The following is a 57,671-nucleotide window of genomic DNA, read 5'->3' on the forward strand; positions in this document are numbered from 1 at the left end:
GCTGCGTCTTTCTCTTCTGGTGTCATAGTTGACGCATCGATAGCTTTTTCTGCTTCTGCTTGTTTCGCTTCGAGTTCTTTGACCTCGTCTGCTAACTTGTCAGCAATAGTATCTTTCGCTTCTGCCTTATCAGTAATCAAGTCAAGAGCCGCTTCTGCACCATTTTCTAGATCAGCTAGAGTAGTTTCACCTGCAGTTTGTGCTGCTTTTGCTTCTTCAGGAGTAGTTGCTGCATCAACATTATCTTTAGCAACACCAGCTGCATCGTTCAATGCTTTCTTAGCAATTTCAGCTGCATCCGTGATGTCTTTAACTGCCGCATCTTTTTGATCTGGAGTCAAGTCAGGATTGTTGGTGATAGCTGCAATTTCAGCATTCTTCTTGTCTTCAAGTGCTTTTGTTTCGTCAGCCAATTTCTTGTCGATTGCTTCTTTCGCTTTCAACTGAGCCGTGTCTTTTTGGTTAACCTTGAACGGTACGCTCACTGAATCTGTTGTCTTATCTGGGTAAGTCACCGTTACAGGAACAGCAATGTCCGATTCTTGACCAGCAGGTGCTTTAACTGAAACTTCACCGGTTGGGCTTACTGAGATTTCATAACCAAGTGCTTCTTTTTCAGCTTTAAAGGCTGGATCGATTGCATAAGTTGTACCCGCAGGTGCAGTTGTTGCAGCTCCATTTGCATCGTTGATAACGATTGGTTGTGTCACTGCTGTGCCACTGCCTGGTACCAAGCTAGTGTTTTCAGCTGCAGTAGCTGTCAAGGTATCTGCATATTTATCGATGATCACCTTAACGACTACATCTTTGTAAACATTTGACAAAGTGACAACACGAACTTTTACATCGTATTCACCTGGTGCTGTTGGAACTGTTTCACCTGGTGCCAGATCCATTTTATACATAGTTGTAGGATCCGCAACTACAGTATTAGAATTACCAGTATTGACTTTAACTTTTGCAAGGATTTCATCCTTGGTTACTGTTTCACCAGCCTGCTTTTTCAAAGTACCATCAGCAGTCGCATCCATGATGTGCGTTGCTTGACGATTATCAACATTGTTAACGTTAGTGTTTACAAATTCTAACTTGTTATTACCATCGGTCACACCAAATGAACGGCTGTATACACCAACACCTGCTGTTGGTGTACCTGTTGCATAACCAACTGATTGATTTGCCTCAGCACTTGCTTCTGGAGTAATCGTGATACCTGCAATTGAACTCACTCTATTGCTAGGAGATTGATAATAGCTAATCGCATCTACACCATCTTTATCCTCAACAGTCACAACTTTTACTTTATCAACATTATCTGCTGTGTAAGTTCCTGCTGCTACTGTTTGAATTGGCGAGCCCTTGAAGACATAAAGGTTTGATTTATCAATTCCAACTGTACGTGTATCGTTTACTGGTACCCAGTTGTAGATGGTCTGACCGTAAGGGTTGGTTGTCTCAACTTTGATTTCGTAGTTTTTACCTGCTGGGAGGGTGTTTAGGGTTGCTGTAGAAAGAGTTTGCTCGGCTGTTGTTCCTGTTAAGCGGTACCCTACGATTTTACGAGTGTACTCTGATGTAGGAACAGTCAGTGAACGGTTGGTATTTCCAGAACCACTTGTTACATCAATTGTCAGCTTGCCGAAGATATTTGCTTCTGTCAAGTCTGACGCTGCTGCAACAGTTAAATCTGTATTGTCAGCACGTTTATCAGTGTAACCAACAACGAAGAATGGGTTACTATAGGATACGTTTCCAGCTGTATCGGTCATTTTAACGACACGTGAGTAGAAACGACCTGGAGCAACAGGGAACTCACCACTCAGCTTACCTTCGGCATCTAAACGAAGTTGATTACTGTTTTCTCTTCCTAGGTTTCCAGTTTCCGCAGACATCGGAGGATGACCATTTGTAGTCAATGTCTCTGGTTTACCTGCTTCATATGCAGTGACATTTCCTGGCACTCCGTAAGAGATTGTTACAGCATCATTTTCTGGATCTGTCGCAAGGAATTTTCTTGTTACTTCAGATGTACCAAAATCTGGTGCAGTTTTACTACCTGAAGTTGATACTGCCTCTGTAGTTCCTGTAACATTACCAAAGACAAAGAGTGCTTCAAGTTGTCTGTTATCGTCATTCTTAACAGTTGTTCCTGGATTGACACCGATGGTTGGCATGCTTGGTGCAGCATTAAGAATGACTTTAACAGTATTCTCAATCGTTTGGCCATGGACGTTTGTTGAAAGAACAGTCACATCATATGTCCCTGCTTCTGTAGGAAGAGAGCCTGTAACCGGAGTACCTGAAACAACAGTACCGTCAGCTTCAGCAACTTTGACATAATTTTTGATTTCATGCCAGATTTGCTTGCCAGCCTTATCAGTATCTGCAACGGTAGTAGAAGTACCTGTTGCACGAGCAGTTAGTGTAGAGTTGAAATGTTGCTCAAAGGCAATGTTTAAAGGACCTGCAGTAGCTTCGGTAGTAGAGCTTGTGTCGTTTCCACGTGTCACATCTGACTTAACTTTTGCAAGGATTTCATTAGCAGTCACTCCCGCCGTAACTGCTTTACGAACTGGATCCTCATCTGTTTTTACAACAGTATACGGTACAAAAGTGAAGAGGGATTCTGCTGTCTCTGTACCAGAGGTAGCTTTAAACTTCCATGAGAAGGCATCCCCAGCGACTTTGATTGTATGACTACCATAAAGAATACCCGTATCTGAATCTTGCAAACCAAAGTTTGTAGCATTCTTAATAGGGTAGTTTTCACCGTTCAAAATTTGAATGGTTGCCGCTGGATTAGAAGCAGTTACACGCATTTGGCTGTCCGTCTGTGTCAATTCCTTACCAATCAGACCAAAATAGAAGTCTTGACCATTGTAAACTTGTTGTTTTACGTTGGTTGCGTAATCACGGATATGGTTTGGATAATCTAGACGAACTGCACCAGTGCTTGACGATGTTAGTGTAAGGGCTTGACTTGTCGCATCCAACATCGCCGTCAAGATTCCATCTTTATCGACTTTCAACATTTCAGCCGCAAGGTTTTGTGTGCTTGTGCGTACTGTGTCGATTTGGTCATCGAGTTCTGCTTCTGTTGCAGCGGTATTTGCCAAGACTTCATTAGCGGTAGCAGCTACTGCTTTCGTTTCGTTAGCAGCTGTTTCAAGGGCAGTGTTACCAGCTTGCTCTTTCGCTACTTGGCGGAGAGCTTCGTCAGCAAGCAAGTCTGCTTCTAAAGACAATCGCATCAAGACATCACGGTTTGACAATTGTGATGCTGCAATCTCTTCTTCTTTAGATTTTTTCGTTACGGCAAAAACTAATATATTTGTTTGGTTTTCAACCAATTGAACAACAACTTTTGCCTTATCTTGAACCAATTCCCAACCAGAAGGCATATTCTCAGATGCAGAAACTGTTACTTGTGTTTTAGCAGTATCATCAGTCGTTGTTACAGCTACAAGGTGACCTCTTCTGTCAACAGTTTCGTTCGCTTCATTGACGTAATGCGTGATGTAGCTAAGGTATGCTGTGCGTTCTGTTTTGTTAGAAACTGTCTCAGTGGCTGCTGCAGCAACCGCAGCAGTATTCGCTACTTCAGAAGTTGCTTTTGTTGAAGTTTCAGATGCTGCTACAGTTGTTGAGTTTACTGTTTCAGAAGTCGCTGTTGATGTCTCTTCTGAAGTTGCTGCCGAATCCTCAGTTGTTGCTACTTCTGACGTTGCTTTCTCAACGACAACTGTAAATACATTTTCAGCATTTTCAGTAACTGTTTCTTGACCCAAACCTGATACAAGTGCATACCCTTCTGGGACAAGATCAGTTGTCAAATTAGCGGTTGCTACGGCTGTTGCTTCTGTTGTTTGAACTGAAACATTTTTTGTTTGCGTATTGATTACTGTGCCTGCTTGATCCACCACATTTACTGTGTAGGACACTGAGGCTAACCGCTCGCTTGGTACAACTGTTGATGTCGGTTCTGCTGTGTTCGCATGCACAATAGGGCTACTTGCGATTGCTCCTCCAAAAATCACGTTAGCAATGACCGCCGAAGCTAAACCAAAGCTAAACTTACGAAAAGAAAAACGTTGTTCTTTTCTAAACATATCTTTACTAGACATGAATTTCCTCCAATATTATAATAAGTTATACTATGTGTAGCTATTAGGATATCATCATACTTTAAGCCAAACAAAAATACCCCCCCCTGCTTTAAAAAGTTAGCAGGGGAGGTATCTTCTGCGGTATGCTCATTTCCGAACATGGTTTGTCGGTCATCAGTAACAATTACTCTGCAAAAATCTACATAAGTACAACGAGTAAATTATAGCACAATTATATCTGAAAAAGCAAGAAAAATGCTTGGAATTCTCGTGTATTTTAACTTTTTTTGTAAAAATTTTACAGTTAGAATTTGACTTGGTTTTCTGAGCACGTTTTCATGTTATTTTTCTGAGAATGGGTGTCTTGTTTTCTTGGGTGGTTAACATCGTTTTCCGAATGTTTTCTGTATTCTTTTGTGTATTTTTCAAAAAGAGCGAACAAAACAACAAGGATATCCATGCGACAGGTGGAGAGGGGTGGCTCGATAGTTACGCATCTATAAATAGAGGTACTTGAAATAGAGGTGCTTGGTTATAGGTGTTTTAGCAGAGGGGAGAATGATGGTGCATAGATATGTATTGACTGATGGAGGGACAGGTGGGTGCTTTGATATATATGTCCAAGAAGAGTGCCAGGAGATTGAGGAGTTGTGCGTTGATGTATAGAGGCTTGGATATATGTGTATTGACAAAAGGGTGTGGTCATGGAGGTATAGGTGGGAGTGGAAAAGATGGTGTCGCTTGGATATGTATGTTTGAGTAGAAGAAGGGTGTTTTTGCATATATATGTTTGTTTAGGCGAAAGAAGAATGTTGGCGCTTATATATATGTGTTTGTTCAAGCAGAAGAAGGATATCGGCGCATAGATATGTGTGTAGGTTGTGTACTTTTATATCTTTACATATCGAGGTTGGTTGTGGTGAATACAGGGGATTGAATTAAGCAAGGGACAGTTTTAGGTTATCGTATCAGCAGCCCACTCCCAAAATAACTTTAGGATTCTCAAATTTACAAACATAGATGTGTCCTGTTTTTTGATTCATCTGGATATACGAGTGCAAAACACAAAAAACCTCGAAATAAGCAGTTTCCGAGGGAGTTGATAGATTCTGTAAATTTCAGGGCATGTTCTGCCTAGGCGATAATCTTGTCAGGCTGAATGGTAAAATCACGATTGCCGAAAAACTCGAACCATTTTTTGACATCGTAGTCGGAAATGGTTTCGGGTTATATGGAGGGTGGATATTAGCTATTTGCGTTCAACTCACTTTGAAGTTGGAGAACACGCTCGAGAGGAAGGTTTAGATTTTCAGCTATTGCGTCCGCTGGAAAACCAGACCTCAAGAAATTACGGGCAGAGGTGATTTGAAGTTCTTCACGTGCTTCCTCCTGTGCAGTCACCAAAGTGGCATAACTAACTTCAAGACTATCCAATTGCTTGTCCCACATGTCTTGTTCCTCCTTTGTCCAGGTTGTAAAGTCTAAGGCGTGTTCTGCCTGGGAGATAATCTTGTCAGGCTGAATGGTAAAATCTCGGTTGCCGAAAAACTCGAACCATTTTTTGACATCGTAATCGGAAATGGTTTCGGGTTATATGGAGGGCAGATATTAGCTATTTGCGTTCAACTCGCTTTGAAGCTGGAGAACACGCTCGAGAGGGAGGTTTAAACTGTTCGATATGATATCAATATTAACTCCAGCTAACAATAAATTGCGAGCAGAGTATATAAGTCCTTCTTCACGGCCTTCTTCACGGCCACGCTCCAACCCCTCTTCAAATCCGTCTTCTAATGCTGTCATCAGTGTAGCATAACTAACCTCAAGGCTATCGATTTGCTTATCCCACATGTCTTTTTCCTCCTTTGTCCAGGTTGTAAAGTCTAAGGCGTGTTCTGCCTGGGCGATAATCTTGTCAGGCTGAATGGTAAAATCACGATTACCGAAAAACTCGAACCATTTTTTGACATCGTAATCGGAAATGGTTTCGGGCTGATATTTTTCTAACTCCAGAAAAGCCATTTTCAAGAGACCGTGCTGTTTGGAGCTGTTTTTGGGTTTGACTGTCAGCTCTTCATTGGTCTCCTCTTCACGCAAAGAAAAAATGTGGAAGGGCTTATCGTCGTCGAAATAATTTTTCTCCAAGAGAGCGATACCGTAAACGGGGTAAATCCTCTCGTGAGTGAAGTGGGTGTGACCATATTCCTGCCGAATTTTTTCAACGTTATCATGCACCTGCGTACAAATGTAGGCCCACAAGCGATTGACGAAAGTCTTTTGCTTGGCAATCTGGATTTCAATGACAACTTGGGTCCCATCATCCAGCTTGACTAGAATGTCAGTCACAGTATAGAAGCCCTTGGGTAAATCATCATTTGGCAGGCGAATCTGATGACCGTCCAGCAGTTCAACTTCTTGAACAGGCAAGTCCAAAATATCTGAAATAAAAGCCTTGGTCACTTCCGTGTTTTGAAAAATTTTCTTGGCAACCGTGTCTTGTGTTGGTTTTAATAGGGTATGTCTCACTATACCACATCCTTTCATTTGATTTTTCATGGTAGAGCCAGTTTTTTGTCTCTACTTATTTATTCGAAATCAAATGAAAAACTTTTCTATATATAGTATACCACAAATGAAAAAAGTAACCCACCACAAAATGTGATGAGTTCGTTTCTAGGTATGTACAAAATTTTCTTTACAAATTTTCAAAAGCTAGACTTGGCTTGGCATTCAAATCCCAACCAGCAAAGTTTTCCTTGTTGTATTCGCTAACGGCTGCCAAGGCAATCATACCAGCATTGTCACCGCAGAGGCGAAGCGGGGGAATGATGACCTCCACATCGGTGATTTCAGCTGCCAACCGCTCTCGTAATCCCTGATTGGCTGCTACACCGCCCGCTACGACCAAGGTCTTAACAGGGTATTTCTCCAAGGCCTTCTTGGTCTTAGCCATGAGAATGTCCATAACACAGGCTTGGAAAGAAGCTGACAGGTCCGCATTGGACAAGGTTTCCCCTTTCTGCTGGGCATTGTGGTAGAGGTTGATAAAGGCGGATTTCAAACCTGAAAAAGAAAACTCCAGATTATCTTCTTTTATCATAGCACGAGGGAAGTCATAAATGTCTTGCCCCTCATGAGCCAATTCATCAATAATACGACCAGCTGGATAGGGGAGACCCATGACCCGCCCTACCTTATCATAGGCCTCGCCAACCGCATCATCTCGCGTTTCACCGACAATCTTGTAGTCACCCGCCTCTGACACATAGACCAACTCCGTATGCCCACCGCTGACCAAAAGAGCCAAAAGCGGAAACTCCAACTCCTTGACCGCACGCGCCGCCATCAAGTGCCCTGCCATATGATTGACAGGAATGAGCGGCAAGCCATTAGCCCAAGCAAAGGCCTTGGCAGCCGACATCCCGACCAGCAAAGCACCGACCAAGCCAGGCCCATAGGTCACAGCCACAGCCGTCAAATCCTCTGCCGTCACCTCCGCCTCCAACAAGGCCTCCTCGATACAGGCCGTAATCACTTCCACATGGTGACGGCTGGCCACCTCGGGCACCACCCCACCAAACCGCTGGTGGCTGGCAATCTGGCTGGCAATGACATTGGACAAAAGCTCCGCATCATTTCGCAAAACAGCCACCGAGGTCTCGTCACACGAAGTCTCAATCGCCAAAATCAATCTATCTTTCATCACGTTCTCTCTTCATTAGCACCGCGTCCTCGACAGGATTACGGTAGTAGTCTTTTCGTTTTCCTATTTTGGTAAAAAGCTGGCGTGTATAGAGGGCCTGAGCTGCCCTATTGGACTCCCTCACTTCGAGGAAGATGTCCCCCTCCCAGTCCATCACAGCAGCCATCAGTTGACTGGCGATTCCCAACCTCTGAAAATCAATCTTGACAGCAATCTGCAAGATTTCCATCTCATCCAGCACCGTCTGCACAGCCAAAAATCCGACCAATTCCTGACCCTCATAAGCCAGATAATAGTCCTCGTCCTGACTAGCCATACTGGACACAATCTGCTCCAAATTCCAAGGAGATTGGTCATAGACCGACTGCATAACTGCCAAAACAGCCTCTGCCAGATTTTCCTGGCCATCATAGTGTTTAATCTCTATCATACACGTTTGATATAACTTTCTGAGCCAGCTTGGTTGTCCTTGAGCCAGTTCTCCTCTGCCTCTACTCGCTTGAGATAGTTGGGCTCAAAGCTGGTGACATCTACTGCTGGCAAGTCTTGACCAATCACCGCCAGCTGATAGGCAGACGGCAGACTAGTTTGGTAATGGGCAGTCGGCAGAGCTTGCTCGATTTGCTCCTTAAAGTTCTCAACTTCTCCGACAAAGGTGATATTTTTCTTGCCAGACAGGCTAGATAGTAAGTCTTCAAAAGACCAGTAGCAGTCTGGCTCGACTGCTCTGCCATTTTCATAAACACCCGCATAGACACTGTTACGGCGGGCATCGATGAGGGGGACCACCAGACCCGTCAGGCTGGGCGGAACCAGGGACTGAAGACTGGATAGCCCCACCAAGTCGATCTTGAGAGTGTAGGCCAGAGTCTTGGCAGTCGCCACCGCCACCCGCAGACCCGTGTAGGAGCCAGGCCCCTGAGCAACCACAATCCGCTCCAGGTCTTTGGGCATCCAGCCAACCTGTGCCACCAAAAAATCGACCACAGGCATGAGGCTGATACTATGATTTTTCTTGACGGCCAGCAGGGTTTCCGCCTGCAAACGACCGTCCTCCACCAAGGCAACCGATAAGGCCTGGTTGGAGCTGTCTAGGGCTAGTATTTTCATAAGTTTCTCTTTCTTTACAAGTCTACTCTCTATTGTAAGCTATCTTGGATATTTTTTCAAATAATGAAAAGACTGGGTTGTGCTTTCCCAGTCTTTTCAGTGCTGTAGAATGAATAAGTACGAGTAAAGAGATAATAGCTCGAAAAACAGCCATAATCAGTTGATTTTTCGATAGTGTTTTTTAATATAACTGTAAAAAGTATGAATAGCAATACTGTTCAAGAATAACAAGCCAAAACCTAATGTTATCAAAGAATCCGAGGTGACCGCCCCCTTATCCCAAGCATTTTTTAAAAAATACAATGCAAATAACTCTTGAACCGTTAACGCTATAACAATCATTATAGCTACTTTTTTCATACTAGCTTTCACTACCTTTCTTTAATTCTACTATCTGGTCATACTGAATATCCTCATCGATATGGTGGGCAATTTCCAATATCATAATCGGTAAGGAATGCAGGAGTTTGCGTACCGCCTTGCCATTTTTCTCATCCAAGGCTGCAGTCACTTCATCTGCTAGGAGAATGTCCTTCTTCCGCAAGAGGAAACGGGCGATTTCCAGACGGACCCGTTGACCACCTGAGATATTTTCACCGTTGTTTTCTACCTTCACATTGAGAATATCTGTAAATTCCTCAAGTAGCCCAACCTGCCCCAGAACATCCAACAGTTCTTGGTCTGTGAAATCATCGCCCAAGGTCAGATTGTAACGAATGGTATCGCTAAATAAAAACGGACTTTGGCTAATCAAACCGATATTGCCCTGAAAATCCTCTCGCTCCTGACCACCAGCCTCCGTCACATAAACACGACCTCTATCCGCTGTTTCTTGCCCTAGCAAAATCCGAAAGAGCGTTGTCTTACCCGAACCACTGACACCTTTGATTAAAACCTTATCTCCCATTTTGATAGTCACATTCAACCCAGCAAACAGCTGCTTATCGCCATAGGCTTTGGCTAAACCTTTCATATGCAAGCCCTGAATGTCAGACAGATGACTTTCTTTACGCTCCACAAAATCAGGTTCTGTTTCCAAAATGCCAAAGATTTTATCTGCAATCGCCTGAGCCCCCTGAATGCCTTCCGCTTGATACATCAAGTTTTGAATTGGCCCAGCCAAACGATTAGCCGCAATAAACATAGTCAGCAAACTAGCAACCGTAATGGCTTCACCATTCATAATCAAGTAAAAACCAATAGCAACAGGCAATATCTGGCTGAAAAACTCCATAAAACCATTAAAGAAAAAGACAATATTGTGGGTAAAAGCATATCGCTGTATGGCTACTTGATACTCTTTAACTATTTGACCTACCCGATGAAAACTATTTTCAGCACTTTGATTCACAAGAAGCGTTTCGCTACCATGGATACTATCGGATACTTCCTCATGAACTTTAGTTCGAAGTTCTGAAAACTCCATCCCAGTATTTTTCAATCTTTTATTTAGTAAAAACTGTGGAATCGGCCTCAAAATCGTACACACCACAAAAATAGAGCCCAACAAAATGTCCTGCATCATGATGTAAAGGGCAGTAACAAGGCTGACAAACCCCCAACATAGGAAACCTGCAATCGGTTCAAGATATCTATCACCCAACAATTCCATATCCTGAGTTAATAGAGTTATCTTATCATTATGGCTATATTTAGAATTTGAAATCAGCTTTCTAAACAAGGATGAGCGAATTCCGATATGAATTTCTCTTCTAAATATATTATTTGTATGATTAGCGAAAAGCATCAGACTATAAATCACAAAATAAACAGACAAACCATACACTAATAGTTGCCAAATTTTTTCAAAACTTAAATCCCCGCTCCCGAGTTGCAATATCTTACTCATTACTAAGGGCTGAGTCAGCATAACTCCGCCATTCATAAAAATACCAAATATCACCAACAATCTGTATTTTTTATCAATATAACGATAAATTCCAAGAATTCTCTTCATAAGCAACCTCCAATAGCAAAAAGAGAGGCTAGCACTCCTCTCAATTTTATCAAACCCTTATGGCATTTGACAAAGATTAACACAAAAATTTGTTGCAGTCTGTAAAAGACCTTCTTCTGTATATTTTTTATTTGTATTTACTACCATAATTTCCTCCTACTAGCCCACATCTAAAATATCATGATAGGATTTAGTCAATGCGAATAGTGCTAGATTCCTCTCAACAACCCTTTGTATACTGCGACACAATACCTCTGATGGATGTTTTGAAATTCGCTTGGCCATTGGGCAATGGCCTGACTTACAAATTAAGACAAACGGGCATGATTTACAGTTTTCTTCCACTTCAATTACCCAGTTCCTTAATCTATCATGATTGATGTATCCCTTGTTTATATTACCAAATATATTTTTATGATGATAAAGTGCCACTGTGCAGGATTGTACAAGTCCTCTCACGTTAAACATATAGTGGCTTGTTCGATTGGCATAACAGGTAAAACGATTGTTTAAAAAGTGACTAATTAAAGTAGTTTTGTAGCCGAGCGAAATAGCGAGTTGAGATAATTCAAAACTTGCATCATACTCTAATAAAGTCACACAATCCTTATCCGAACGCTCACCTTGACCCCAGTTACCAACATTATGATAAGCAAATCCAAATCGCTTATCATTTTTAAAATATACGCCATCTTCATATAGAAAAGATTTTATATTCTCTAGATTCTCTTTTGAAATATTAAATCGAATCGTACAAAAGAAATCTAGTTCACTATCTTTCATAGCTTGTAAATTTTTGTATATCCGTTCGTACGAGCCTCTTTCATTTTTCAAAACCCTCTGACAATCATGACTATTCTGATCCCCATCTAAAGTAATTTGATAGCTGATTACCTTGTACTCAGAAACTAATTTCTTCAACTTATTCAGCGATAATAAGTAACCATTTGTGGTAATAATAGCTAGATATTCCACATTTAGTCTATAACAAATTTCTTTGAATTTTTCAGAAAGATATTGAATCGTACGATATCCGAGCAACGGCTCACCACCAAACCATGAAACTTTGAAAATCTTAAACTTTCCAGTGCTCAATTGTTCTTCCGCAAATCTCAGGATTGCATCCTCTGTCTCTCTTGACATAGAAATGTTTTCAAACTTCTCATAACAATATTTGCAACGAAAATTACAATCTCCGTGCGTTAAAATTGTGAACTCTAATAATGTATCGTCTATCTCACGTATCTTCCTTAACGACTGATTTACTTCATCGTCCTCTGGAAAATAATGAAACTGTTCAAGGTAGGTCTTATATTGCTCTTTGGTTTCCTCGTCAGTCTTCAATTTTTCTAACAATTGTTTCGTGATTAGAAATGAATGATTATTCTTTGTATTGAAATAGACAATACCATCGTCACATTCCTGACGGAGAACATAGGGTGACATCTCCACACGCATACCTCCCTGTCTTTGATTTCATTTATTATTTCTTGTCTAAATTCTAACACAACTCAATTGATACTATTGAAACTTGAAAATATGTAATTTATTTTTATAAAATTACATATTTTCAAGTTAATAATTGCCGTGGAAAAATGAGTTATAATGAAATAAAAAAACAAGGAGGCTTGATTAGCTATGAAGAAGGCATTTTTAAAATCAGTATTTTACCTTTTACTAACCATACCCATTATTATTTATCCAATTCTTCCGACTTCACTAACTATCCTCTTTTAAAACACATAATTTGTAATGACGTTCCAAGAGCATCGATACTTTGCTACTCACTATCAATCCAACGGAGGCAATATATGCCTCTGTTTTAGTTTGAAATTCCATGGAGTCACCTGATTTGATAAGTGAAATACATAGCTTGAAGTAATTCACAAAAATCTGTTCAAAAGCATCTGTTGTCTCAACCATCCTCTCCAGTTCCGTCAAAAATTCTTCCGCTAAACCGTACTTCTTTCGTTCTATCATTTCTCCGACTGAATTGATTAGTATTTTTTTCAAATAATCTCTATGCTTCCTTAAATTTCGATAACTTTTGGATTTATTCTTCAACTCAGATAATAAACTAACAATCATATGATCATTCAACAACATTTGCGCATTCAAAAACAAATACAACTCAAAACTCGTCCACTCCTCAATGGCAAAGAGATAATCTGAGAGAAACTCTCTGTCCTCATCGTCAAAATCAGATTGACCATCTAAGGTAGCTAGTGCCACCTTGATGACAAGTCTATTTAACCTAGCATAGAGATTTCCCTCAGCTTTCAAGAGATCTGATTCCAACAAGGCCTGCAACCCATCCCTATCTTGTTGATAATACAAATCTGAAATCAGATTAGCTAGCTCAATATGGGGCGCTTCCTTGTAGCCATGATATTTGTAGGTGAACTCCTCCATGGTCATGTTGATACCCTCGACAGCTACGATCAACTTATCCGCTGCCAACATAGACTTGCCCGACTCAAAGCGTGATAGCTGGGCTGCTGTAAAGTCTCCTCTGACAACATCCTTTTGCTTAACCAAGCGAGAACCACGGAGTTCTCGATAAAACTCCCCTAAACCCATTTGTGGTACTGTCCCCATGACTCATCCCCTCTCTTGATGCATTGAAAATTCCGTTTTTATTCATTATAATATCCAAATATATATTTGTCAATCTCGCTCATTTATCCATTTATTCTCTGCTTGTTTCTGAAAATCTCGACACTTTTCCATTTTCCTACCAAACCCTTTTACCATCAGCATATTTTATGGTATAATGAAGAGTACATTTAGACTGAATAAATTAACAACTCGAGAAAATTGAATAGGCATTACCAGACAGCCCCAACTGTTTGGGGCTTTTTTCATAGTTGCCAGTCAAAAAGAAAGGAACTATACTACACATGATTTATAAAGTATTCTATCAAGAATCAAAAATTAGCCCACGTCGCGAACAAACACGCGCTCTTTATCTAGACATCGATGCTGCATCAGAATTGGAAGGTCGTATTATCGCGCGTGAATTGGTGGAAACCAACTGCCCTGAATACAACATCGAATTTATCGACCTCTTATCAGACAATCATCTTGAATACGAGAAAGAGCACGCAGATTTCAAAATTACGGAGTTTTAATCCATGTCATCAGTCAATCTAAAACCTCATGAAGTTGGCGTTTTCGCCATCGGTGGTTTGGGAGAAATCGGGAAAAATACCTACGGTATCGAGTATAAGGATGAAATTCTCATCGTCGATGCCGGTATCAAGTTCCCAGAAGATGACCTATTGGGTATCGACTACGTTATCCCAGACTACTCCTACATCGTTGAAAACCTAGACCGCGTTAAAGGTCTGGTTATTACCCACGGGCACGAAGACCACATCGGAGGCATTCCTTTCTTGCTCAAGCAAGCCAATGTCCCAATCTATGCTGGACCTTTAGCCCTCGCCCTCATTCGAGGCAAATTGGAAGAACACGGACTGCTCCGTGATGCGACTCTGCATGAAATCAATCATAATACAGAGTTGACCTTCAAGCACCTCAAAGTCAGCTTCTTCCGTACCACCCACTCCATTCCAGAACCACTCGGTATCGTCGTTGACACCCCGCAAGGAAAAATCGTCTGTACCGGTGACTTCAAGTTCGATTTCACTCCAGTTGGCGAGCCAGCAGACCTTCACCGCATGGCTGCCCTCGGTGAAGAAGGCGTTCTCTGCCTCCTCTCCGACTCTACCAACGCCGAAGTTCCGACCTTTACCAACTCGGAAAAAGTGGTCGGTCAATCCATCATGAAGCTGATTGAAGGCATTCATGGACGCATCATCTTTGCTTCCTTTGCCTCCAACATCTTCCGTCTGCAACAGGCAGCTGATGCCGCCGTTAAGACCGGCCGCAAAATTGCTGTCTTTGGACGCTCCATGGAAAAAGCCATTGTTAATGGTATCGAGCTCGGCTACATCAAGGTGCCTAAGGATACCTTTATCGAACCAAACGAGATCAAAGAATATCCTGCCAGTGAGATTATGATTCTCTGTACAGGTAGCCAGGGTGAGCCTATGGCCGCCCTCTCCCGCATCGCCCACGGTACCCACCGTCAAGTACAACTCCAGCCAGGCGACACGGTCATCTTCTCGTCCAGTCCTATTCCGGGAAATACCACAGGTGTCAACAAGTTGATCAATATCCTGATTGAAGCCGGTGTCGATGTCATTCACGGTAAGATCAACAACATCCATACCTCTGGGCACGGCGGCCAGCAAGAGCAAAAACTCATGCTTCGCCTAATCAAGCCAAAATACTTCATGCCTGTCCATGGCGAATACCGTATGCAAAAAATCCATGCTAGTCTGGCAGTTGATACAGGCGTGCCAAAAGACAACATCTTCATCATGGAAAACGGTGATGTCCTTGCTCTGACAAAAGATTCTGCACGCTTAGCCGGGCACTTCAATGCCCAAGACATCTATGTGGACGGAAACCGTATCGGTGAAATCGGTGCAGCTGTCCTCAAAGACCGCCGTGACCTCTCAGAAGACGGTGTCGTTCTAGCTGTTGCAACCGTTGACTTCAAATCCAAGATGATTCTTGCAGGTCCAGATATTCTCAGCCGTGGTTTTATCTACATGCGTGAATCTGGTGATCTGATCCGTGAGAGTCAACGCGTCCTTTTCAACGCTATCCGAATTGCCATGCGCAACAAGGATGCCAATATCCAGACGGTTAACGGAGCCATTGTTAACGCCCTACGACCATTCCTATACGAAAAAACAGAACGTGAGCCAATCATCATCCCAATGATTCTCACACCTGATCAATAACACACTAAAATCCCACAGGTATAACCTCTGGGTTTTTTGCTTAATCTAGCTTACCTTTGTTAAATAATACAGTTGCTACAATGGACAAAACAAATTAGGATAGCTACATCTGGTTGGCTTGACTGATAGGGTTAAATCTCTCTCCACTAGATCATGACTCGATTTCCAATTTCCTGACTCATGAAAAAATGGTCGCTTGAGCCATTACTCGCTTTCTAGTTTCTCGGCTCGTGAACAAAGGACCCGTCGGGGTCCTAATTCGCTCCATTGTTTTCAAGCTCATGAAAAAATGGTCTTAGCGCCATTACTCGCTTCCCAATTTCTTGGCTCATAAACAAAGGACCCGTTGGGGTCCTAATTCGCTATCTGGTTTTCAAGCTCATGTTCATTCCCTCGCCCTGCTATTTCTGAGCTCGGGCTGGACAAAAAGCCCTGGCCCACTTCTCAGTGTTCGTGTCAACATCTCAGCGCAGTGGTTGATTGGCAGATTTGTTCGTGTTTCACACTCCAAATCTAACCTAATCAACTGTGCGGGGGTGGGAAGACGAACTCTTTTTGACTTAGTCGAGTTCTTTCCCACTCCCAATTCGCCATCTAGTTTTCAAGCTCATGAAAAAATGGTCTTAGTGCCGTTACTCGCTCTCTAATTTCTCAGCTCGTGAACAAAGGACCCGTCGGGGTCCTAATTCGCTCCATTGTTTTCAAGCTCATGAAAAAATGGTCTTAGCGCCATTACTCGCTTTCCAATTTCTCGGCTCATGAACAAAGGACCCGTCGGGGTCCTTTGTTTAATACATATCTAAATAGTTGTCGATTTCCCATTGGGAGACGTAGGTTGCGTAGCTTGCCCATTCGATTTTCTTAGCTTCCAAGAAATTCGTATAGATATGATCACCTAGAGCTGCACGAACTACCTCGTCTTCACGAAGAGCTTTCAATGCATTGTGAAGAGTTGAAGGAAGATCAGTGATTCCTGCTTCACGACGCTCCTCATCAGACATTGCATAGATATTAGATTCTACTGGTGCTGGTGCTTCAATTTTATTTTGAATACCTTCCAAGCCAACTTCCAACAGAACGGCCATAGCTAAGTATGGGTTGGCAGTTGGATCAACCGAGCGCAATTCTAAACGAGTTCCCATTCCACGTGATGCAGGTACGCGAACCAATGGTGAGCGGTTTTTTCCAGCCCAAGCAATATACACAGGAGCTTCAAAGCCTGGAACCAAACGCTTGTAAGAGTTCACTGTCGGGTTTGTAATAGCAGTATAGTTATAAGCATGCTTAATCAAACCACCAAGGAAATGGTAAGCAGTTTGAGACAGCTGCATACCGCGAGGATCTTCTGGATCAAAGAAGGCATTATTCCCATCCTTATCAAAGAGTGACATGTTACAGTGCATACCTGAACCAGCAATACCAAACTTAGGCTTTGCCATAAATGTCGCATACATACCATGCTTACGAGCAATTGTTTTAACAACTAACTTGAAGATTTGAATATTGTCACAAGCTTTTAAGACATCCGCATATTTGAAGTCAATTTCATGCTGACCTACTGCCACTTCGTGATGGCTCGCTTCAACTTCAAAGCCCATCTCTGTCAAGACATTGACGATTTCGCGACGTGTATTATCAGCCAAGTCCGTTGGTGCGAGGTCAAAGTAACCACCTTTATCATTTACTTCAAGCGTTGGATTTCCTTGTTCGTCCATCTTAAAGAGGAAGAATTCTGGTTCTGGACCAAGGTTGAATGAAGAGAAACCTGCCTCTTCCATGTGACGAAGCGATTTCTTCAAATTTCCACGTGGGTCACCAGCAAAAGGCTTAGCATCTGTTGTATAAATATCACAAATCAAGCCAGCTACACGGCCATTTTCATCACCCCAAGGGAAGATAGTCCATGTATCCAAGTCTGGGTAAAGATACATATCTGATTCATTGATACGAACAAATCCTTCAATAGATGAACCATCAAACATGACCTTATTTGACAAAACCTTTTCGACCTGCTCATCAGTTGCTGGAATTTCTACGTTTTTCATCACTCCCATGATGTCTGTAAACATAAGACGTAGGAAGGTAACGTTTTTCTCTTTGATATCACGCTTGATATCTGCCACTGTGAATGTCATTATTTTTCTCCTCTATTTTAAAAGCTAATTACGACGAACGGAAAATGGAACTAGGACTTGAAAATCGTCCCTGACGACTGAATTCATCATGTAAGATACGACGGACATCTTCATCAGTCAAGGTTTTCTGCTGTTTTTGGACCTTAGCTTTCGCTTCCCGATTTGCATATTCCTTCTTAATCGCAGCAATATTCAAACCTTCATCCAAAAAATCCTTGATTTCTAAAAGTAAGTCCATATCATTTAGAGAATACAAGCGACGATTCCCTTCATTGCGATCGGGCTTAATCAAGCCTTGATCTTCATAGTAACGAATTTGACGAGCAGTTAAATCTGTCAACTTCATCACACTACCGATCGGAAAGATGGCTAAGGAACGACGAAACTCTTTTTCTCTCATAACGAACTCCTTTCTGCCTACCATTATAGGAGAATTTTTTTTTGAGGTCAATAGACGATGTTATATTTTGTGACATCATTTATCCTGAAAACGTTTTTTTATAACATTCACATCATAATTAACTAGAATCGCAATGAAAACTCCGATAAAGGTTTCAAACACACGAATAAACACATATTGAATCGTATCACCAGCAGGAATAGACAATGTAATAATTAATAAAGCTGACACTCCACCAATAATTCCCGCTTTATTATTCATCGCCACATTTGTCATAATCGTTAACATGACAAATATCGGAACAAAAACCGCAGTTACCCAAAAATGATCTAAGAATAACCTATCCAAAATAAAGAAAAGTAGCGCATAAAAACCACCAATAGAATTACCCAGAATACGAGAAGCTCCAAAATGGACACTCTGATCGAAGTCTTCTCGTAAACTAAACACAGCCGTCAAAGCCGCAATCTGAATCCCTTGCCACCCCATAAAACCAAACAAAAGAATAACTAGGAAGACTGCCAAACCCGATTTGAACGTCCGCATCCCAAACCGAAATTTCTTTGAATCAAATGTATATTTTTTAAACATACCTCTATTCTAACATGATTTCGGAAAATAGAATAGCAAATACCTGCCCAGCTTTTCTTTTCTCCTAAGCTCGACAGGAAAGGCCTCCTGTTCACACCAGCTTTTCAAAAAATCAATAATCTGCCACTTTAAATCAGCTGCAAGAAGGAACCCAGAAGTAAGATAAACGAATAGACGCTGTAAAAAAACAACGTCTTTTTTTGCATTTTATATTTTGTGCGCAGTAGCTGAATGGCAGTTGTGACCAAGATTCAGCCTTGCGGGGTTCGAATAGCCCAGTGGACTATTTGAAGTTAGCACCAAGAAAAAAACAAAGCAACAAGCTACGGAATCATTTTTGACAGAAGCCTCGCTTCTTCTATTTCTAACCTCAACATATCTGCGAGATATGTTGAACTGACACACCGCCTATTTTTCATTTCAGTAAACACCGCAAGTTCTGGAAGTACACCTTGCTAGACTTTCTAATTCGCTTAGCTTCATAGAAACTCTACACGATGCACAAAATGCAACGGAAACCCGCTGCATTTTAGCCTTTCCCTAGGCTGATTTTCTAACTCACTAGGTTCACAGAAAATCTAGCCTTTGCACTAGAAAAGAGCTGGTTGCCCAACTCTTTTCGTCGTTCATACGCAGTAGCTGAATGGCAGTTCACTTTGCTACGCTTGTGACCAACCTATTCAGCCTTGCGGGGTTCAAATAGCCCAGTGGACTATTTGAAGTTAGCACCAAGAAAAAACAAAGCAACAAGCTACAGAATCATTTTTGACAGAAGCTTCGCTTCTTCTATTTCTAACCTCAACATATCTCCCAGATATGTTGAACTGACTCACCGCCTATTTTTCATTTCAGTAAGCACCGCAAGTTCTGGAAGCACTTTTCACCTTGCTAGACTTTCTAACTCGCTTAGCTTCGTAGAAACTCTACGCGATGCACAAAATGCAACGGAAATCCGTTGCATTTTAGCCTTCAAGTTTATTGAACTTACTTTTCAGTCAAAGCTGCGAGACCAGGCAATACTTTACCTTCTAACAACTCCATTGATGCACCACCACCAGTTGAGATCCATGAGAACTTGTCTGCACGGCCAAGGTTGATAGCTGCTGCTGCTGAGTCACCACCACCGATGATTGATTTCACGCCTGGTTGTTTCACGATAGCATCCATTACACCGATTGTACCAGCTTGGAAGTCTGGGTTTTCAAATACACCCATAGGACCATTCCAAACAACTGTTTTCGCACCAGTCAAAGCTTCGTCAAACTTAGCGATTGACTTAGGACCGATGTCAAGACCAAGGAAGCCTTCTGAAACTGCTTCGCCTTCTGTATCGCGAACTTCAGTATAACCTGCAAATGCGTTTGCTTCTTTTGAGTCAACTGGCAAGATCAATTTACCATTTGATTTTTCAAGCAATTCTTTTGCGACATCAAGTTTATCTTCTTCTACAAGTGAGTTACCGATTTCGATACCTTGAGCTTTGTAGAATGTGTAAGTCATACCACCACCGATAAGAACTTTGTCAGCTTTTTCAAGAAGGTTCTCGATAACACCGATCTTATCAGATACTTTTGAACCACCAAGGATTGCCACGAATGGGCGCTCTGGAGTTTCAACAGCTTCTTGGATGTAAGCAATTTCGTTTTCCAAAAGGAAACCAGCTACTGCTTTTTCTACGTTTGCTGAGATACCAACGTTTGATGCGTGTGCACGGTGTGCAGTACCAAATGCATCGTTAACGAAAATACCATCACCAAGCGAAGCCCAGTATTTACCAAGTTCTTCGTCGTTTTTAGATTCTTTCTTACCATCAACATCTTCGAAACGAGTGTTTTCAACAAGGAGAACTTGTCCATCTTCCAAAGCATTGATAGCTGCTTCTAATTCAGCACCACGAGTAGCACCTGCGATGAAAGCAACGTCTTGACCCAATTTAGCTGCCAAGTCAGCTGCCACAGGAGCCAATGATTTACCTTCTTTGTCAGCTTCTTCTTTCACACGACCAAGGTGAGAGAAAAGAATTGCACGTCCACCTTGCTCAAGAATATACTTGATAGTTGGAAGAGCTGCTGTAATACGGTTATCGTTAGTGATAACGCCATCTTTCAAAGGCACGTTGAAGTCCACGCGAACAAGAACTTTTTTGCCTTTCAATTCTACATCTTTAACAGTCAATTTTGCCATTAGATAAGAACTCCTTAAATTATATTTACTTTACCATTGTATCATATTTTCTGTATTTTTTCTTGCATAAAGATATTTTTTTCACAAATGTTATGAAATCTAAAACTATCGCCTCGTAATCAGATTTTTCAAAGTCTAAAATTGCCAAACCAGAAACAACTTATGCCATCCTTGCTTCTTAGCACAAAGAAACATATATATTTCGGCAATCAAAACAAAAAAAAGAGGCCGAAGCCTCTTTGATTTTCACTAAGGATTATTTAGCGATTTTTGCGAAGTACTCAAGAGTACGAACAAGTTGTGAAGTGTAAGACATTTCGTTGTCATACCATGAAACAACTTTCACCAATTGTTTGCCGTCAACATCAAGAACTTTAGTTTGAGTTGCGTCGAACAATGAACCGAATGAGATACCTACGATATCTGAAGAAACGATTTGGTCTTCAGTGTAACCATAAGATTCGTTTGAAGCAGCTTTCATTGCAGCGTTAACTTCTTCAGCAGTAACGTTTTTGTCAAGTACTGCTACCAATTCAGTTACAGAACCTGTTGGAACTGGAACACGTTGTGCAGCACCGTCCAATTTACCGTTCAATTCTGGGATTACCAAGCCGATAGCTTTAGCAGCACCAGTTGAGTTAGGAACGATGTTTGCAGCAGCGGCACGAGCACGACGAAGGTCACCACCACGGTGTGGTCCATCAAGAACCATTTGGTCACCAGTGTAACCGTGGATTGTAGTCATCAAACCTTCAACGATACCGAAGTTGTCATGAAGAGCTTTAGCCATTGGAGCCAAACAGTTTGTAGTACATGAAGCACCTGAGATAACTGTTTCAGTACCATCAAGGATGTCGTGGTTAGTGTTAAATACAACAGTCTTAACATCGTTACCACCAGGAGCAGTGATAACAACTTTTTTAGCACCGTTAGCGTGGATGTGTTGCTCAGCTTTTTCTTTAGAAGCGAAGAAACCTGTTGCTTCCAAAACGATATCTACACCGTCAGTAGCCCAGTCAATGTTTCCTGGCTCACGCTCAGCAGAAACTTTAACGAATTTACCGTTAACTTCAAAACCACCATCTTTAACTTCAACAGTACCGTCGAAACGACCTTGAGTTGTGTCATATTTCAACAAGTGTGCAAGCATTGCTGGATCTGTAAGGTCGTTGATACGAGTAACTTCAACACCTTCTACGTTTTGGATACGACGGAAAGCAAGACGACCGATACGTCCGAAACCGTTAATACCAACTTTAACTACCATGAATGATTTCCTCCTTATGAAAATCGAGTTCTTTATTTTAAAAGGCAAGCCTTTTAATCCTTTTGTGAAAATATTAACTTGTAAGCCTACAAGCATCTTTTCAACGTTTTTATTATATAACTATTTACCGAAAATTGCAAGAGTTTGCATACTTTAATGCAGGAACTTACATAGAAAAAGGCAGCCGAAGCTGCCTTGGTTAGCAATTATGCATTGCCACCGTTTTTCTTGATGATTTCATCTTGTACAGATTTTGGTACATCTTCGTAGTGGTCAAATACCATCATGAAAGTACCGCGACCTTGTGTTGCTGAACGAAGAACAGTTGCGTAACCGAACATTTCAGCAAGTGGCACATAAGCACGAACGATTTGTGTGTTACCACGAGCTTCCATACCATCAACGCGACCACGACGTGCAGTAACGTGACCCATAACGTCACCAAGGTTATCTTCTGGTGCAGTGATTGTTACGAGCATCATTGGCTCAAGGATAGTTGGTTGAGCTGATTTAGCTGCTTCTTTAAGGGCAAGAGATGCTGCCACTTTGAAGGCTGTTTCAGATGAGTCGACATCGTGGTATGAACCATCGTAAAGCTTAGCTTTCACGTCAACGATTGGGTAACCAGCAAGAACACCGTTAGCCATAGATTCTACGAGACCTTTTTCAACCGCTGGGATGAATTCACGTGGAACCACACCACCGACGATAGCATTCTCGAACTCGAAACCTTTACCTTCTTCGTTTGGTGTGAATTCGATCCAAACGTCACCGAATTGACCTTTACCACCAGACTGGCGTTTGAAGAAACCACGAGCTTGTGTAGAAGCGCGGAATGTTTCACGGTATGATACTTGAGGAGCACCTACGTTTGCTTCAACCTTGAATTCACGACGCATACGGTCAACAAGGACATCCAAGTGCAACTCACCCATACCAGAGATAACTGTTTCACCAGTTTCAACGTTTGTTTCAACGCGGAATGTTGGATCTTCTTCAGCCAATTTAGAAAGGGCAATACCCATCTTGTCTTGGTCAGCTTTAGACTTAGGCTCAACCATCAATTGGATAACTGGTTCTGGAACGTGGATTGACTCAAGGATGATTTTTGCTTTTTCATCTGTCAACGAGTCACCAGTTGTAGTATCTTTCAAACCAACCGCAGCGGCGATGTCGCCTGCATAAACAGTTTCAATTTCTTGACGGCTGTTTGCGTGCATTTGAAGGATACGTCCGATACGCTCACGTTTACCTTTAGAAGTGTTCAATACGTATGAACCGCTGTTAAGGACACCTGAATATACACGGAAGAATGTCAAACGACCTACGAATGGGTCAGTCATGATCTTGAAGGCAAGAGCTGCAAATGGCTCTTCATCTGATGCATGACGCTCTTCTTCAGCATCTGTATCTGGGTTAACACCTTTAATAGCAGGGATGTCAAGTGGGCTTGGAAGGTAGTCGATAACCGCATCAAGCATCAACTGAACACCTTTGTTTTTGAAGGCTGAACCACACAATACTGGGAAGAATTCAACGTTGATGGTTGCTTTACGGATAGCAGCTTTCAATTCTTCGTTTGTGATTTCTTCACCTTCAAGGTATTTCATCATCAATTCTTCATCAGTTTCAGCAACTGCTTCAACCAATTTTTCACGGTATTCTTCAGCTTGCTCAAGGTATTCAGCTGGAATATCTTCTTCAAGAATATCTGTACCAAGGTCGTTAGTATAGATTTCAGCTTTCATCTTGATCAAGTCGATGATACCACGGAACTCATCTTCAGAACCGATTGGCAATTGGATTGGGTGAGCATTTGCTTGAAGACGCTCGTGAAGTGTGCTTACTGAGTAAAGGAAGTCAGCACCGATTTTATCCATTTTGTTAGCGAATACGATACGTGGAACACCGTATTCAGTTGCTTGACGCCATACTGTTTCAGTTTGTGGCTCAACACCTGATTGTGAGTCAAGAACGGTTACCGCACCATCAAGAACGCGAAGTGAACGTTGTACTTCGATTGTGAAGTCCACGTGTCCTGGTGTGTCGATGATGTTTACACGGTGGTTGTTCCATTGAGCTGTTGTCGCAGCAGATGTGATAGTGATACCACGCTCTTGCTCTTGCTCCATCCAGTCCATTTGTGATGCACCTTCGTGAGTTTCACCAATTTTGTGGATTTTACCAGTGTAGTAAAGAATACGCTCAGTTGTCGTTGTTTTACCCGCGTCAACGTGCGCCATGATACCGATATTACGAGTTTTTTCTAGTGAAAATTCGCGTGCCATGAGGTTTGTTCTCCTATATTTTTAGTTTTATATTTTAATTATACCATATTTTAAGAAAAGCGAGTGGGCAAGTCCCACCCGCTTGATTTCTTACTAATGGTGTGAAGTGGTTGAGGCAAGCCTCAATCCGGTTTGTGATGGTTGAACAAAGTTCATTCATCTGATTAAGTTCAATTAACTTGCGTATATCCAATGTCGAACTGAACTCGAACGGCCTGCTGGCAACGAAAAAAGATAAATCTCATTGAATGCAAAAGCATTCTGCTTCGATTTCCTATTTTTCGTCGGCAGGCACGTTCTCTGTATCTTAATCTTACCAGCGGAAGTGTGCGAATGCGCGGTTTGCTTCTGCCATTTTGTGAGTATCTTCACGTTTCTTAACAGCTGCACCTGTGTTGTTTGCAGCATCCATGATTTCTTTCGCAAGGCGATCGATCATAGTGTGCTCACCACGGTTACGAGCGATTGTTACCAACCAACGAAGACCAAGTGTTGTACGACGCTCTGGACGAACTTCAACTGGGACTTGGTAGTTAGAACCACCGACACGACGTGCACGTACTTCAAGTACAGGCATGATGTTTTCCATTGCTGTTTCAAATACTTCAAGTGCATCGTTACCAGTTGCTTCTTTGATTTGATCAAAAGCACCGTAAACGATTGATGCAGCAGTACCACGTTTACCGTCCAACATAACACGGTTGATCAAACGAGTTACCAATTTTGAGTTATACAATGGATCCGGCAATACTTCGCGCTTAGGCGCTTGATTTTTACGACTCATTTATATTTCCCCCTTCTTAGCCTTTTGGACGTTTAGTACCGTATTTAGAACGGCCTTGCTTACGATCGTTAACACCTGCAGTATCAAGTGCACCACGAACGATATGGTAACGTACCCCTGGAAGGTCTTTTACACGTCCACCACGAAGAAGAACCACACTGTGTTCTTGCAAGTTGTGACCGATACCTGGGATGTAAGCAGTAACTTCGATAAGGTTGCTCAAACGTACACGAGCAAATTTACGAAGGGCTGAGTTAGGTTTTTTAGGTGTCATTGTTCCGACACGAGTTGCAACACCGCGTTTTTGTGGTGATGAAACATTTGTTTGAACTTTTTTACGGCTGTTGTAACCAACGTTCAAAGCTGGTGATTTAGATTTTTCTACTTTAGACTTACGTGGTTTACGTACCAACTGGTTAATTGTAGGCATCTACATTCTCCTGTATATATTTTTTATTTTTGGTGATAGGGCATTGGTGACAACCCCTATCTGTGTGTACTTTTGCAACATTTGTCAGCACGTCCCTGTACACTCTTGAGAGACCAAAAGTAAAAAGTACCGTCTAATATAGTACCACATCCCAAACCCATTGTCAAATAGATATGTTTGAAATTTTCAAGAAAAAAACACAGCCAAGCAGCTGTGTCATTTTGCTATTTCTTAGTAACCCATACCCATTCCATCCATACCTTGTGGCATAGCTGGAGCGGCTGGTTCTGGTTTGTTGGCAACGACTGCTTCAGTTGTCAAAATCAAGCTGGCTACAGAAGCCGCATTTTGAAGAGCTGAACGTGTTACTTTAACAGGGTCAATGATACCTGCATCCATCATGTTGACCCATTCACCTGTTGCTGCGTTAAAGCCAGTCCCAAGTTCTGAATTCTTCAACTTGTCAATGATAACTGAACCCTCATAACCTGCGTTATAGGCAATCTGACGAACCGGCTCTTCCAAGGCACGAAGGACAATATTGCGTCCTGTCTCATCGTCGCCTGTCAATTCCAATTTCGCTACGCTATCAATCACATTGACAAGGGCTGTACCACCACCTGCAACGATTCCTTCTTCAACTGCGGCACGTGTTGCGTTTAGAGCATCTTCGATACGGAGTTTCATTTCTTTCAACTCAGTCTCAGTAGCGGCACCGACTTTGATAACTGCAACACCGCCTGACAATTTAGCCAAACGCTCTTGCAATTTTTCACGGTCAAATTCTGAAGTTGTTCCCTCAATTTGTGACTTGATAACAGCGACACGGTTGGCAATGGCTTCTGGATTTCCAGCACCTTCAACAATGGTTGTACCATCTTTGTCGACCACAACTTTGGCAGCCTGACCAAGTGCTTCAATGGTCGCATCTTTCAAGTCCAAACCAAGGTCTTCTGTAATCACTGTACCACCTGTCAAAATCGCGATGTCTTCCAACATAGCTTTACGACGGTCACCAAAGCCTGGAGCTTTGACTGCAACAACGTTGAAGGTACCACGAATCTTGTTGAGAACAAGTGTAGGAAGAGCTTCGCCATCCACATCGTCAGCAATAATCAACAATGGACGATTGGTTTGGAGAATGCTCTCCAAAAGTGGCAAAATATCTTGGATATGAGAAATCTTCTTATCGGTAATCAAGATGAATGGATTTTCAAGTTCTGCCACCATCTTTTCATTATCTGTTACCATGTATTGTGACAGATAACCACGGTCGAATTGCATACCTTCAACCACATCCAATTCTGTTTCCATACCGCGAGATTCTTCAATGGTGATAACGCCGTCTGTTCCCACGCGCTCCATAGCTTCTGAAATGTACTCACCAACTTTTTCAGAACGTGAAGATACCGCTGCGACTTGAGCAATTTCAGCTTTATTCGATACAGGACTTGCTTGTGCTTTCAAGGCTTCAACCGCAGTTGCAACTGCTGCTTCAATCCCGCGACGGATACCGATTGGATTGGCACCGGCAGTTACGTTTTTCAAACCTTCGCGAACAATAGCCTGTGTCAAAACAGTGGCAGTTGTTGTACCGTCACCAGCAATGTCATTGGTTTTTGAAGCCACTTCGGATACCAACTTAGCACCCATATTTTCAAAATGGTCTTCCAACTCGATTTCTTTAGCAATGGTCACACCGTCATTTGTAATGAGTGGTGAACCGTAAGCTTTTTCCAAGACAACATTACGACCTTTTGGACCCAAGGTTACTTTGACCGTATCAGCCAAAATATCGACACCACGGACCATGCTTTCACGTGCATCTGCTGCAAATTTAATTTCTTTTGCCATTTTTCTACCTCTATTCTACGATTGCCAAAATATCTGCTTCACGGATGATGTGAACGGTTTGGTCCCCATCTTTAACTTCCAATCCTGCGTGAGCATCAATCAACACAGTATCTCCAACTGCCACCGCTGGGGCAACCAAGTCACCATTCAAGGTACGAATCCCTTGTCCAATCGCTAGGACACTTGCTTCTTTTGTCTTTTCTTGGCTTGCACCTGCAAGGACAAAGCCACCAACTGTTTGTTCTTTTTCTTCAATTTTTACGACGATACGATCGCCCAATGGTTTTAACATTCTATTACCTCCTGATATTTTTAGCACTCTACACTCGTGAGTGCTAACTCACATTTCCTATTGTATCACTTGGTCAAAAATAGTCAAGAAAATTCTATTCCTTTTTCGTGAAAATCCTTCTTAAGTATGAGGCAGAATTTACCTATTCATTATTGGCAAACTATGTTATACTATTTTTAACAAGTTAGGGGGTATTCATGAAATTTTTTAGAGATTTAAAAACAGATTACCTTGAAAGCCGATTTTCAGCCTACGAAAGTTTTGCAGAATGGTTTTTAAAACGTAAATTAGGCTTTTGGGGGAGTGGGAAAGAACTCGACTGGTCAAAAAGAGTTCCCCTCACTTCCAAACAGTAGGTTCGGGCTAAAATAGTCCACTGGACTATTTTACTCCCACCCCCGCACAGCTCAAAAGGTTCAGTGAACCTTTTTGAGGTTGGAAATGAAGCGAACTCTGTTCGCAACAGTCGTTAGGTCAGATTTGGAGTGTGAAACACGAACAAAGCTGCCAATCAACCACTGCGCTGAGATGTTGACACGAACTCTGAGAAGCGAGACTGGACTTTTTGCCCCGTCGCCTATCTACTCTGGCTCGTCTGGATATTTTTCTTTAGCCGCCCTCACTACATCATCTTTTTCTTTTATGGCGTTATCCTATTGTCACTGATTGTTATGCTAGTAGAATGGTGGAAATATAGAAAATGAATAGCAAAAAACACCAACTTTCGTCGGTGTTTTTAAGGAGATATGAAAAATATTTAGGATTGATTATAGTATAGCCTACTTTTCAACATTCTCCATCGGTCTTGGGACCGATATTAAAACGGCAATTCCTCCTCTTCCAGAACCAAGTCAGCTAGGTCATCGCCAGTATTATTTTCTCGCATGGCACGTTGGGCGCGGCTTTCTAGTAATTGGAAAGATTGGCCTAGAATCTCTGTCACATAGTGATTGCTGCCATCTTTTTCGTATTTACGAGTTCGCAATTCACCGTCAACAGAAATCAGACTGCCCTTGCTGCCATAGGAAACAAGTGTTTCCGCCAGTTTGCCCCAGAAGATAACATTGAGAAAATCCGCTTCACGTTCGCCATTTTCTGTCTTAAATCGTCGATTGACTGCGACGGTTACACGAGTCAAATTTTTACCGTTAGGGGTTTGAGTGAGTTCAGGTTGGGCCGTCAAGCGACCGATTAGAATAACTTTATTATACATTTTATATCCTCCTACTTATCTATTCGTAGAAAGTTCATAAAAAGAAAGAAAATCATGAAAGAATTAATAGAAAAATTGCAAACCTCTAAAACATATACCAATGATGAACTGGCTTGGTTGCTGGAAAACATCGGTCATCCTGATCCTGCCATACGCGATGAATTGGTTTATGCTAGTTTTTGCCACATCTTTCTAAATGGTTTGATTACAAGAGAAAAAGCACAGGAATTACTTCAACGTTCACAGGACACCAAGCCATTTTCCCTAGAAAGCTCCACACTAAAGCGAAGTTTTACTTGCTTACTTTACTGCCTTTTGCTGTTTGTCGATAATGATTCTGAGTCTATTTATCATGCATTTTTAAATGAAGAGGACTGCGAACTGCTTTTCCAACAGGCCTTGGATTATTTGACGATTGAAAATGACTGGTCTGGCTATGATGAAAAACTCGGCTGGATTCATACCGCTGCCCATGGAGCAGATTTTCTTCTGGCTGCAAGCTGTCATGAGCAATTTTCCAATGAAAAAAGCAAAGAGGTCTGGCAAGCTATTCTTACTTGTCTAACTAAACAAAGTAAAGTTTTCTCAGCTGGCGAGGAAATCCGCTTAGCTCAAATCCCTGTCTACCTTCTGCTGAATGAGAAAGTAACTAGCCAAGAGCTGACAGAATGGATGAACGAACTAGACTTTCCCAACCAAGAACCTCTGGACTACTTCCGGTGGCTCAACCTCCAGCATTTCCTGTCCAGTCTCTACTTCCAACTCAATTCACATCAGGTTTTGACAGAGGAACTCCGACAAGCAATTGAAGGAAAAATTGAAACAGCATAAAAGAATTGGCCGTCTGACCAATTCTTCTTTTTCTATCCCTTCCAGTGTTTAGCTGGATCAAAGGCTTCTCCGACCACTGCGGAGTCGTCCAATTCGATAATCCCACGGACTTGTGGGGCGTTTGGTAGTGCCAATTCACGTGGACTGCACATCATTCCAAAGCTATCTTCACCACGCAATTTCCCTGGGAAAATCAGGCTACCGCTCGGCATCATTGCCCCCGGAAGAGCCAAAATGGTTTTCAAGCCTTGGGCAGCATTTGGGGCACCTGCTACGATTTGCACTGTTTTGTCACCGACATTGACCTGACAGATATTGAGGTGGTCGCTGTCTGGATGAGGAACCAATTCCACAATCTGACCGACTACGAACTTTGGAGCATTGTCGTTAACCAAGCTTTCAGTAAAGCCTTCTTTTGCTAATGCTGCATTCAAGGTCGCAACTTGTTCGTCTGTCAGGAAAACCTGACCATTTCCAGCAATCTCAACCAAACTTGATGCTTCAAAAATATTCCAAGCCACTGTTTTTCCTGTTTCTTCTAGGAAAACACGCGCCACTTGACCCTTACGTTCAAACTGGACAGCCTGCCCCTTGTCCTCAGCCACAATCACCATCAGAACATCGCCAACGTGTTCCTTATTATATGTAAAAATCATTTCTTTTTCATTTCTCCTTTATGCAAATAGACCGGTCAAGCCTTTCCAAAGATTTTCAAAGAAGGCACCGATTTTTTCTAAAATCCCTGAATCTTGTAGATTCTTATAGGCTTCTGAAATTTGTTGCTCCGCTTGTTGCTTAAACTGGTTGAGCTGGGCAGCAACCTCAGCCGAATCAATAGCAGAGGTTTCCTGATAGGCTTTGGCAAAGGTAACCAATTTCGAAACCTCATCTGCTGTGATGACATTTTCCAAACCGTTATTGGCCAAGACATCGTTAATAATAGTATTGATGTCTGATTCAGAAGCTACCTGACCATTGGACTTTTTGTAGTCGGCAAGAGCTGTCTTGATTTCCGCCACTGCCTTATCCAAGGCTGAACTATCAAAATTGGAGTCACCTGTATGAGCCGTAGCCACTTCATTGACTGTCTCTAGCTCCTGTTGAGCCACTTCGGTTCGAGCTGTATCAACTGTTTCACCATTGGCCGCTAGAGCCTTGTAAACACCTGTCAAAGCAGACTCCCCCGTTACCTGAATCGGAGAAGCTACATCAATCAAGACATCCGTCGCACCGGCTGTAATAGCCGCATTGGCATACTGCGTTTCGGTAATCAAGGTGATGTTCTGCGGTGTCTTAATATCCACAACTACCCCTTTACCTGCATCCTGCTTTTGCACCAAGACAGACGAGTAAAGAGAAGCTGTATCCGCTCCAGATGTACCTAAATACTGGTCCATATCCGCGCCAACAACCACCTGACGACTGATATTATTAACATCCGAAATACCAAATAGATTGTTAACCTCTGTCGCCTGGGCATCTGACAAACCGCCACCGTAGACCAGTGTTGGCTTGCCCCATTTTTCATTGATAACATCCGTCTGAATTTCCGCTTGAGCCAGCGGGGCCAAACTTAAACTCAACCCTAGCACCACAGGCGCTAGAAGGATTTTTCCTAGTGATTTCTTCATGTTTTTTCCTTTCTTTTTGGAAATGGCAGAGCTTCTCTGCTGATTTATCTACCCAATCCAGATAAGAAGTTCATGATTTCTTCCTTGGTCTTGCGATTCTTATCGACAAAACGACCGATTTCCTTACCATTTTCTAAAACAACCAGACTTGGAATACCTAAAATAGCCCATTCCTGTGCCAAAGGCATGAAATCATCGCGATCCAGTTGCACAAAACGGAAATCTGGGAAAGCCTCTTCGATAGCTGGCACATGCGGTTTGATATAGTGGCAATCTCCACACCAAGTCGTCACAAATAGGAAAACAGTTGGCTTGCCATCTTCAATCAAGGCAGCTACTTCATCAAAATTTGTTGGAAAAATCATCTTTCTTCCTCCCTGTATTGAATAGAACCTTTGGTATTTTCAAATAGAAATACCTGTCCTGCCTCCATCACAACCCCTCCGATAAGAGTGGTCTGCGTAGAAGCTGTTTCATCCACATAGACCGTGGCAATCTCTCCTAAATCAGCGAAAAAGTCACGCACCTCCTGCAAGGCCTGTGCTTTTTTACGGTCTTCTTGGATTTTACGGTAAAATTGAGCACTAGCGGTGAGCACACCTGCCCCCAATAAGCCTGCTAGCAAGGCTGTCTTTTTCTTTTTCATGTTGACTATTTTATCATATTTCCGCAGATTTTTCCCAAAAATGCCATTGGACTTGTGACAGCTGAGACAAACTCTCCACAAACATATGAAAACGATTCAGTTTTCAGAAAGCATGATTTCATCATGTGTTTATTGTTTATTTTCCCATATTTTCAAGACAAGTCTAGCTCTTCGTGATAAAATAGTAGTAATCATATCATGGAGGAAGAAGAATGACTCTTTTTGAAAAAATTAAAGAAGTTACAGAATTACAAAGTCTACCGGGATTTGAAGGACAGGTTCGCAACCACATCCGCCAGAAAATCACACCACATGTAGACCGCATCGAAACAGATGGGCTAGGTGGAATTTTTGGTATCAGAGATACGGCTGTTGAAAACGCACCTCGTATCCTAGTGGCTGCACATATGGATGAAGTCGGCTTTATGATTAGTCAGATTAAACCTGATGGTACTTTCCGTGTTGTCGAGTTGGGAGGCTGGAATCCGCTAGTTGTATCCAGTCAAGCCTTCACGCTTCAACTACAGGACGGTCGGACCATTCCTGCCATTTCAGGTTCAGTGCCTCCCCATCTTTCTCGTGGGGCTAACGCTCCCGGCATGCCTGCCATCGCTGATATTATTTTCGATGCTGGTTTTGCCAATTATGACGAAGCTTGGGCGTTCGGCGTTCGTCCGGGGGATGTCCTGGTTCCCAAAAACGAAACCATTCTAACAGCCAACGGAAAAAATGTCATTTCTAAGGCTTGGGACAACCGCTTCGGTGTTCTTATGGTGACTGAGTTGCTAGAAAGCCTATCTGGTCAAACCTTACCAAATCAGTTGATTGCTGGGGCAAATGTGCAAGAAGAGGTTGGTCTACGTGGAGCTCATGCTTCTACAACTAAGTTCAATCCAGATATTTTTCTTGCTGTTGATTGCTCGCCTGCCGGTGATATTTATGGCGACCAAGGAAAAATTGGTGACGGAACGCTACTTCGTTTCTACGATCCAGGTCATATCATGTTAAAAAACATGAAAGACTTCCTCCTCACAACTGCCGAAGAAGCAGGTGTCAAATTCCAATACTACTGTGGTAAAGGTGGAACAGATGCTGGGGCAGCCCACTTGAAAAATCATGGTGTTCCATCAACAACCATCGGTGTCTGCGCTCGCTACATCCATTCACATCAGACTCTCTACAGCATGGATGACTTCTTAGAGGCCCAAGCCTTCTTGCAAGCCATCGTGAAAAAATTAGACCGCTCAACGGTTGATTTGATTAAAAATTACTAAAAGAAAAGGCTTGGCTAGGTATAATCCCAGCAAGGCCTTTTTTTCTATATAAGTTCTTCTAAAATGTACTTCCTCACATAGGTAATGAAATAAAGTGAGCCTGTAATCAGGTAAAGTTTTTTGGGATTGTCCAAGTCCGCCTGCTCCAACCACTCCTGATAGGTCTGAACTCGTTCATAGCCTGACGGGTAATCGTTCAACTGCACCGCTCTGAAATCGTCAAAGGTTGTCACGCTAACAGGTCCAAATTGGCTAAGCTGGGACAACATCTGGTCCACAGGCTTGGTATTGATAGCCGCAAAGAGGATTTCAATGTCTCTGTTCGCATATTTTTCCTCTAGGAGCTGGGTCAGGACGGCGATACTTTCATTATTGTGGGCTCCGTCAATCATGAGCGTGGGTTTGATTAATTCTAAACGGCCCGGCCAGATGGCTTGGGACAAGCCCTGGCTGATGGTTTCTTTGGTAATCTTTGGAAAATCAGGGCTGAGAAGCTGAGCTGTGGTCACTGCCAAGGCTGCGTTGACTTCCTGGTGACGACCTTGCATCTGTAGCCTTAAATCCTCAACACGGCCGAAGGGGCTTGAAACCGTAAAGCCTGCTCTGCTATTTTCCAAAACAATCTCCCGCCCTACCGTATAGGTCGAACTCTGAAGCTGACTGGCGTGATTCTCAAATACTGCCAGCACTTCTGGCTGGTCGGTCGCATAGAGGAGGGGAACCCGCTCACGTAAGACAGCAACCTTGTGACGGGCTATAGTAGCATGAGTCTCTCCCAAAAAAGCCTGATGGTCCAAGCCGATAGAAGGACAAACTACCGCTAGAGGATTAAGGACATTGGTCGCATCCTGTAAACCACCCATGCCCGCTTCCACCAAGAGAATGTCGGGACGCTGGTAGTGAGCAAAGTAGATAAACATAGCCACTACTACAATCTCAAACTCCGAGATGGCATCCAGTCCAGCTGTCTGGTCCAAGTCCTCAATCAAGGGCTGCAAGTCTGTCACAATCTTCGCAAAATCTTCCTCTGAAATCATCTCCTGCTCAAAGACAATCTGCTCTCGAAAATCAATGATGGACGGTGAGGTAAAACGGCCGACGGTGTAATCCGAGAACCGTAAGATAGACTGTAAGGCATTCAAGGTCGACCCCTTGCCATTTGTTCCAACAAAGTGAATAGTCGGCACTTGAAGCTGGGGATTGTCCAAGCGCTCCAAGAGCCAGTTGACACGTGCAACCCCGTTTTCTAAATCTGATGCAGGGCGATTCGATAGCCACTGACGAGTTTCTTGATAATCCATGATTCCCTCTCTACAAAAGCAGCAACAGGGGGATGACCTGTTGCTCGATACTGTTTTTATTTAATACCCATTAACTTGGCCAATTCAGGTATTTTTTGTAAACTTGGCAAGACAAGCATGGTCACGACAATGCGTAACGGAATTTCAAAAATAGCCTTAATCAAACGACTGCTATACAAGGCAATCCAAGGTGTTCCAAAATGGAAATGGAGGGCAATCGGTGTCATGATAAAGGAAATCACAACCTGAATCAAGACAACTACACCAGCCACATAGAGCCAATCAGCTTTGTTTTTAATATTCAGCGGCTTCTGATAAAAGAACCAGCCGTAGATAAAAGCCGATACTGCCTCAATCAAAATCCAAGTGAAGAGGACAGTTTGCCCGCTAAACAAGACAAAGATTGGGTCTGAAATAGCCGCAAAGACAGCTGCCCAAACTGGACCAGCAATAGCTCCCAAAATAGTATTGGGAATGAAGGTAAACTGGACCTGCAAGGTTTCTGAAATCCGAATGGAGAAATAGTTCTCCACAACCATAACCAAGGCAAGGGTCATCGCAATAGCAGTCAACAACTGCACCGTTAGTTTTGGAATCTTCTTTTCCATAAAAAATGCTCCTTTTTCAAAAAAATGGAGCTGTCGTGTGTATTCGACAGCGGATGCAATGATTTACCGCGCTACTCTCAGCCAGACCCCGATGTTCCTACTCTAGGAGACATCAGATACAAGCAAAAATCAGCTTCGTTATGTGGCAACATCCCATCCACATACACTTGACGCAAACCATCTACTCTGTGCAAATTTCTTTGCCAGTCTATTGTATCACACACTATATATTTTGACCACTTGCTAAAAACTATACCTTTCTAAAGGTATAAACTATAAGAGAAACAGGCAGTCTCCGACTGCCTGTTAGTTTTTCTTATTTCAAACGTTCAACTTCACGCGCAATGACCAATTCTTCATCCGTTGGGATAACCAAGACACGAACTTTTGATTCTGGCGTTGAAATATCACCATAGTTACCAAATACATTTTTTGCAGGATCCAACTCAATACCAAACCAAGACAAGCCTGCTATTACATCATTGCGCATAAGCGGTGCATTTTCACCCATACCTGCCGTGAAGACAATAGCATCCGCACCATTCAGAACCGCAAAGTATTGACCAATGAATTTCTTGATACGGTCGATAAAAATATTATAAGCCAAAACAGCATCTGGGTTCTTAGCTTCCAAACCTGATTCAATGTCACGCATATCACTTGAATAACCCGATACACCAAGCAAACCTGATTGTTTATTCAGCATGTTCACAACATCCGCAGCATCCTTCAACTCATCAACATTTGCAATCAAGTAAGGAATAATCGCTGGATCAATATCACCTGAACGAGTTCCCATCATAGGACCAGCAAGCGGAGTGAAGCCCATAGAAGTGTCAACTGATTGACCGTGGTAGTTGGCAGTAATAGATACACCATTTCCGATGTGAGCCGTAATCAATTTTAATTCCTCAATCGGACGTCCCAATACTTTTGCTGCCTCATGCGCTACATAATAGTGGCTAGTTCCGTGAGCTCCATACTTACGAACCTTGTGGTCGGTATAGTACTTTTGTGGAATCGGATAAAGATAGGCATGCTTTGGCATCGTAGTGTGAAAGGCTGTATCAAAAACAGCTACATTCAAAACTTCTGGTAGTACTTCCTCAAATGCACGCATTGCTGCTACGTGAGCAGGGTTATGAAGCGGTGCCAAAGCACTTAGTTCTTCAATTTGCTCAACCTCTTTTGGTCCAATAACAGCTGATTCTTTGAAAATCTCTCCACCTGCAACAACACGGTGTCCGATACCAGTAATTTCCTCGTAAGCAGCGATGATGTTGTGTTTAAGCAAGTCTTCTAGGAGAATCTTAACCGCAACCGTATGATTAGGAATATCTAAAACTTCACTTTCTTTCTTCCCATCATACTTAACTGTTGAGATGGAATCATTCAAACCGATGCGCTCAACAATCCCTTTTGCTAAGACGATTTCTTCTGGCATTTGATATAGTTGCCATTTCAAACTTGAACTACCTGCGTTAATCGCAATTGTTTTTGACATAGTGTTCCCCTTTTAAAGCGTTTTCCTAACTAGTATAACAGATTTTTACCTAAATTGCATTCTCTTGCTTCCAATTTTTGAAATTGAGCATGAACTTCTGAATAGCTTCTGGTTCTTGAAGACTTTGTAAGGGATAAACAAACGGCGCCAACGGTCTTGCAGCTTTCTTTTGCAAGACAAAAATAGACTTGGCCATAGCAGCCTTCCCAAAGAGATTTGGTGGCAGGGCGATCATGGCAACGATATTGGCTTGTTCTTGTAACCAGCCTTTCAGTAAATCGCTTTGCGGACTAGTCAACAAATCATTTGGAGCCAAGAGAATAGCGAATCCATCCTTTTCCAGATATTTGAGGGACTGTTCCATGAGTAAATGATGGGCGTAGGTATGCTCAGTAGGACTGGCAACCTGATAACGGCTAGCAATCTGGTCATCTGGATAGTAGCCAATCGGCAAATCTCCCAAAATTACTTGACTTTCCTTCAAAATCTGCGGACGTACCGCATCTCCCTGAGCAAAAGAAATCTCTGCCTGCATGACATCCGCCATACTTGCCGACAAATCAATCAAGAGGTCATCCACTTCGATTCCCAAATAATCCAATTCTTTCTGGCTAGCATTGAGAATGGTCTGAGCCAAATTGCCTGTTCCCGAACCAATTTCCAAGACTGTTACTTTAGGAGTAGATACTAGTTGGTCTACTAGGAAGGATAGGATAAAGCCGATAGAGTCTGGCGTAAACTGGTGATTGTACTGCATAGGCTCTGACTGATTGGCCTTGATGAGCAGGAATTGGAAGGCACGGCGCCATTCTTCCTTGGTTAAATCTAGTTGTTTCAAGGTCTTGTTGTTGTTAACAACAAGGTCTGTCTCATGCTGACCAGCTACGTAAGCAGCATTTTGCTCAATCATGGCATCATAGATATTGGTGCCTAGCTGGTTTTGGATAGTCTGTACGTTTTCTAATAGCAGGTCGTAAGCCTGTTCGATCTTTTCAAAATTCATACTCTTATCTTATCAAAAATTCACCAACTTTGCACCAAAAAGGGAGCGACTAGCCACTCCCCTCGGGTACTATAGTCGTTTAGTTTGCTTTTAGTACAAGTCAACGAGCTGCAGGCTGTACTGGAGTACGGCAAAGCGAGTTCAAATCACTCCTGTGGAGTGTTTGAAGTTGGAAATAAGGAAACGACGTTTCCTCGCTCGTCGAAGTAATCAAAGATAAACTAAATGACTATATTTTAACCGGAAATTGATAGTGATACTCCCCTCCATTTCTTAGATTCACGTTAACCGATACAGTTCTATTTTTAATATGATAGCTGGCCTGACCCTCTCGAAACAACATGCTTCCCTCGGTCTCTATTGGTTTACTTTCCTCCTTTTTCTTAGAACTCGTTTGAGCTGGGTTTTCAGCAGTTTCTTGATTTTTTCTAGTTGGTTGATCCTCCTTTTTCAACTTTTCATCGGCAGTTTGGCTAGTAGCTATGGCATCTTCCTTATTTTCATCTGTTTGGCTAGCCACCTTTTCAGCAACTGCTTGACGCTCCTGCAAGTCTCCTTCAACCTTGTCCAAGACCATCTGAGCCATGATGTAGGCCGTCGTTTCTTGCCTCGCCACCTGAACTAAGCGACTTTCAGCTTCTTGGCGGTGGAGATAAAACTGAAGCAAGAGACTAAAAACTGCCAGCATCAAGAGGGCATAGAGCAGAATGCCAGCCCTAACTTTTTTCTTTAAAAGCATAGATAAAGGTCCGCTCCTCCCCATTTTTAAAGCTAAAGTCGATGCGCACCAGCTGGTTTTCTTGGGAAATAGCTGCGCTGTCCACCTGATAGAGCATGGGCTGATAGCCCTGTCCCCTGTCATTTGTTTTCCGAAAATCATCCGACCGTGACTTGCCAAAGGCCAAAGCCTGACCTCCCTTATCAACATAGACCTTGCCATTTTCAACCTTGACCAAGTCAGCCTGGTCCCACTCCGACCGCAATTGACTAGAGAAGACCAACCATTCCTTTTGAATAGTTTGATTTTGATAATGCACCTCTTGAACCAGCAATTTGGACAAACCCTCGAAAACTAAGAGACTACCTGAAAGGATGACTAAGGCTACCAAGCATTCCAAGAGAGTAAAAGCAGGAATTTTACTTTTTAACAACCGACAGAACCTCCTTTCCCTCGTGGAAAACAATGATCTTATCCGCTGTTCGTTGAACCTGAACTGTAACACCGTTTAAGGCTAGGTTATCTTGCTCAGTCTGAACAGCCATCTGTGCTAGATTGAGAACCTCCTGTTGTTCCAATTCCCAAGCCTGTCGCCTACGACCCGCATCCACAGCTGACAAAATCAAGCTACAAATGGTCACTAGGGTCGCAAGGGCAACCAGACTTTCTAGCAAAATATAAGCCTTATTCTTCTGTTTTCTTATAACGACCACTCCCTATATATAATTGATACGTGACCGTCTTTCGACTAAGCCGAAAACGAATCTTGGTCAGAGAAGAATTTCCACCATTTTCTTCAAATGTGATGGTCTTTTCTTCCAATACTTCTAATTTTTTAGGCACCTGTACAGTTTGATAACCATTTGTAACCTCCTGTCCACCGATAGCAAGGTTCACTTTTTGATGGGAACTGGCTGCCAATTTCTGACTGTCTTTATAGATAGCTTCAAATTCCCAAAGAAAAATCTCTTCCTGAACAGACCGAAAGGCCGTCTGTACCGTTCCCGACAGGCTGATTGCCAGAAAGCTGATGACAAATAAGGTCAGCAGGTTTTCAAAGAGGGTGAAGGCCTTATTGATTTGCTTTAAGAGCCTTGTATTCATTGTAGGATTGTGCTTGTTTTTCAGTGATATAGCCTTTCTGTTCTAACTCTGCCACTGTTGCTTCCTTATTGTGCTTCAATTCATAAAGCTCCATCTGACTCTCTACTACCTTGACAACTGCCGCATCCCCCTTCTTCTGAATAGCATCCTTCTGCTGGCTCAAATTTGGCACAAAAAGAAGCAAGAGCAGGCTGATAATTCCCAAAACGACTAACATTTCCACCAGAGTGAATGCTTTTACCTTCATTTCAATTAATTTTTTCATTTTATAACTCCATATTTTGATAAATCGGCAGCAACATGGCTGCGTAGATAAGAACGACCATTAAGGCCACAAAGAGAAAGACCAGCGGTTGAATCAGCTGCATGGCTCTATTGACCCGAGAGAAAAAATCCTCCCAACACTCGGCTGCATAAACTGTCAACTCGCTCCCCAACTTGGACTTGACCTGACCATACTCGACAATCAAACTCAGCTCCCGCTTAAAAAAGGCGTAGGTCTTGATGTGTTCGTGAAAACTCTGACCATTGGAAAGAGACTGCTCCAAGTCCTGTCCAATCTCCCGAAAGAGCTGCGATTGCTGCTCCTGCATCAAACCCACAATCTGCGGCAGGTCCAAGCCTTGCCCAATCAAACTCCCCCACTCCCTAGCGTAATAGGCCGTCAGATAGGTTTGGATGAGTTTTCCGAAAAATGGCAGAGCTGCTAAGCAGGAAAAGACCATGATTTTGTTAGTTTTGCGAAACCAAACAAGACCAGCCAAGACCGCCACCAAACTAAGTCCACAGAGAGATAAAAAGATGGTCGGCAAATGGTTAATTAGCATAGTCGCTGCATTGCCTTCCTCCAACTGGGGCAGAAGATAGTTTTTCAAGCCCAGCATAATCAAGAACAGAAAACCAAGCAAGATAATCGGATAGGTCGCCACCTCAATCAGTTTTTTACGAACCTTGCTAACATTTTCTAGATAGGACTGGATATGGCTCAAACTCAGGCTGGTATTGCCATGAACTTCTGCCAGAGCCACCTGCGTGACCACCGCATCTGAAAACCGCAAATCCGCCAGCAAACTCGAAAAAGGTTTGCCTGCCAGCAGCCCGTCTGACAAGACCTGGGTATAGGGGTCTGCCAAAAGCTGACTGCGTTTTAGGAAATCAACAATCTCCCCCAGATGAAAACCGCTGGCAAAGAGATTATTGAAAAGTTCAATGACTTTACGCTGGCGAGCCAAGGGCAATTTTTTCTGTTTCTGCCTGCCGAAGACTGATATGTCCTGCTGCAAAAAGGCGATCAATTTGCGCATTCCACTGGTCTGCGGAATGGTTTTGGTAGTTTCCCTTTGCAAAATCTACCACACCTCCTCCCCCAATCAAACGTTGATAAGCAATGCCTTGAAGGGCATTATTTAACTCCTCAGGGCTGACACCTAGTTCTAACATACGGGCGTAGACACCTGAAATAGACCTTGCATGAACTGTTGAGAAAACGGTAGCTCCCGTCAGGCTGGCTCGAATGACTGCTCGAGCGGTTTCCGCATCCCGAATCTCACCGATGATGAGCAAGTCTGGTCGATGGCGGAGGGACAGTTTGATCAGATTGTCGTAGGTGGCTCCGATGGCTTCATTGAGCTGGAGTTGCAGCATGTCCTCCTGTTTGATTTCGACAGGATCCTCGATGGTCAAAATCTGCTTGTCTGGGAATTTCAGCCTGGCAAGATGATACATAAGTGTGGTCTTACCAGAGCCGACTGGACCCGAAAAAAGATAGAGCCCTCGTCCCTTGATTTCTTCTGCAAGCCGCTCAGCCGCCTCAAACCAGAACTTGAGTTCCTTGTCATTGTCATAGAGCAGGCGGATGACCAGACTTTCCTTGCCACGATAATCCCCGACAGTTGATAAGCGAAGTGAAATCTCTCCGCTACCATAATCATAGTCACAGGAGCCCTGCTGGCTACGGCGTTTTTCACCGACATTTAATCCTGCTAAAAACTTGAAATGGCTGATGATGGCTGTTACTTCCTCCTCAGCCAAGTCTTGCACAAACTCTCGCTCGTCCATGATCCGATGGTAGACTTGGTAGCCCTGACCACGAGGAACCAGATAAATATCACTGACCCTATCCGCCACCGCCTCTTCAATCAACTTTCTTGCTTTTTCTTGAATCATAAAACCTCCTCACCCTATCTATTCGCAAGGAAACTTGATTTTCCATACTTTTTTGTTAAAATAATAAAAAAGCTTGGAGGTTCCTATGAAAAAAATAAAAAAAGGCGACCACATACGCGTAGTTAGCCCCTCTTCATCTATTGAAAGAATTGGTGGTTTTGAAGCCAATCTTGCCGCCAAGGAAAAACTGGAAGAACTGGGCTTCAAACTCTCTTTCTCAGAACATTATTTTGAAAATGATATGTTTTACTCTGCTCCGATTGCCAGTCGGGTTGCGGACTTGGAAGCCGCTTTTGCGGATGAGTCAGTCGATGCCATTCTGACAACCATTGGCGGTTTCAACTCTAACGAACTGCTGCCTTATCTGAATTTTGACCTAATCGTCCGCCATCCGAAAATTTTCTGCGGTTATTCGGATACGACTGCCCTGCTCAATGCCATCTACGCCAAGACAGGCATGCCAACCTACATGGGTCCAGCTTATTCAAGCTTTAAAATGGTGCAAGCCCAACAGTATCAAACAGAGGCCTGGCTCAAGGCTGTGACACAAGATTCCTATGAACTGACCCCGAGTCCAGAATGGTCTAGCGATGCCTGGTACCTACCAGACGCCCCTCGCACCTTTTACCCGACTGAATGGAAAGTCTACAATCCAGGCCAGGCTAGCGGAACAGCTATTGGAGGAAATCTCTCTACTTTTGCGCTCTTACATGGTACTGAGTTCGCTCCAAAACCCGAAAAGTACATCTTGTTTCTTGAAGAAGCTGAAGAAGATCACTATACCGAATTTACAAGGCATTTTGCTGCGCTCTTACAAAACTATCCCAATCCCCAAGCCGTCCTCATTGGTCGTTTTCCTAAGGAAACCAAGATGACAGAGGAGATTTTGTTGGCGATTTTGGACAAGCACCCTATTCTCAAAACCATCCCTGTTCTCTACGATTTAGACTTTGCCCATACCCAGCCTCTGTTTACCATTACCATCGGTGGACAGGTAGAACTTGATGCCGAAACCTTTTCTATCAGATTCAGCTAAAAAGGATTGCTAACTAGGGCAATCCTTTTTACTATTCATTTACACAATTAGTTTGTTTTAATTTACAAGGACGTAGGCGGGGTTGTGTAGACTGCTTAACAAAACCAGCAGGTAAATTTTCTCTCGCTTCTACCAACATCAGCGAATGATACCGCTGCAAATATTCATCGCATTCCTCACACCAATGCTGGTCTGATTCATCCCAAAAGGCCACCATTGTGCCATTTTTACTCTGCTTTTTAGGGAACTTTTCTGACAATCGTACCCATTCCTTCTGAAATGCTTTTAAGGCATCTTCATAACGGTCAAAGGCTACACTACTAACAATATCTCCTTCCCAACCGTCTAAAAACCACCAGGGTTCAAAATCTCCATACATTTTAATAACTTGATACATAACACATACTTCCTTTTTCGTACACATTATACCGAAAGCAATTGAATTAGGAAAACATTCTGCTTGTTAATTCCTTATCAAGTTATGTAAGCGTTTAAAATCTGAACAAAAGAAAACACATCCCTCAGAAAGAGATGTGTCTCAAATCTTATTCAGTTACAGTCTCAAGGTTTGCTTCTTCAGCAAGCTCTTCAGCGAGAGTGTCTTCAATGATTTCAACTTCATTGATGGCTTGTGGTTCAAGATTACGGTAGCGGGCCATACCTGTACCTGCTGGGATAATCTTACCGATGATAACGTTCTCTTTCAAACCGAGAAGGTTATCACGTTTACCACGAATAGCTGCATCTGTAAGAACGCGAGTTGTTTCTTGGAAGGATGCGGCAGACAAGAATGAGTTGGTTTCAAGGGACGCTTTTGTGATACCCATAAGAACTGGACGAGCTGTTGCCGGAATACCACCTGCAATAACCACGTCAGCATTGGCATCTGTAAAGTCTGTGATATCCATGAGGGTACCCATGAGAAGATCTGTGTCACCTGGATCCATGACACGAACTTTACGAAGCATTTGACGAACCATTACCTCGATGTGCTTGTCGCCGATTTCTACACCCTGGCTACGGTAAACTTTTTGAACTTCAGAAAGAAGGTAAGTTTCAACCGCCAAGACATCACGGACTTCAAGCAAGCGTTTTGGTTGGATGGAACCTTCAGTAAGGGCTGCTCCACGCGCAACTTGGTCACCAACTTCAACCTTCATGCGGGCTGTAAATGGTACCACGTATTCGCCTTCTCCAGTTACACCCTTAACAAAGACTTTCTTGGTACGAGTAGAAGCATCTTCTTCAATGGCGATAACTTCCCCTTTGACCTCAGTAATAACCGCTTCCCCTTTCGGATTACGGGCTTCAAAGATCTCTTGGACACGAGGAAGACCCTGCGTGATATCGCTGTTTGAGGCTACACCACCCGTGTGGAAGGTACGCATTGTAAGCTGTGTACCAGGCTCACCGATAGATTGGGCAGCGATTGTACCAACAGCTTCACCCACTTCAACCGCATCACCTGTCGCCAAGTTGATACCGTAACAATGACGGCAGACACCGTGACGAGTGTTACATGTAAATACGCTACGGATGGTTACTTGTTCAACACCTGCATTGACAATTTCACGGGCAATGTCTTCTGTAATCAATTGGTTTGGACCAATAATAACGGCACCCGTTTCAGGATGTTTAACCGTTTTCTTAGTGTAACGACCTTGCAAACGCTCTTCAAGCGGCTCGATCATTTCCTTGCCATCTGTGATGGAACGGATGTCAAGACCACGGTCTGTTCCACAGTCGTCTTCACGGATGATGACATCTTGGGCAACGTCAACCAAACGACGAGTCAAGTAACCTGAGTCGGCTGTCTTCAAGGCCGTATCCGTCATACCCTTACGGGCACCGTGAGTAGAGAAGAACATTTCCAATACAGAAAGACCTTCACGGAAGTTAGACAAGATAGGCAATTCCATGATACGTCCGTTCGGAGCTGACATCAGACCACGCATACCGGCCAACTGGGAGAAGTTGGAAATGTTACCACGGGCACCAGAATCCATCATCATAACGATTGGGTTCTTCGGATCTTGTTTTTCAACCAGACGTTTTTCCAATTTTTCCTTAGCTGAACGCCATTCATCTGTAACAGCTGCATAACGCTCATCATCCGTAATCATACCACGACGGAATTGTTTCTTGATCTGTTCTACACGTTCGTGAGATTCTTCAATGATTTCTGCCTTGTTGTCGATGACTGGGATATCGGCAATACCCACTGTCAAACCAGCGAGTGTTGAGTGATAGTAACCCAAGTCTTTCAAACGGTCAAGCAGGGCTGATGTTTCAGTTGTACGGAAACGCTTGAAGATTTCAGCGATGATGTTACCAAGATTTTTCTTCTTGAATGGTGGGTTGATTGGCAATTCTGCAATAGCAGCCTTGATATCAGATCCTGGTTCCAAGAAGTATTTATCAGGAGTTCCTTCTGTCAAGTTAGCATTGTTTGGCTCTTGCAAGTATGGAAGACCTTCTGGCATAATTGCGTTGAAGAAGATTTTACCAACAGTTGTCATCATGACCTTGTGTTTTTGGTTGTCTTTCCAAGGTTTATCAAGGCTATCTGTTGCGATACCAACACGAGTATGCAAGTGAACATAGCCATTGCGGTAAGCCATAACAGCCTCATCCGCATCTTTGAAGACCATGCCTTCACCTTCACGACCAGCATCTTCCATGGTCAAGTAGTAGTTACCCAAAACCATATCCTGAGATGGTGTTACGACTGGTTTACCATCTTTAGGGTTAAGGATGTGTTCTGCCGCAAGCATAAGGATACGTGCTTCTGCTTGTGCTTCTTCTGACAATGGAACGTGAATCGCCATCTGGTCACCATCAAAGTCGGCGTTGTAGGCTTCACAGACAAGCGGGTGCAAGCGAAGGGCCTTACCGTCGATTAGGACTGGCTCGAAAGCCTGGATACCCAAACGGTGAAGGGTAGGTGCGCGGTTCAAAAGAACTGGGTGTTCTTTGATCACTTCTTCCAAGATATCCCAGATACGATCATCACCACGTTCAATCAAACGTTTCGCGGCTTTGACGTTACCAGCAATATCACGGGCAACGATTTCGCGCATAACAAACGGTTTGAAGAGCTCAATTGCCATTTCGCGTGGCACACCACATTGGTACATTTTAAGAGTTGGACCAACGGCGATAACGGAACGTCCTGAGAAGTCAACACGCTTACCAAGCAAGTTTTGACGGAAACGTCCTTGCTTACCTTTCAGCATGTGGCTGAGTGATTTAAGCGGACGGCTACCTGGTCCTGTGATTGGACGACCACGGCGACCGTTGTCAATCAAAGCATCCACAGCTTCTTGGAGCATACGTTTTTCGTTTTGTACGATGATACCTGGAGCGTTAAGTTCCAAGAGACGAGCCAAACGGTTGTTACGGTTGATAACACGGCGGTAGAGTTCGTTCAAGTCTGATGCGGCAAAGCGGCCACCATCCAACTGAACCATCGGACGCAAATCTGGTGGAATAACTGGAAGGATATTGAGAATCATCCACTCAGGCTTGTTACCAGATTTGTAGAATGCATCCAATACATCCAAACGGCGAACTGCTTTAATCCGTTTTTGACCAGAAGCTGTTTTCAATTCTTCTTTCAAAGCTGCGATTTCTTTTGGAAGATCGACTTGTTTCAAGAGGTCTTGGATCGCTTCTGCACCCATTTTGGCAACGAATGAACCATAGCCATATTCACGCAAACGCTCACGGTATTCGCGCTCTGTCATGATTGACTTGTGCTCAAGCGGTGTATCTTTCGGATCGATCACCACGTAAGCTGCGAAGTAGATAACTTCCTCAAGCGCACGTGGGCTCATATCCAAGGTCAAGCCCATACGGCTTGGAATGCCTTTGAAATACCAAATGTGTGAAATTGGTGCTTTCAACTCAATGTGTCCCATACGCTCACGACGGACTTTTGCACGAGTTACTTCCACACCACAGCGGTCACAAGTGATCCCTTTATAACGGATACGCTTGTATTTACCACATGAACACTCCCAGTCTTTTGTTGGACCAAAGATGACTTCGTCAAAGAGTCCATCACGTTCTGGTTTAAGTGTACGATAGTTGATTGTTTCAGGTTTTTTAACCTCACCGTAAGACCATGAACGAACCTTACTTGGTGAAGCTAACGTGATTTGCATACTTTTAAATCGATTTACGTCAACCACTAATAATCCCTTTCTTTTCTTGTGAGAGGCTGGATTCCCAGACCTCAAATTCTTGAACAATAATCAGCAGAATGGATAGCTGGTAAGCTATTCCTCTATAAATCAGACGGTGGAAGACCGTTGGTCCTTATCTCTTTCAGTTCTGAGATTTGGACCAACTTGTTCCATCCATTCTAATTATTCTTTGCCTTCTGCTTCTTCTGCTGCAAAGGCTGCGGCTGCGTCAGCTGCGGCTTTTGCACGTGCTTTTTCAAGATCATCTACGTGGATGATGTCATCATCTTCACCTTCATCAAGGTCACGCAATTCTACTTCATTGTTGTCTTCATCAAGGACACGCATATCCAAACCAAGTGATTGCAATTCTTTGACAAGAACGCGGAATGATTCTGGAACACCTGGTTTTGGAATTGGTTTACCTTTGGTGATGGCTTCATAGGCTTTCAGACGGCCTGTCACATCATCTGACTTGTAAGTCAAGATTTCTTGAAGGACGTTAGAAGCACCGTAGGCTTCAAGGGCCCAAACCTCCATCTCACCGAAACGCTGACCACCAAACTGAGCCTTACCTCCGAGTGGCTGTTGGGTAACGAGTGAGTATGGTCCGACTGAGCGGGCGTGAAGTTTATCATCAACCATGTGGTGAAGCTTGATCATGTACATGACACCGACAGACACACGGTTGTCAAATGGCTCACCTGTACGTCCATCGTAAAGAATGGTTTTGGCATCTGAATCCATACCTGCTTCTTTAACAGTTGACCAGAGGTCTTCTGAACTTGCACCATCGAAAACTGGTGTTGCAATATGAATGCCCAAGTTGCGAGCCGCCATACCCAAGTGAAGTTCCATAACCTGACCGATGTTCATACGTGATGGCACCCCGAGTGGGTTCAACATGATGTCAACTGGTGTTCCGTCTGGAAGATATGGCATATCCTCAACAGGTACAATACGTGAAACGACACCCTTGTTACCGTGACGACCGGCCATCTTATCTCCGACCTTGATCTTACGTTTTTGAGCGATGTAAACACGAACCAACATGTTAACACCTGATTGCAATTCATCACCGTTGGCACGAGTAAAGATTTTCACATCACGAACGACACCATCGGCACCGTGAGGTACACGAAGAGATGTATCACGTACTTCACGTGACTTGTCACCGAAGATAGCGTGTAAGAGGCGCTCTTCAGCAGAAAGATCTTTCTCACCTTTTGGTGTGACTTTACCAACAAGAATGTCGCCTTCTTTAACTTCCGCACCGATACGGATAATCCCCATTTCATCCAAGTTACGAAGAGCATCTTCACCAACGTTTGGAATTTCGCGAGTGATTTCTTCAGGGCCTAACTTGGTATCGCGTGTTTCTGATTCATATTCTTCCAAGTGAACAGATGTATAGACATCATCTTTCACAAGGCGCTCAGACATGATAACCGCATCCTCGAAGTTGTAACCTTCCCACGTCATGTAGGCAACGATAGGGTTTTGACCAAGGGCCATTTCCCCACGTTCCATAGAAGGACCATCTGCGATGAAATCACCTTTTTCAACGACATCCCCCAATTTAACAAGGGTACGTTGGTTGTAGGCAGTACCTGAGTTTGAACGACGGAATTTCTGAATGCTGTAAACATCCAAAGAGCCATCTTCACGGCGTACTTCTACCTTGTCCGCATCTGCGTAAACAACCTTACCATCATGTTGGGCAATAACTGCTGCACCTGAGTCATGGGCAGCCTGGTATTCCATACCCGTACCAACGTAAGGTGCTTTGGGATCAATCAATGGAACAGCCTGACGTTGCATGTTGGCACCCATGAGGGCACGGTTGGAGTCATCGTTTTCCAAGAAAGGAATACATGCTGTCGCAACGGCAACTACCTGCTTAGGAGAAACATCCATGAAGTCTGCTGAATCTGCTGGAAATTCTTGGTTGTTACCTTGGTGACGTCCCATAACAATCTTGTCAACGAAACGGTTGTTTTCATCAAGTGGTGATGTTGATTGTGCAACGATATAAGCATCTTCTTCATCGGCAGTCAACCAAACGATTTCGTTTGTAACTGTACCAGTTGCACGGTCAATCTTGCGGTATGGTGTTTGGATGAAACCATACTTGTTAAGGTGTCCGTAAGAAGATAAGTTGTTGATCAAACCGATGTTTGGTCCCTCAGGCGTTTCAATCGGACACATACGGCCATAGTGAGTATAGTGAACGTCTCGAACCTCATAACCAGCGCGGTCACGAGTCAAACCACCAGGTCCCAAGGCTGACAAACGACGCTTGTGAGACAACTCAGAAAGTGGGTTGTGTTGGTCCATGAACTGTGACAACTGAGATGAACCAAAGAATTCTTTAATGGCAGCTGTAACAGGGCGGATATTGATGATTTGTTGCGGTGTCAATACTTCATTGTCTTGAACAGACATACGCTCACGCAAGTTACGTTCCATACGGGTCAAACCGATACGTACTTGGTTAGCAAGCAATTCACCAACGGCACGAATACGACGGTTACCCAAGTGGTCAATATCGTCAACGCGACCAAGACCTTCTGCAAGGTTAAGGAAATAGCTCATCTCTGCCAAGATATCCGCTGGAGTGACAATACGCACATTTTCAGCTGGATTAGCATTACCAATCACCGTCACAACACGTTCTGGATCCTTAGGTGCCACAATCTTGAATTTCTGCAAAAGAACTGGCTCAAGAAGAACAGCATTGTCATTTGGAATGTATTCTACAATGTTCAACTCGTCAAATTGTGCTTCTACTTTTTCAAGCACATCACGAGTCAAGACAGTCCCTGCTTCCAAGACGATTTCACCTGTTTCACCGTTGATTACGTGTTCAGCAAGTGTTTGGTTGAGCAAACGAGTACGGAGGTTGAGTTTTTTATTGATTTTATAACGACCAACAGGTGCCAAGTCGTAACGACGTGGATCAAAGAAACGAGCTGTCAAAAGGCTACGAGAGCTTTCAGCTGTCTTTGGTTCACCTGGACGAAGGCGCTCATAGATTTCCTTGAGGGCTTCATCTGTACGAGAATCTGCTGGGTTTTTGTGAATATCTTTTTCGATGGTGTTGCGAACCAATTCGCTATCACCGAAGATGTCAAAGATTTCATCATCGCCTGAGAAACCAAGCGCACGAACAAGCGTTGTGAACGGAATCTTACGCGTACGGTCAATACGAGTGTAGGCAATGTCTTTTGAGTCTGTTTCCAATTCCAACCAAGCTCCACGGTTAGGGATAACCGTTGAACCGTAACCTACTTTACCGTTCTTATCTACTTTATCATTGAAGTAGACACCTGGTGAACGAACCAACTGAGAAACGATGATACGCTCTGCACCGTTGATGATGAAGGTACCCATCTCAGTCATGATTGGAAACTCACCAAAGAAGACTTCCTGAGTCTTGATCTCGCCAGTTTCCTTATTGACAAGACGGAAAGTCACATAAATTGGAGCAGAATAGTTGGCATCGTGTGCACGCGCCTCTTCCAAGGTATACTTAGGTTGCTTCAGCTCATAACCAACAAATTCCAATTCCATGGTATCCGTAAAGTTTGAAACTGGAAGCACATCTTCAAAGACTTCTTTCAAACCATAGTCAAGAAAATCTTTAAATGAATCCGTTTGGATTTCAATCAAATTTGGTAAATCAAGAACTTCCTTGATTCTTGAAAAACTACGACGGGTACGGTGCTTACCGTACTGAACTTCATGTCCTGCCAAGTTAATTCTCCTCTATTTTTCTATTGATTTTTCTGCAAAATCAAACACATTTGCCTTTTGTTAGAATTTTTAGAATCTTTAAGAATAGGTAACAATTCTCAAAAAAATTCCTCATAGACACAAAAAGAGCAGCTAAATCTTCCTTTGAAAAAGTTTGATTTAACTGCTGCAAGCCTTGTTTGGACAATATTTCAAACAAGACACACGACAAATAATTTATGCAATTATAGCATAAGTACTAGGAAAAATCAAGGTGAATCATTATTCGCTTGCTCATTAGTTGCTGTTTGCGTTTCTGATGATTGGTTCGTGTTATTAGCTGAAGAACTCGTGCTAGTCCGAGTCGAACTGCTTCGTTGGGTTGAGCTACTTGATGTTGGTGTTTGCGAGCCGATAATTGTATTCCAAGCCTGTGCTCGGTCACTATCTGTCCCCCCAACCATGAAGTTATAGCTCGTTACTGGTGCACCATTTTTAGCCCAATAACTAGTTGTCATCGCACCGCCAACTGTTACTTGGCGCCCATTTACCTGTGTCGTCCCTGCACGTTGACCTGTAGAAGCAACGACGCTAGAAGCAATAACACTACTGTCTAATTCAAATTTTCCTGCGAACATATCCGCATTAACATTGTAAAGAGCATCAACCATATGGGCCACATATTGTGAATTATTGTGGTAGCCAGTCCAGACATACATTTCTGAGTTATCATCATTCCCAGCCCATGTACCTAAAGTTACTCTAGGAGATGATAGCATGAGCCACACGTCATTGACTTCATTACTTGTTCCCGTCTTACCGACGAAATCAGACGATGCTGCCTGTGGGTTTAAACCACTCAATCGACTCTTGAACGTCGTAGTATACCCAGAGTTGACAACCTGTCTCAAAAGCTGGTTCATGATACTTGCAGTTGCTTTAGAATAGACTTGAACCGGAGCAGCTTCATGCTGATACACTACTGTTCCATCAGAGGCAGTAATGCTTTCAACAATGTAATGTTTATTATAAACACCACCATTTGCCAAAGTTTGGTAGGCATTGGTATTTGTCAATACTGAAATTTCAACACCACCGCCCAACGGTACACTTTCAATATCATACATAGGAATATGATAATTCATTTTATCCATGTACGCTTTGGCATCTACACCTGCATTTCTCATCATCTTATAGGTCCAAAAAGCAGGAATGTTAACAGAACGGTCAATAGCCGTCTGTAAGTTCATCATGCCAGTACCACGTCCTGAACCATACATAATCGGTTGTCCACTTGAAAAGTTCGTTGGATAATCTGAAAGGATGCTGGCAGAACCTATCAAACCTTGATCAATCGCAATACCATAAGCTAACAGAGGCTTGATGGTTGAAGCTGGCGAACGAAGAGTATCAAAGGCATGGTTATTTTGGTTGGTTGCATAATCGCGACCACCCACAAATCCTAAAATGGCTCCTGTGGCATTATCAATTAACACACTACCTGTCTCGACATATTCGTTTCCATCATCCAAAACAGATCCATAGTTTGCCACAACAGACTGCATCGCCGCATAGATTCCTTGATCAACTGTACTCTTAATCGTATAGCCGCCTTGACTCAATTCTTGCTTAGCCAATTCTTCATAGGAAGCCTTAGTTTCATCGTTTTTCAAGTCATTTCCAGAAACCTTATCGCGTTTTACAAGATAATCAAACATAACCTCTTGCGCTTCTTCCATGACCTCGTAGTAGAGATAATCTTTCGTATCCGCCATTACAGGAGCTGGAGCAATAAAATCTTGTTTAATATCGTAAGCTTTGTAGGTTTCGTATTCTTCCTTGGTCAAGAATGACGCCCGATACATATTAAAGAGAACATCTTGATAGCGTTCAATACCGTAAACCATATCTTCATCTGATTTACGTGTTCCATCTGATGCATAGGGAGAATAAACAATCGGACTTTGCGGTAAGCCTGCAATAAAAGCAGCCTGCGGAACAGTCAAGTCTTTCGCTGGTTTACCAAAAATTCCTTGAGCCGCAGCTTCTACCCCTGCAATATTTCGTCCCTGATTATTTCGACCAAATGGAGAAACATTTAGGTAAATGGTTAAAATCTCTTCCTTGGTCATATTCCGCTCTAATGCCAAAGCCGAAACGATCTCATTAGCCTTACGCGTAAAGGTTGGAGCATCTCCGACAAGTTGCTGTTTTATCAATTGCTGCGTCAAGGTTGAACCACCGCTAGATGAACCTAGACCAACTGATCCCAGTGCCGCACGCAAAACAGCCTTAGGCACAACCCCATTGTGGGTTTCAAATGTTTCATCCTCTGTCGCAATTACAGCCTGTTTTAGATAATTAGAGACCTCTTCCGAAGTAATGGGTACACGAAGCAAATCTGAATTAACTTCCGACACCAAGCTACCATCCGAATAGGTAACGGTGGAAATCCGACTAACTTCTGAAACCTTCGCTACCAGTTCCTCTGTTTTGGGAATCTTAACGTCATCGAAAAGACTAACCACGAAACCAATTCCTATACCCGCACCAAAAAGACCGAATAGGAAGACCAAGACTGCTACTGAATTGAATAATAATTTCAGCGTCCGAAGGAAAACTCCCACTGCATCCCCTAAGCCTAGGGCACTGATTTTCTTTTTAAAATCTTGCTTATCTGATTTAGTCGCCATATTAACTCCTTATCGTTCCATTATACCAAATTTTGTTTATTTTCCGCAATTTCATGGTATAATAGGAGAGAATTTTTTAATGGTGAGATGCGGTTTTAGCTTGTAAAAAACTCAAAAACCAAAGCATCTTGTTGAAGGAGAAACGCATGAATATTTTTGAAGAACTAAAAGCACGTGGCTTGGTCTTTCAAACGACTGATGAAGAAGCCCTAGTAAAAGCATTAACAGAAGGGCAAGTATCCTATTATTCTGGCTACGACCCAACTGCCGACAGCCTGCATTTGGGGCATTTGGTACCAATCCTCGTCTGCCGTCACTTGCAATTAGCAGGGCACAAACCTTACGCTCTAGTTGGTGGAGCTACTGGTCTGATTGGCGACCCTTCCTTCAAGGATGCGGAGCGCAGCTTGCAGACCAAAGACACCGTGGACGGTTGGGTAACAAAAATCCAAGGTCAACTGTCTCGCTTCTTGGATTTTGAAAATGGTGGCAATAAGGCTGAAATGGTCAACAACTACGACTGGTTCTCAGACATCAGCTTTATCGACTTCCTCCGTGATGTTGGTAAATACTACACAGTCAACTACATGATGAGCAAGGACTCTGTGAAAAAACGGATTGAAACAGGGATTTCCTACACCGAGTTTGCTTACCAAATCATGCAGGGTTATGACTTCTACGAGCTCAATGACAAGCACAATGTGACCTTGCAAATCGGTGGTTCTGACCAGTGGGGCAACATGACCGCAGGTACTGAATTGCTTCGCCGCAAGGCTGACAAGTCTGGTCACGTCATGACTGTTCCCCTCATTACCGACTCAACAGGTAAGAAGTTTGGTAAGTCAGAGGGCAATGCTGTTTGGCTCGATGCCGACAAGACTTCACCGTATGAAATGTACCAATTCTGGCTCAATGTCATGGACGACGATGCCGTTCGTTTCTTGAAAATCTTTACTTTCTTGTCATTAGATGAGATTGCTGAGATTGAAGAAAAATTTGACGCTGCCCGTCATGAACGCCTAGCTCAGAAGATTTTGGCTAAGGAAGTCGTGACATTGGTCCACGGTGAAGAAGCCTATAACCAAGCCCTTAACATCACCGAGCAATTGTTCGCTGGCAACATCAAAAACCTATCCGCAAAAGAACTCAAACAGGGCCTCAGCAATGTTCCAAACTACGCTGTCCAGGCTGAAGACAACCTTAACATCGTTGAACTATTGGTGACCTCTGGTATTGTCACTTCAAAACGCCAAGCTCGCGAAGACGTAGCAAATGGTGCCATCTATGTCAACGGTGAGCGTGTGCAAGACTTGGACTACACTCTATCTGACAGCGACAAAATCGACGGCGAGTTGACGGTTATCCGCCGTGGGAAGAAAAAATATTCGGTGCTGACTTATTAAGCGATGAAAAATACTAAACAAAATCCTAAAAATCAAGAATTTTTGACTGATTACTTTGAGCAAATGGCTCAGGAAGCCAGTCTTTTGCATCCCGAGTTAGAGCATTTGTCCGCCGAGGAACGTCAAACATTTTTGGACCAACTCTATCGTGAGGATGAGACACGTCGTGCCAAACGCCTAAAGGAGCATCTGGAGGTGTTCTCCGACGCAGTGATTGGAATCATCATCACTCTGATGCTGCTGGAAATTCCTTTGCCGAGTGACACTGTTGATACACATCACTTTTTCACCGGCATCCTCATCTTCTTCGTCTCCTTTTTCATCGTGGCGGATTTTTGGTATGATAACCACAAGATTCTGGGGCAGATTGAGCACGCAACCAGCAAAATCTTAATTGTTCAATTTAACTTCATGGCAACGCTGGCCCTCATTCCCCTCTTTACTCGGTGGATGATGGAAGGCATCACCACCACGGCTGTTGTTGGTTATGGGGTCGTGACCATTGCAGTCAATCTTTGTCAATCCATTTTGAATTACTTTGTCCTACAAGAAAAGTTTGCCGGAACAACATATACAAAGCAGTTTGTTTCCATGGCACACTTGCGGCAATTGGTGACTGTTGCCCTTTTCAATCTTCTTGTCATCCTATTTGCTTATTTCAATCCGACGCTTGCCTTTTATTTCTACATTTTACGGCCAATTGTATCCTTCCTCGGAGCTGCCTTCTTTGAAAAGAAACGCGCACAACGTCGTGAAAAAATGGCAGTTAGAGTAAATCGCATATAATTCCCAAGGAAATCCTATGTGATTTCCTTTTCTGCTAACCTAGGAGAAAAGACATGACCTGCATTTTTTGCCACCAACTCAAAGAAGAAGATATTCTCTACCAGACGGAACGTTTCAAGGTCGTCTGGGATATTGACCCTGTCCAAACGGGGCATCTACTGATTATCAGCAAGGAACACTATGACACGCTCAGCCAAATCCCTTCTGCTGTTCGCTATGAGCTATCGGACTTGGAAGTCTTCTTGACTGATAAACTCTGTCAAGCATTGACAATTGACGGTGTGACCATAGCCTGCAACGATCGCTTGTTTGATGCTGGCACTCATTTCCATGTCCATCTCATCCCACGCTTTCGATCAGACGGCTTCTGGGACCAAATTTCACTTGCACAAGTTCAACTGGACCTGCATAGATTTCTCAAAGCATTATAAAAAGCAGCCCGACGGCTGCTTTTTCGCTTATATCAATTCTTCTACTTCATAGATAGTATCTTCCAAAGCCTCTTGATAACCTTCCAAGTCGTAGGTCACAGAAGTCTCTACCTCCGCCAACTGCTCTTCCAGCTGGATTTTCACCTCTTCCACCCCATCCAAGTCCAAGAGGTGATTGGTCACATGCTTGACACAGTTTTGGCACGATAAGTTTTTCAATTTCAAAGTTTGTTTCATATTTGTTCTCCTTTTGCATGATGCCCACAGGTACATTGACCAGCCAAGCACCGACAAGCGATTTGCTCGGGTGCAGTCCTTTGTAGCTGAGAGATTTTACTGGCTATATTTTCTAAGCTTTTTTGGGAAAATGTCCCTGTGTCTAGCAGTTTTTCAACCAGTTGCCCCTGTTTTGTGGAACATATGGTAGCTAGTAAGAGCTCCACCTGCCCCTGCAAATGTTCCTCTTCACTGATCAGCGGGTAGTAGTGGTACTTGCTAGTTTCCTTAGCCATTCTCAAATAATTTTTCTTCCGCAGCCGCCCTAAAAGTGTCTTAATGGTCGTCGCCTGCCAATCAAAGCCTTCCTGCAAAGCCTGAATAATTTCCTGAGAAGTTTCACCAGGATGGGCCCACAGGACCCGCATGACCTGCCACTCCGCAGCAGAAATTGTCTGCTCCACACATTCACCTCCCAACAATCATTTTCTAAGTTTAGTTTACATTTGTAGTCAAAAATTGTCAAGAAGAAAGACTGAACATCTTGCCCAGTCTTCTCATTATTCTTAGTGAGCCAGCATTTCCTGACCAATTTCCAAACCAGTCAAACCAACAGGGTAGTATGTCGGCCAGTTTTCCAACTCTTCCAAGAGTTTTTCTTGGCTCTCTCCACCAAAATAGATATGGAAGTGACCTGTTTTAACAGGGGCAATATTGTGGTCGCTAAATTGAACATACTTATAGTTACCAGCATTTGCATCCGTTGCTTCAAACAAGAAACGAACACCACGATTTCCTTTTTTGTAGGTCAAAATCTTATAACCCACATACTTATACGTGAATTTTTCTTTCTTATCTCCCACTACAAATTCCATGGTATTATCTGTAATGTTAATTTGATCAACATCTGTTTTGTAGCCTGTATCGTAATAAGCCTTGTACTCTTCAGCTGTCATACCACCTTTGATCTTAGCCTTGTAATCCCAGACCTGATCTAGTGTACCATCAAGCAAGTATGGATAAACAGATTGCCACTCACCTGCATAATCTGAAAGAGTACGATCTTTTACGGCACTATCTTCAAAATAACCATTATAAACAGTTTGCGCAGTCTCAGCACCTTCTTCTGGCAAAATTTCAGAACCTTCTTGGGAAGTTGTTTTTTCAAGGGCAGTCAGATTATCTTCCATAACAGAAATATAATCCTTACCATTTTTCATATCCTCATCCGTCAAACTTTCAAGAGGATTAAGAACGTCCAACTGAACCCCAG

At 43.0% G+C, this 57,671-nt stretch carries 52 protein-coding genes and 1 riboswitch (1 of these 53 running past the window's edge); of the genes, 9 read left to right on the forward strand and 43 right to left on the reverse strand.

Annotated features, from left to right (window positions below; all coding sequences use genetic code 11):
• From SST62_RS1000000112790 to SST62_RS0107485, 10 genes are all read right to left on the reverse strand, one after another.
• The coding region (locus SST62_RS1000000112790) for a YPDG domain-containing protein (protein ID WP_032499391.1) at positions 1-4,124 on the reverse strand (4,124 nt) is incomplete at its 3' end.
• A gap of 1,227 nt (positions 4,125-5,351) precedes the next feature.
• Positions 5,352-5,555: a hypothetical protein gene (locus tag SST62_RS0107440; RefSeq protein ID WP_029186855.1), complete on the reverse strand. Its 204-nt coding sequence runs from the start codon at positions 5,553-5,555 to the stop codon at positions 5,352-5,354.
• A gap of 159 nt (positions 5,556-5,714) precedes the next feature.
• Positions 5,715-6,629 carry an Rpn family recombination-promoting nuclease/putative transposase gene (locus tag SST62_RS0107445; protein ID WP_050571898.1) on the reverse strand — a complete coding sequence of 305 codons (915 nt, stop codon included), beginning with the start codon at positions 6,627-6,629 and terminating at the stop codon, positions 5,715-5,717.
• A gap of 169 nt (positions 6,630-6,798) precedes the next feature.
• Positions 6,799-7,806, reverse strand: coding sequence for a tRNA (adenosine(37)-N6)-threonylcarbamoyltransferase complex transferase subunit TsaD (gene tsaD, locus SST62_RS0107450; RefSeq protein WP_029186857.1), 1,008 nt, complete (start codon positions 7,804-7,806; stop codon positions 6,799-6,801).
• Complete coding sequence (gene rimI, locus SST62_RS0107455) at positions 7,796-8,236, reverse strand: ribosomal protein S18-alanine N-acetyltransferase (protein WP_029186858.1); 441 nt, start codon at positions 8,234-8,236, stop codon at positions 7,796-7,798. The genes tsaD and rimI overlap by 11 nt, the downstream gene beginning before the upstream one ends.
• A complete protein-coding gene (tsaB, locus tag SST62_RS0107460; RefSeq protein WP_029186859.1) occupies positions 8,233-8,916 on the reverse strand; it encodes a tRNA (adenosine(37)-N6)-threonylcarbamoyltransferase complex dimerization subunit type 1 TsaB in 684 nt (227 codons plus the stop codon). Before tsaB ends, rimI begins: the two co-directional genes overlap by 4 nt.
• A gap of 156 nt (positions 8,917-9,072) precedes the next feature.
• Positions 9,073-9,276 (reverse strand): hypothetical protein, encoded by a 204-nt coding sequence (locus tag SST62_RS0107465; RefSeq protein WP_029942694.1) that lies wholly within the window; start codon positions 9,274-9,276, stop codon positions 9,073-9,075.
• 1 nt (position 9,277) lies between these two features.
• Entirely contained in the window at positions 9,278-10,873 is a 1,596-nt protein-coding gene (locus SST62_RS0107470) for an ABC transporter ATP-binding protein (protein WP_029942696.1), read from the reverse strand.
• A gap of 159 nt (positions 10,874-11,032) precedes the next feature.
• Positions 11,033-12,325 (reverse strand): radical SAM protein, encoded by a 1,293-nt coding sequence (locus tag SST62_RS0107480; RefSeq protein WP_029186862.1) that lies wholly within the window; start codon positions 12,323-12,325, stop codon positions 11,033-11,035.
• Positions 12,326-12,592: 267 nt separating this feature from the next.
• Positions 12,593-13,471 carry an Rgg/GadR/MutR family transcriptional regulator gene (locus SST62_RS0107485; protein ID WP_029186863.1) on the reverse strand — a complete coding sequence of 293 codons (879 nt, stop codon included), beginning with the start codon at positions 13,469-13,471 and terminating at the stop codon, positions 12,593-12,595.
• Between the two features lie 302 nt (positions 13,472-13,773).
• Between SST62_RS0107485 and SST62_RS0107490 the strand changes: the two genes are divergently transcribed.
• Together SST62_RS0107490 and rnjA are read left to right on the forward strand one after the other, a co-directional pair.
• Positions 13,774-14,004: a DNA-dependent RNA polymerase subunit epsilon gene (locus SST62_RS0107490; RefSeq protein ID WP_029171629.1), complete on the forward strand. Its 231-nt coding sequence runs from the start codon at positions 13,774-13,776 to the stop codon at positions 14,002-14,004.
• Positions 14,005-14,007: 3 nt separating this feature from the next.
• Positions 14,008-15,687, forward strand: a complete 1,680-nt coding sequence (gene rnjA / locus SST62_RS0107495) for a ribonuclease J1 (protein ID WP_029186864.1) — start codon at positions 14,008-14,010, stop codon at positions 15,685-15,687.
• 788 nt (positions 15,688-16,475) lie between these two features.
• On the opposite strand, the gene glnA is transcribed toward rnjA, so the two are convergent.
• The 10 genes from glnA to groES all read right to left on the reverse strand — a co-directional run bounded on the left by glnA (position 16,476) and on the right by groES (position 27,912).
• Complete coding sequence (gene glnA, locus SST62_RS0107500) at positions 16,476-17,822, reverse strand: type I glutamate--ammonia ligase (RefSeq protein WP_011921751.1); 1,347 nt, start codon at positions 17,820-17,822, stop codon at positions 16,476-16,478.
• 28 nt (positions 17,823-17,850) lie between these two features.
• Positions 17,851-18,222: a MerR family transcriptional regulator gene (locus SST62_RS0107505; RefSeq protein ID WP_002940041.1), complete on the reverse strand. Its 372-nt coding sequence runs from the start codon at positions 18,220-18,222 to the stop codon at positions 17,851-17,853.
• Between the two features lie 75 nt (positions 18,223-18,297).
• Positions 18,298-18,813, reverse strand: a complete 516-nt coding sequence (locus tag SST62_RS0107510; protein ID WP_029186865.1) for an FUSC family protein — start codon at positions 18,811-18,813, stop codon at positions 18,298-18,300.
• Between the two features lie 984 nt (positions 18,814-19,797).
• Positions 19,798-20,997, reverse strand: coding sequence for a phosphoglycerate kinase (locus SST62_RS0107515; protein WP_029186866.1), 1,200 nt, complete (start codon positions 20,995-20,997; stop codon positions 19,798-19,800).
• 256 nt (positions 20,998-21,253) lie between these two features.
• A complete protein-coding gene (gap, locus tag SST62_RS0107520; RefSeq protein ID WP_024397990.1) occupies positions 21,254-22,264 on the reverse strand; it encodes a type I glyceraldehyde-3-phosphate dehydrogenase in 1,011 nt (336 codons plus the stop codon).
• A gap of 206 nt (positions 22,265-22,470) precedes the next feature.
• Entirely contained in the window at positions 22,471-24,552 is a 2,082-nt protein-coding gene (fusA, locus tag SST62_RS0107525) for an elongation factor G (protein WP_002938501.1), read from the reverse strand.
• A 313-nt stretch (positions 24,553-24,865) separates the two neighbouring features.
• Entirely contained in the window at positions 24,866-25,336 is a 471-nt protein-coding gene (gene rpsG, locus SST62_RS0107530) for a 30S ribosomal protein S7 (protein WP_002940031.1), read from the reverse strand.
• 16 nt (positions 25,337-25,352) lie between these two features.
• The gene (rpsL, locus tag SST62_RS0107535) at positions 25,353-25,766 is read right to left on the reverse strand and encodes a 30S ribosomal protein S12 (RefSeq protein ID WP_002940030.1); all 414 of its coding nucleotides are present in this window, start codon (positions 25,764-25,766) and stop codon (positions 25,353-25,355) included.
• A gap of 231 nt (positions 25,767-25,997) precedes the next feature.
• Positions 25,998-27,620, reverse strand: coding sequence for a chaperonin GroEL (gene groL / locus SST62_RS0107540; protein WP_024418195.1), 1,623 nt, complete (start codon positions 27,618-27,620; stop codon positions 25,998-26,000).
• A gap of 10 nt (positions 27,621-27,630) precedes the next feature.
• Complete coding sequence (gene groES, locus SST62_RS0107545; RefSeq protein ID WP_014637330.1) at positions 27,631-27,912, reverse strand: co-chaperone GroES; 282 nt, start codon at positions 27,910-27,912, stop codon at positions 27,631-27,633.
• A gap of 197 nt (positions 27,913-28,109) precedes the next feature.
• On the opposite strand from groES, the gene SST62_RS1000000112795 reads away from it, so the two are divergent.
• Positions 28,110-28,268: a hypothetical protein gene (locus SST62_RS1000000112795; RefSeq protein ID WP_169051031.1), complete on the forward strand. Its 159-nt coding sequence runs from the start codon at positions 28,110-28,112 to the stop codon at positions 28,266-28,268.
• 461 nt (positions 28,269-28,729) lie between these two features.
• On the opposite strand, the gene SST62_RS0107555 is transcribed toward SST62_RS1000000112795, so the two are convergent.
• Positions 28,730-29,125, reverse strand: a complete 396-nt coding sequence (locus tag SST62_RS0107555; protein WP_029186867.1) for a single-stranded DNA-binding protein — start codon at positions 29,123-29,125, stop codon at positions 28,730-28,732.
• A 54-nt stretch (positions 29,126-29,179) separates the two neighbouring features.
• Here SST62_RS0107555 and SST62_RS0107560 point away from each other — a divergent pair, with 54 nt between their 5' ends.
• Entirely contained in the window at positions 29,180-29,956 is a 777-nt protein-coding gene (locus SST62_RS0107560; protein WP_029186868.1) for a DUF2785 domain-containing protein, read from the forward strand.
• 32 nt (positions 29,957-29,988) lie between these two features.
• Here SST62_RS0107560 and ytpR read toward each other — a convergent pair whose 3' ends face one another.
• From ytpR to SST62_RS0107580, 4 genes are read right to left on the reverse strand one after another with little or no spacing between them, the layout of a single operon-like run.
• Positions 29,989-30,612: a YtpR family tRNA-binding protein gene (ytpR, locus tag SST62_RS0107565; protein WP_029186869.1), complete on the reverse strand. Its 624-nt coding sequence runs from the start codon at positions 30,610-30,612 to the stop codon at positions 29,989-29,991.
• A gap of 18 nt (positions 30,613-30,630) precedes the next feature.
• The gene (locus tag SST62_RS0107570; RefSeq protein ID WP_029186870.1) at positions 30,631-31,587 is read right to left on the reverse strand and encodes a DUF1002 domain-containing protein; all 957 of its coding nucleotides are present in this window, start codon (positions 31,585-31,587) and stop codon (positions 30,631-30,633) included.
• 44 nt (positions 31,588-31,631) lie between these two features.
• Entirely contained in the window at positions 31,632-31,952 is a 321-nt protein-coding gene (locus SST62_RS0107575) for a thioredoxin family protein (RefSeq protein WP_029186871.1), read from the reverse strand.
• A complete protein-coding gene (locus tag SST62_RS0107580) occupies positions 31,949-32,233 on the reverse strand; it encodes a DUF4651 domain-containing protein (RefSeq protein WP_012774909.1) in 285 nt (94 codons plus the stop codon). The genes SST62_RS0107575 and SST62_RS0107580 overlap by 4 nt, the downstream gene beginning before the upstream one ends.
• 212 nt (positions 32,234-32,445) lie before the next feature.
• Here SST62_RS0107580 and pepA point away from each other — a divergent pair, with 212 nt between their 5' ends.
• Positions 32,446-33,507, forward strand: a complete 1,062-nt coding sequence (gene pepA, locus SST62_RS0107585; protein WP_029186872.1) for a glutamyl aminopeptidase — start codon at positions 32,446-32,448, stop codon at positions 33,505-33,507.
• Positions 33,508-33,551: 44 nt separating this feature from the next.
• Here the strand turns inward: pepA and SST62_RS0107590 are convergent, their stop codons facing one another.
• The 11 genes from SST62_RS0107590 to comGA form a co-directional block, all read right to left on the reverse strand.
• Positions 33,552-34,808, reverse strand: coding sequence for a bifunctional folylpolyglutamate synthase/dihydrofolate synthase (locus SST62_RS0107590; RefSeq protein ID WP_029186873.1), 1,257 nt, complete (start codon positions 34,806-34,808; stop codon positions 33,552-33,554).
• A 56-nt stretch (positions 34,809-34,864) separates the two neighbouring features.
• Complete coding sequence (locus SST62_RS0107595) at positions 34,865-35,416, reverse strand: folate family ECF transporter S component (RefSeq protein WP_029186874.1); 552 nt, start codon at positions 35,414-35,416, stop codon at positions 34,865-34,867.
• A gap of 45 nt (positions 35,417-35,461) precedes the next feature.
• A riboswitch (THF riboswitch) is annotated at positions 35,462-35,607 on the reverse strand.
• 125 nt (positions 35,608-35,732) lie between these two features.
• A complete protein-coding gene (locus tag SST62_RS0107600; RefSeq protein ID WP_029186875.1) occupies positions 35,733-36,920 on the reverse strand; it encodes an acetate kinase in 1,188 nt (395 codons plus the stop codon).
• Between the two features lie 49 nt (positions 36,921-36,969).
• The gene (locus SST62_RS0107605) at positions 36,970-37,923 is read right to left on the reverse strand and encodes a class I SAM-dependent methyltransferase (RefSeq protein ID WP_029186876.1); all 954 of its coding nucleotides are present in this window, start codon (positions 37,921-37,923) and stop codon (positions 36,970-36,972) included.
• Positions 37,924-38,152: 229 nt separating this feature from the next.
• On the reverse strand, positions 38,153-38,662 hold the full coding sequence (gene comGG / locus SST62_RS0107610; RefSeq protein WP_029186877.1) for a competence type IV pilus minor pilin ComGG: 510 nt from the start codon (positions 38,660-38,662) through the stop codon (positions 38,153-38,155).
• Complete coding sequence (comGF, locus tag SST62_RS0107615) at positions 38,640-39,074, reverse strand: competence type IV pilus minor pilin ComGF (RefSeq protein ID WP_029186878.1); 435 nt, start codon at positions 39,072-39,074, stop codon at positions 38,640-38,642. The genes comGG and comGF overlap by 23 nt, the downstream gene beginning before the upstream one ends.
• Entirely contained in the window at positions 39,061-39,354 is a 294-nt protein-coding gene (gene comGE / locus SST62_RS0107620; RefSeq protein ID WP_029186879.1) for a competence type IV pilus minor pilin ComGE, read from the reverse strand. The genes comGF and comGE overlap by 14 nt, the downstream gene beginning before the upstream one ends.
• A complete protein-coding gene (gene comGD, locus SST62_RS0107625) occupies positions 39,326-39,745 on the reverse strand; it encodes a competence type IV pilus minor pilin ComGD (protein ID WP_029186880.1) in 420 nt (139 codons plus the stop codon). The genes comGE and comGD overlap by 29 nt, the downstream gene beginning before the upstream one ends.
• Positions 39,714-40,010 (reverse strand): competence type IV pilus major pilin ComGC, encoded by a 297-nt coding sequence (comGC, locus tag SST62_RS0107630; RefSeq protein WP_029186881.1) that lies wholly within the window; start codon positions 40,008-40,010, stop codon positions 39,714-39,716. The genes comGD and comGC overlap by 32 nt, the downstream gene beginning before the upstream one ends.
• Before the next feature lies 1 nt (position 40,011).
• Complete coding sequence (gene comGB, locus SST62_RS0107635; RefSeq protein ID WP_050571899.1) at positions 40,012-41,049, reverse strand: competence type IV pilus assembly protein ComGB; 1,038 nt, start codon at positions 41,047-41,049, stop codon at positions 40,012-40,014.
• A complete protein-coding gene (gene comGA / locus SST62_RS0107640) occupies positions 40,961-41,911 on the reverse strand; it encodes a competence type IV pilus ATPase ComGA (protein WP_029186883.1) in 951 nt (316 codons plus the stop codon). The genes comGB and comGA overlap by 89 nt, the downstream gene beginning before the upstream one ends.
• Before the next feature lie 85 nt (positions 41,912-41,996).
• On the opposite strand from comGA, the gene SST62_RS0107645 reads away from it, so the two are divergent.
• A complete protein-coding gene (locus SST62_RS0107645) occupies positions 41,997-42,947 on the forward strand; it encodes a S66 family peptidase (protein WP_029186884.1) in 951 nt (316 codons plus the stop codon).
• A 31-nt stretch (positions 42,948-42,978) separates the two neighbouring features.
• On the opposite strand, the gene SST62_RS0107650 is transcribed toward SST62_RS0107645, so the two are convergent.
• From SST62_RS0107650 to pbp1b, 4 genes are all read right to left on the reverse strand, one after another.
• Entirely contained in the window at positions 42,979-43,344 is a 366-nt protein-coding gene (locus tag SST62_RS0107650) for a DUF1033 family protein (protein WP_029186885.1), read from the reverse strand.
• Positions 43,345-43,492: 148 nt separating this feature from the next.
• Positions 43,493-47,140: a DNA-directed RNA polymerase subunit beta' gene (gene rpoC, locus SST62_RS0107655; protein WP_029186886.1), complete on the reverse strand. Its 3,648-nt coding sequence runs from the start codon at positions 47,138-47,140 to the stop codon at positions 43,493-43,495.
• Between the two features lie 177 nt (positions 47,141-47,317).
• Positions 47,318-50,890: a DNA-directed RNA polymerase subunit beta gene (rpoB, locus tag SST62_RS0107660; RefSeq protein ID WP_029186887.1), complete on the reverse strand. Its 3,573-nt coding sequence runs from the start codon at positions 50,888-50,890 to the stop codon at positions 47,318-47,320.
• A 248-nt stretch (positions 50,891-51,138) separates the two neighbouring features.
• The gene (gene pbp1b, locus SST62_RS0107665) at positions 51,139-53,562 is read right to left on the reverse strand and encodes a penicillin-binding protein PBP1B (protein WP_029186888.1); all 2,424 of its coding nucleotides are present in this window, start codon (positions 53,560-53,562) and stop codon (positions 51,139-51,141) included.
• A gap of 146 nt (positions 53,563-53,708) precedes the next feature.
• Here pbp1b and tyrS point away from each other — a divergent pair, with 146 nt between their 5' ends.
• Genes tyrS through SST62_RS0107680 form a run of 3 tightly spaced genes read left to right on the forward strand, consistent with a single transcriptional unit; the run spans position 53,709 to position 56,182 of the window.
• Positions 53,709-54,965, forward strand: coding sequence for a tyrosine--tRNA ligase (gene tyrS, locus SST62_RS0107670; RefSeq protein WP_029186889.1), 1,257 nt, complete (start codon positions 53,709-53,711; stop codon positions 54,963-54,965).
• A 3-nt stretch (positions 54,966-54,968) separates the two neighbouring features.
• Positions 54,969-55,751: a TMEM175 family protein gene (locus SST62_RS0107675; protein WP_029186890.1), complete on the forward strand. Its 783-nt coding sequence runs from the start codon at positions 54,969-54,971 to the stop codon at positions 55,749-55,751.
• A gap of 53 nt (positions 55,752-55,804) precedes the next feature.
• A complete protein-coding gene (locus tag SST62_RS0107680; protein WP_029186891.1) occupies positions 55,805-56,182 on the forward strand; it encodes an HIT family protein in 378 nt (125 codons plus the stop codon).
• A gap of 27 nt (positions 56,183-56,209) precedes the next feature.
• Here the strand turns inward: SST62_RS0107680 and SST62_RS0107685 are convergent, their stop codons facing one another.
• The 3 genes from SST62_RS0107685 to SST62_RS0107695 form a co-directional block, all read right to left on the reverse strand.
• Positions 56,210-56,419 carry a heavy-metal-associated domain-containing protein gene (locus SST62_RS0107685; RefSeq protein WP_029186892.1) on the reverse strand — a complete coding sequence of 70 codons (210 nt, stop codon included), beginning with the start codon at positions 56,417-56,419 and terminating at the stop codon, positions 56,210-56,212.
• Positions 56,416-56,862: a CopY/TcrY family copper transport repressor gene (locus SST62_RS0107690; protein WP_029186893.1), complete on the reverse strand. Its 447-nt coding sequence runs from the start codon at positions 56,860-56,862 to the stop codon at positions 56,416-56,418. The genes SST62_RS0107685 and SST62_RS0107690 overlap by 4 nt, the downstream gene beginning before the upstream one ends.
• 102 nt (positions 56,863-56,964) lie before the next feature.
• Positions 56,965-57,671: the 3' end of a zinc ABC transporter substrate-binding protein AdcA gene (locus SST62_RS0107695; RefSeq protein ID WP_029186894.1), read on the reverse strand. The gene runs 802 nt beyond the window's last position; only the last 707 of its 1,509 coding nucleotides appear in the window; its start codon lies off the right edge, out of view; the stop codon is at positions 56,965-56,967.

The sequence above is a fragment of the Streptococcus suis YS56 genome (assembly GCF_000440115.1).
In the GTDB taxonomy this organism is placed as follows: Bacteria; Bacillota; Bacilli; order Lactobacillales; family Streptococcaceae; genus Streptococcus; species Streptococcus suis_L.

Coding starts and splice junctions, on each gene's coding strand:
- groL (WP_024418195.1), bottom strand. CDS start 27,620: ATGGCAAAAGAAATTAAATTTGCAGCAGATGCACGTGAAAGCATGGTC.
- comGA (WP_029186883.1), bottom strand. CDS start 41,911: ATGATTCAAGAAAAAGCAAGAAAGTTGATTGAAGAGGCGGTGGCGGAT.
- pepA (WP_029186872.1), top strand. CDS start 32,446: ATGACTCTTTTTGAAAAAATTAAAGAAGTTACAGAATTACAAAGTCTA.
- SST62_RS0107440 (WP_029186855.1), bottom strand. CDS start 5,555: ATGTGGGACAAGCAATTGGATAGTCTTGAAGTTAGTTATGCCACTTTG.
- SST62_RS0107560 (WP_029186868.1), top strand. CDS start 29,180: ATGAAAGAATTAATAGAAAAATTGCAAACCTCTAAAACATATACCAAT.
- glnA (WP_011921751.1), bottom strand. CDS start 17,822: ATGACATTCACAGTGGCAGATATCAAGCGTGATATCAAAGAGAAAAAC.
- SST62_RS0107645 (WP_029186884.1), top strand. CDS start 41,997: ATGAAAAAAATAAAAAAAGGCGACCACATACGCGTAGTTAGCCCCTCT.
- rpsG (WP_002940031.1), bottom strand. CDS start 25,336: ATGAGTCGTAAAAATCAAGCGCCTAAGCGCGAAGTATTGCCGGATCCA.
- fusA (WP_002938501.1), bottom strand. CDS start 24,552: ATGGCACGCGAATTTTCACTAGAAAAAACTCGTAATATCGGTATCATG.
- SST62_RS0107515 (WP_029186866.1), bottom strand. CDS start 20,997: ATGGCAAAATTGACTGTTAAAGATGTAGAATTGAAAGGCAAAAAAGTT.
- SST62_RS0107605 (WP_029186876.1), bottom strand. CDS start 37,923: ATGAATTTTGAAAAGATCGAACAGGCTTACGACCTGCTATTAGAAAAC.
- SST62_RS0107575 (WP_029186871.1), bottom strand. CDS start 31,952: ATGATTTTTCCAACAAATTTTGATGAAGTAGCTGCCTTGATTGAAGAT.
- tyrS (WP_029186889.1), top strand. CDS start 53,709: ATGAATATTTTTGAAGAACTAAAAGCACGTGGCTTGGTCTTTCAAACG.
- SST62_RS0107685 (WP_029186892.1), bottom strand. CDS start 56,419: ATGAAACAAACTTTGAAATTGAAAAACTTATCGTGCCAAAACTGTGTC.
- rimI (WP_029186858.1), bottom strand. CDS start 8,236: ATGATAGAGATTAAACACTATGATGGCCAGGAAAATCTGGCAGAGGCT.
- SST62_RS0107555 (WP_029186867.1), bottom strand. CDS start 29,125: ATGTATAATAAAGTTATTCTAATCGGTCGCTTGACGGCCCAACCTGAA.
- pbp1b (WP_029186888.1), bottom strand. CDS start 53,562: ATGGCGACTAAATCAGATAAGCAAGATTTTAAAAAGAAAATCAGTGCC.
- comGB (WP_050571899.1), bottom strand. CDS start 41,049: ATGCGCAAATTGATCGCCTTTTTGCAGCAGGACATATCAGTCTTCGGC.
- SST62_RS0107650 (WP_029186885.1), bottom strand. CDS start 43,344: ATGTATCAAGTTATTAAAATGTATGGAGATTTTGAACCCTGGTGGTTT.
- tsaD (WP_029186857.1), bottom strand. CDS start 7,806: ATGAAAGATAGATTGATTTTGGCGATTGAGACTTCGTGTGACGAGACC.
- ytpR (WP_029186869.1), bottom strand. CDS start 30,612: ATGATTTTTACATATAATAAGGAACACGTTGGCGATGTTCTGATGGTG.
- comGG (WP_029186877.1), bottom strand. CDS start 38,662: ATGCTTTTAAAGAAAAAAGTTAGGGCTGGCATTCTGCTCTATGCCCTC.
- gap (WP_024397990.1), bottom strand. CDS start 22,264: ATGGTAGTTAAAGTTGGTATTAACGGTTTCGGACGTATCGGTCGTCTT.
- tsaB (WP_029186859.1), bottom strand. CDS start 8,916: ATGAAAATACTAGCCCTAGACAGCTCCAACCAGGCCTTATCGGTTGCC.
- SST62_RS0107595 (WP_029186874.1), bottom strand. CDS start 35,416: ATGGAAAAGAAGATTCCAAAACTAACGGTGCAGTTGTTGACTGCTATT.
- rpsL (WP_002940030.1), bottom strand. CDS start 25,766: ATGCCTACAATTAACCAGTTGGTACGTAAACCACGTAAGTCTAAAGTA.
- rnjA (WP_029186864.1), top strand. CDS start 14,008: ATGTCATCAGTCAATCTAAAACCTCATGAAGTTGGCGTTTTCGCCATC.
- SST62_RS0107510 (WP_029186865.1), bottom strand. CDS start 18,813: ATGTTTAAAAAATATACATTTGATTCAAAGAAATTTCGGTTTGGGATG.
- SST62_RS0107580 (WP_012774909.1), bottom strand. CDS start 32,233: ATGAAAAAGAAAAAGACAGCCTTGCTAGCAGGCTTATTGGGGGCAGGT.
- SST62_RS0107490 (WP_029171629.1), top strand. CDS start 13,774: ATGATTTATAAAGTATTCTATCAAGAATCAAAAATTAGCCCACGTCGC.
- SST62_RS0107570 (WP_029186870.1), bottom strand. CDS start 31,587: ATGAAGAAATCACTAGGAAAAATCCTTCTAGCGCCTGTGGTGCTAGGG.
- SST62_RS0107590 (WP_029186873.1), bottom strand. CDS start 34,808: ATGGATTATCAAGAAACTCGTCAGTGGCTATCGAATCGCCCTGCATCA.
- SST62_RS0107600 (WP_029186875.1), bottom strand. CDS start 36,920: ATGTCAAAAACAATTGCGATTAACGCAGGTAGTTCAAGTTTGAAATGG.
- SST62_RS0107675 (WP_029186890.1), top strand. CDS start 54,969: ATGAAAAATACTAAACAAAATCCTAAAAATCAAGAATTTTTGACTGAT.
- SST62_RS1000000112795 (WP_169051031.1), top strand. CDS start 28,110: ATGAAATTTTTTAGAGATTTAAAAACAGATTACCTTGAAAGCCGATTT.
- SST62_RS0107485 (WP_029186863.1), bottom strand. CDS start 13,471: ATGGGGACAGTACCACAAATGGGTTTAGGGGAGTTTTATCGAGAACTC.
- comGC (WP_029186881.1), bottom strand. CDS start 40,010: ATGAAAAAATTAATTGAAATGAAGGTAAAAGCATTCACTCTGGTGGAA.
- SST62_RS0107465 (WP_029942694.1), bottom strand. CDS start 9,276: ATGAAAAAAGTAGCTATAATGATTGTTATAGCGTTAACGGTTCAAGAG.
- SST62_RS0107470 (WP_029942696.1), bottom strand. CDS start 10,873: ATGAAGAGAATTCTTGGAATTTATCGTTATATTGATAAAAAATACAGA.
- comGD (WP_029186880.1), bottom strand. CDS start 39,745: ATGAATACAAGGCTCTTAAAGCAAATCAATAAGGCCTTCACCCTCTTT.
- SST62_RS0107680 (WP_029186891.1), top strand. CDS start 55,805: ATGACCTGCATTTTTTGCCACCAACTCAAAGAAGAAGATATTCTCTAC.
- SST62_RS0107505 (WP_002940041.1), bottom strand. CDS start 18,222: ATGAGAGAAAAAGAGTTTCGTCGTTCCTTAGCCATCTTTCCGATCGGT.
- groES (WP_014637330.1), bottom strand. CDS start 27,912: ATGTTAAAACCATTGGGCGATCGTATCGTCGTAAAAATTGAAGAAAAA.